This window comes from Neobacillus soli NBRC 102451 (genome assembly GCF_001591665.1).
GTDB classification, from domain to species: Bacteria; Bacillota; Bacilli; order Bacillales; family Cytobacillaceae; genus Neobacillus; species Neobacillus soli.
The window spans coordinates 1-57,671 of sequence record NZ_BCVI01000027.1 but is presented as its reverse complement, the minus strand read 5'-3'; the positions used below and the strand labels follow the sequence as shown (position 1 = coordinate 57,671).

At 38.7% G+C, this 57,671-nt stretch carries 65 protein-coding genes (1 of these 65 running past the window's edge); 14 read left to right on the top strand and 51 right to left on the bottom strand.

Annotated features, from left to right (window positions below):
• From murD to BSO02S_RS10470, 15 genes are all read right to left on the bottom strand, one after another.
• Nucleotides 1-798: the 5' portion of a UDP-N-acetylmuramoyl-L-alanine--D-glutamate ligase gene (gene murD / locus BSO02S_RS10540; protein WP_066066523.1), read on the bottom strand. 555 nt of this gene lie to the left of the window's left edge; the window shows 798 of its 1,353 coding nt (coding positions 1-798); its start codon is at nt 796-798; its stop codon lies off the left edge, out of view.
• Complete coding sequence (gene mraY, locus BSO02S_RS10535) at nt 799-1,773, bottom strand: phospho-N-acetylmuramoyl-pentapeptide-transferase (protein ID WP_066066522.1); 975 nt, start codon at nt 1,771-1,773, stop codon at nt 799-801. It lies immediately after the preceding gene.
• A 1-nt stretch (nt 1,774) separates the two neighbouring features.
• A complete protein-coding gene (locus tag BSO02S_RS10530; protein WP_066066521.1) occupies nt 1,775-2,224 on the bottom strand; it encodes a hypothetical protein in 450 nt (149 codons plus the stop codon).
• A gap of 2 nt (nt 2,225-2,226) precedes the next feature.
• Nucleotides 2,227-3,690: a UDP-N-acetylmuramoyl-L-alanyl-D-glutamate--2,6-diaminopimelate ligase gene (locus tag BSO02S_RS10525; protein ID WP_066066518.1), complete on the bottom strand. Its 1,464-nt coding sequence runs from the start codon at nt 3,688-3,690 to the stop codon at nt 2,227-2,229.
• Nucleotides 3,691-3,883: 193 nt separating this feature from the next.
• Entirely contained in the window at nt 3,884-5,803 is a 1,920-nt protein-coding gene (locus tag BSO02S_RS10520; protein ID WP_066066516.1) for a stage V sporulation protein D, read from the bottom strand.
• 117 nt (nt 5,804-5,920) lie between these two features.
• Nucleotides 5,921-8,149, bottom strand: coding sequence for a penicillin-binding protein (locus tag BSO02S_RS10515; protein ID WP_066066513.1), 2,229 nt, complete (start codon nt 8,147-8,149; stop codon nt 5,921-5,923).
• The gene (gene ftsL / locus BSO02S_RS10510; protein WP_066066510.1) at nt 8,146-8,505 is read right to left on the bottom strand and encodes a cell division protein FtsL; all 360 of its coding nucleotides are present in this window, start codon (nt 8,503-8,505) and stop codon (nt 8,146-8,148) included. Before ftsL ends, BSO02S_RS10515 begins: the two co-directional genes overlap by 4 nt.
• Nucleotides 8,506-8,527: 22 nt before the next feature.
• Nucleotides 8,528-9,460: a 16S rRNA (cytosine(1402)-N(4))-methyltransferase RsmH gene (gene rsmH, locus BSO02S_RS10505; protein ID WP_066066506.1), complete on the bottom strand. Its 933-nt coding sequence runs from the start codon at nt 9,458-9,460 to the stop codon at nt 8,528-8,530.
• A 65-nt stretch (nt 9,461-9,525) separates the two neighbouring features.
• On the bottom strand, nt 9,526-9,957 hold the full coding sequence (gene mraZ / locus BSO02S_RS10500) for a division/cell wall cluster transcriptional repressor MraZ (RefSeq protein ID WP_066066503.1): 432 nt from the start codon (nt 9,955-9,957) through the stop codon (nt 9,526-9,528).
• A gap of 158 nt (nt 9,958-10,115) precedes the next feature.
• The gene (gene bshC / locus BSO02S_RS10495) at nt 10,116-11,750 is read right to left on the bottom strand and encodes a bacillithiol biosynthesis cysteine-adding enzyme BshC (RefSeq protein WP_066066500.1); all 1,635 of its coding nucleotides are present in this window, start codon (nt 11,748-11,750) and stop codon (nt 10,116-10,118) included.
• 95 nt (nt 11,751-11,845) lie between these two features.
• A complete protein-coding gene (locus BSO02S_RS10490; RefSeq protein WP_235846901.1) occupies nt 11,846-12,229 on the bottom strand; it encodes a DUF3397 domain-containing protein in 384 nt (127 codons plus the stop codon).
• Between the two features lie 2 nt (nt 12,230-12,231).
• A complete protein-coding gene (locus tag BSO02S_RS10485; RefSeq protein ID WP_066066496.1) occupies nt 12,232-13,140 on the bottom strand; it encodes a 2-dehydropantoate 2-reductase in 909 nt (302 codons plus the stop codon).
• Between the two features lie 115 nt (nt 13,141-13,255).
• Nucleotides 13,256-14,797, bottom strand: a complete 1,542-nt coding sequence (locus BSO02S_RS10480) for an acyl-CoA carboxylase subunit beta (protein ID WP_066066493.1) — start codon at nt 14,795-14,797, stop codon at nt 13,256-13,258.
• Nucleotides 14,798-14,815: 18 nt separating this feature from the next.
• Entirely contained in the window at nt 14,816-15,028 is a 213-nt protein-coding gene (locus tag BSO02S_RS10475; protein ID WP_066066492.1) for an acetyl-CoA carboxylase biotin carboxyl carrier protein subunit, read from the bottom strand.
• A gap of 14 nt (nt 15,029-15,042) precedes the next feature.
• Nucleotides 15,043-16,380, bottom strand: a complete 1,338-nt coding sequence (locus BSO02S_RS10470; RefSeq protein WP_066066489.1) for an acetyl-CoA carboxylase biotin carboxylase subunit — start codon at nt 16,378-16,380, stop codon at nt 15,043-15,045.
• A 236-nt stretch (nt 16,381-16,616) separates the two neighbouring features.
• Here BSO02S_RS10470 and BSO02S_RS10465 point away from each other — a divergent pair, with 236 nt between their 5' ends.
• The gene (locus BSO02S_RS10465; RefSeq protein ID WP_066066487.1) at nt 16,617-17,090 is read left to right on the top strand and encodes an N-acetyltransferase; all 474 of its coding nucleotides are present in this window, start codon (nt 16,617-16,619) and stop codon (nt 17,088-17,090) included.
• A 41-nt stretch (nt 17,091-17,131) separates the two neighbouring features.
• On the opposite strand, the gene BSO02S_RS10460 is transcribed toward BSO02S_RS10465, so the two are convergent.
• The 4 genes from BSO02S_RS10460 to BSO02S_RS10445 all read right to left on the bottom strand — a co-directional run bounded on the left by BSO02S_RS10460 (nt 17,132) and on the right by BSO02S_RS10445 (nt 19,503).
• Nucleotides 17,132-17,758 (bottom strand): RsfA family transcriptional regulator, encoded by a 627-nt coding sequence (locus BSO02S_RS10460; RefSeq protein ID WP_066066483.1) that lies wholly within the window; start codon nt 17,756-17,758, stop codon nt 17,132-17,134.
• Nucleotides 17,759-17,832: 74 nt separating this feature from the next.
• Nucleotides 17,833-18,603 (bottom strand): enoyl-CoA hydratase/isomerase family protein, encoded by a 771-nt coding sequence (locus BSO02S_RS10455; protein ID WP_235846900.1) that lies wholly within the window; start codon nt 18,601-18,603, stop codon nt 17,833-17,835.
• A gap of 114 nt (nt 18,604-18,717) precedes the next feature.
• Nucleotides 18,718-18,891, bottom strand: coding sequence for a 50S ribosomal protein L32 (rpmF, locus tag BSO02S_RS10450; RefSeq protein ID WP_066066477.1), 174 nt, complete (start codon nt 18,889-18,891; stop codon nt 18,718-18,720).
• A gap of 84 nt (nt 18,892-18,975) precedes the next feature.
• A complete protein-coding gene (locus tag BSO02S_RS10445; RefSeq protein ID WP_066066474.1) occupies nt 18,976-19,503 on the bottom strand; it encodes a YceD family protein in 528 nt (175 codons plus the stop codon).
• A gap of 238 nt (nt 19,504-19,741) precedes the next feature.
• Here BSO02S_RS10445 and BSO02S_RS10440 point away from each other — a divergent pair, with 238 nt between their 5' ends.
• On the top strand, nt 19,742-20,956 hold the full coding sequence (locus BSO02S_RS10440; RefSeq protein ID WP_066066471.1) for a nucleotidyltransferase: 1,215 nt from the start codon (nt 19,742-19,744) through the stop codon (nt 20,954-20,956).
• 34 nt (nt 20,957-20,990) lie between these two features.
• Here BSO02S_RS10440 and BSO02S_RS10435 read toward each other — a convergent pair whose 3' ends face one another.
• Together BSO02S_RS10435 and BSO02S_RS10430 are read right to left on the bottom strand one after the other, a co-directional pair.
• Nucleotides 20,991-22,010, bottom strand: coding sequence for a SepM family pheromone-processing serine protease (locus tag BSO02S_RS10435; RefSeq protein WP_066066466.1), 1,020 nt, complete (start codon nt 22,008-22,010; stop codon nt 20,991-20,993).
• A gap of 8 nt (nt 22,011-22,018) precedes the next feature.
• A complete protein-coding gene (locus BSO02S_RS10430; RefSeq protein ID WP_066066463.1) occupies nt 22,019-22,798 on the bottom strand; it encodes a patatin-like phospholipase family protein in 780 nt (259 codons plus the stop codon).
• 223 nt (nt 22,799-23,021) lie between these two features.
• Between BSO02S_RS10430 and spoVV the strand changes: the two genes are divergently transcribed.
• A complete protein-coding gene (spoVV, locus tag BSO02S_RS10425) occupies nt 23,022-24,236 on the top strand; it encodes a dipicolinic acid transporter SpoVV (protein WP_066066460.1) in 1,215 nt (404 codons plus the stop codon).
• Nucleotides 24,237-24,265: 29 nt separating this feature from the next.
• Here spoVV and coaD read toward each other — a convergent pair whose 3' ends face one another.
• From coaD to BSO02S_RS10385, 7 genes are all read right to left on the bottom strand, one after another.
• A complete protein-coding gene (coaD, locus tag BSO02S_RS10420; RefSeq protein ID WP_066066457.1) occupies nt 24,266-24,748 on the bottom strand; it encodes a pantetheine-phosphate adenylyltransferase in 483 nt (160 codons plus the stop codon).
• A 13-nt stretch (nt 24,749-24,761) separates the two neighbouring features.
• A complete protein-coding gene (gene rsmD / locus BSO02S_RS10415; protein ID WP_066066455.1) occupies nt 24,762-25,322 on the bottom strand; it encodes a 16S rRNA (guanine(966)-N(2))-methyltransferase RsmD in 561 nt (186 codons plus the stop codon).
• Between the two features lie 413 nt (nt 25,323-25,735).
• Nucleotides 25,736-26,011: a YlbG family protein gene (locus tag BSO02S_RS10405; protein WP_066066445.1), complete on the bottom strand. Its 276-nt coding sequence runs from the start codon at nt 26,009-26,011 to the stop codon at nt 25,736-25,738.
• A gap of 103 nt (nt 26,012-26,114) precedes the next feature.
• Complete coding sequence (locus tag BSO02S_RS10400; RefSeq protein WP_066066442.1) at nt 26,115-26,558, bottom strand: YlbF/YmcA family competence regulator; 444 nt, start codon at nt 26,556-26,558, stop codon at nt 26,115-26,117.
• Between the two features lie 60 nt (nt 26,559-26,618).
• On the bottom strand, nt 26,619-26,975 hold the full coding sequence (locus BSO02S_RS10395; protein WP_066066439.1) for a hypothetical protein: 357 nt from the start codon (nt 26,973-26,975) through the stop codon (nt 26,619-26,621).
• Nucleotides 26,976-27,078: 103 nt separating this feature from the next.
• Nucleotides 27,079-27,318: a YlbE-like family protein gene (locus BSO02S_RS10390; RefSeq protein ID WP_066066436.1), complete on the bottom strand. Its 240-nt coding sequence runs from the start codon at nt 27,316-27,318 to the stop codon at nt 27,079-27,081.
• A gap of 24 nt (nt 27,319-27,342) precedes the next feature.
• The gene (locus BSO02S_RS10385; protein WP_066066433.1) at nt 27,343-27,747 is read right to left on the bottom strand and encodes a YlbD family protein; all 405 of its coding nucleotides are present in this window, start codon (nt 27,745-27,747) and stop codon (nt 27,343-27,345) included.
• A gap of 146 nt (nt 27,748-27,893) precedes the next feature.
• Between BSO02S_RS10385 and BSO02S_RS10380 the strand changes: the two genes are divergently transcribed.
• Together BSO02S_RS10380 and BSO02S_RS10375 are read left to right on the top strand one after the other, a co-directional pair.
• Nucleotides 27,894-28,376, top strand: coding sequence for a PaaI family thioesterase (locus BSO02S_RS10380; RefSeq protein WP_066066428.1), 483 nt, complete (start codon nt 27,894-27,896; stop codon nt 28,374-28,376).
• 23 nt (nt 28,377-28,399) lie between these two features.
• Nucleotides 28,400-28,759 (top strand): hypothetical protein, encoded by a 360-nt coding sequence (locus BSO02S_RS10375; protein WP_066066423.1) that lies wholly within the window; start codon nt 28,400-28,402, stop codon nt 28,757-28,759.
• A gap of 26 nt (nt 28,760-28,785) precedes the next feature.
• Here BSO02S_RS10375 and BSO02S_RS10370 read toward each other — a convergent pair whose 3' ends face one another.
• Together BSO02S_RS10370 and BSO02S_RS10365 are read right to left on the bottom strand one after the other, a co-directional pair.
• Nucleotides 28,786-29,865 carry a CAP domain-containing protein gene (locus BSO02S_RS10370; protein ID WP_066066420.1) on the bottom strand — a complete coding sequence of 360 codons (1,080 nt, stop codon included), beginning with the start codon at nt 29,863-29,865 and terminating at the stop codon, nt 28,786-28,788.
• 173 nt (nt 29,866-30,038) lie between these two features.
• Complete coding sequence (locus BSO02S_RS10365) at nt 30,039-30,473, bottom strand: CBS domain-containing protein (protein ID WP_066066417.1); 435 nt, start codon at nt 30,471-30,473, stop codon at nt 30,039-30,041.
• A 193-nt stretch (nt 30,474-30,666) separates the two neighbouring features.
• On the opposite strand from BSO02S_RS10365, the gene BSO02S_RS10360 reads away from it, so the two are divergent.
• On the top strand, nt 30,667-31,026 hold the full coding sequence (locus tag BSO02S_RS10360) for a YugN family protein (RefSeq protein ID WP_066066414.1): 360 nt from the start codon (nt 30,667-30,669) through the stop codon (nt 31,024-31,026).
• Between the two features lie 50 nt (nt 31,027-31,076).
• On the opposite strand, the gene BSO02S_RS10355 is transcribed toward BSO02S_RS10360, so the two are convergent.
• The 7 genes from BSO02S_RS10355 to cyoE form a co-directional block, all read right to left on the bottom strand.
• Nucleotides 31,077-31,541 (bottom strand): DUF420 domain-containing protein, encoded by a 465-nt coding sequence (locus BSO02S_RS10355; protein WP_066066411.1) that lies wholly within the window; start codon nt 31,539-31,541, stop codon nt 31,077-31,079.
• Nucleotides 31,542-31,658: 117 nt separating this feature from the next.
• Complete coding sequence (gene ctaG / locus BSO02S_RS10350) at nt 31,659-32,564, bottom strand: cytochrome c oxidase assembly factor CtaG (RefSeq protein WP_066066408.1); 906 nt, start codon at nt 32,562-32,564, stop codon at nt 31,659-31,661.
• 146 nt (nt 32,565-32,710) lie between these two features.
• The gene (ctaF, locus tag BSO02S_RS10345; protein ID WP_066066404.1) at nt 32,711-33,049 is read right to left on the bottom strand and encodes a cytochrome c oxidase subunit IVB; all 339 of its coding nucleotides are present in this window, start codon (nt 33,047-33,049) and stop codon (nt 32,711-32,713) included.
• Nucleotides 33,050-33,053: 4 nt separating this feature from the next.
• Complete coding sequence (locus BSO02S_RS10340) at nt 33,054-33,683, bottom strand: cytochrome (ubi)quinol oxidase subunit III (protein WP_066066401.1); 630 nt, start codon at nt 33,681-33,683, stop codon at nt 33,054-33,056.
• Entirely contained in the window at nt 33,683-35,554 is a 1,872-nt protein-coding gene (gene ctaD, locus BSO02S_RS10335; protein WP_066066398.1) for a cytochrome c oxidase subunit I, read from the bottom strand. Before ctaD ends, BSO02S_RS10340 begins: the two co-directional genes overlap by 1 nt.
• A 31-nt stretch (nt 35,555-35,585) precedes the next feature.
• Nucleotides 35,586-36,644 carry a cytochrome c oxidase subunit II gene (gene coxB, locus BSO02S_RS10330; RefSeq protein WP_066066395.1) on the bottom strand — a complete coding sequence of 353 codons (1,059 nt, stop codon included), beginning with the start codon at nt 36,642-36,644 and terminating at the stop codon, nt 35,586-35,588.
• Between the two features lie 102 nt (nt 36,645-36,746).
• The gene (cyoE, locus tag BSO02S_RS10325) at nt 36,747-37,685 is read right to left on the bottom strand and encodes a heme o synthase (protein WP_066066394.1); all 939 of its coding nucleotides are present in this window, start codon (nt 37,683-37,685) and stop codon (nt 36,747-36,749) included.
• Nucleotides 37,686-38,347: 662 nt separating this feature from the next.
• On the opposite strand from cyoE, the gene BSO02S_RS10320 reads away from it, so the two are divergent.
• Nucleotides 38,348-39,256, top strand: coding sequence for a COX15/CtaA family protein (locus tag BSO02S_RS10320; RefSeq protein ID WP_066066391.1), 909 nt, complete (start codon nt 38,348-38,350; stop codon nt 39,254-39,256).
• Between the two features lie 34 nt (nt 39,257-39,290).
• On the opposite strand, the gene pyc is transcribed toward BSO02S_RS10320, so the two are convergent.
• The 3 genes from pyc to BSO02S_RS10305 form a co-directional block, all read right to left on the bottom strand.
• Nucleotides 39,291-42,737: a pyruvate carboxylase gene (pyc, locus tag BSO02S_RS10315; RefSeq protein WP_066066390.1), complete on the bottom strand. Its 3,447-nt coding sequence runs from the start codon at nt 42,735-42,737 to the stop codon at nt 39,291-39,293.
• A 64-nt stretch (nt 42,738-42,801) separates the two neighbouring features.
• The gene (locus BSO02S_RS10310) at nt 42,802-44,004 is read right to left on the bottom strand and encodes an FtsW/RodA/SpoVE family cell cycle protein (RefSeq protein WP_066066387.1); all 1,203 of its coding nucleotides are present in this window, start codon (nt 44,002-44,004) and stop codon (nt 42,802-42,804) included.
• A gap of 186 nt (nt 44,005-44,190) precedes the next feature.
• On the bottom strand, nt 44,191-44,472 hold the full coding sequence (locus BSO02S_RS10305) for an Fpa/YlaN family protein (RefSeq protein WP_066066627.1): 282 nt from the start codon (nt 44,470-44,472) through the stop codon (nt 44,191-44,193).
• A 169-nt stretch (nt 44,473-44,641) separates the two neighbouring features.
• Here BSO02S_RS10305 and BSO02S_RS10300 point away from each other — a divergent pair, with 169 nt between their 5' ends.
• Nucleotides 44,642-45,139 carry a hypothetical protein gene (locus tag BSO02S_RS10300; protein ID WP_066066386.1) on the top strand — a complete coding sequence of 166 codons (498 nt, stop codon included), beginning with the start codon at nt 44,642-44,644 and terminating at the stop codon, nt 45,137-45,139.
• Nucleotides 45,140-45,178: 39 nt separating this feature from the next.
• Here the strand turns inward: BSO02S_RS10300 and BSO02S_RS10295 are convergent, their stop codons facing one another.
• A complete protein-coding gene (locus BSO02S_RS10295; protein ID WP_066066385.1) occupies nt 45,179-46,507 on the bottom strand; it encodes a PhoH family protein in 1,329 nt (442 codons plus the stop codon).
• A 192-nt stretch (nt 46,508-46,699) separates the two neighbouring features.
• On the opposite strand from BSO02S_RS10295, the gene BSO02S_RS10290 reads away from it, so the two are divergent.
• Entirely contained in the window at nt 46,700-47,284 is a 585-nt protein-coding gene (locus BSO02S_RS10290; protein WP_066066382.1) for a YhcN/YlaJ family sporulation lipoprotein, read from the top strand.
• 224 nt (nt 47,285-47,508) lie between these two features.
• On the opposite strand, the gene BSO02S_RS10285 is transcribed toward BSO02S_RS10290, so the two are convergent.
• Nucleotides 47,509-47,964 (bottom strand): pyridoxamine 5'-phosphate oxidase family protein, encoded by a 456-nt coding sequence (locus BSO02S_RS10285; protein ID WP_066066379.1) that lies wholly within the window; start codon nt 47,962-47,964, stop codon nt 47,509-47,511.
• 174 nt (nt 47,965-48,138) lie between these two features.
• Here BSO02S_RS10285 and BSO02S_RS10280 point away from each other — a divergent pair, with 174 nt between their 5' ends.
• Nucleotides 48,139-48,339, top strand: a complete 201-nt coding sequence (locus BSO02S_RS10280; RefSeq protein ID WP_066066376.1) for a YlaI family protein — start codon at nt 48,139-48,141, stop codon at nt 48,337-48,339.
• 92 nt (nt 48,340-48,431) lie between these two features.
• Here BSO02S_RS10280 and BSO02S_RS10275 read toward each other — a convergent pair whose 3' ends face one another.
• Genes BSO02S_RS10275 through typA form a run of 3 tightly spaced genes read right to left on the bottom strand, consistent with a single transcriptional unit; the run spans nt 48,432 to nt 50,938 of the window.
• A complete protein-coding gene (locus tag BSO02S_RS10275; protein ID WP_066066373.1) occupies nt 48,432-48,725 on the bottom strand; it encodes a hypothetical protein in 294 nt (97 codons plus the stop codon).
• 15 nt (nt 48,726-48,740) lie between these two features.
• Nucleotides 48,741-49,082, bottom strand: a complete 342-nt coding sequence (locus tag BSO02S_RS10270; protein ID WP_425320382.1) for a YlaH-like family protein — start codon at nt 49,080-49,082, stop codon at nt 48,741-48,743.
• A gap of 17 nt (nt 49,083-49,099) precedes the next feature.
• Nucleotides 49,100-50,938, bottom strand: a complete 1,839-nt coding sequence (gene typA / locus BSO02S_RS10265) for a translational GTPase TypA (RefSeq protein ID WP_066066369.1) — start codon at nt 50,936-50,938, stop codon at nt 49,100-49,102.
• A 181-nt stretch (nt 50,939-51,119) separates the two neighbouring features.
• Here typA and BSO02S_RS10260 point away from each other — a divergent pair, with 181 nt between their 5' ends.
• On the top strand, nt 51,120-51,305 hold the full coding sequence (locus BSO02S_RS10260; protein WP_066066366.1) for a DUF5325 family protein: 186 nt from the start codon (nt 51,120-51,122) through the stop codon (nt 51,303-51,305).
• 27 nt (nt 51,306-51,332) lie between these two features.
• Here BSO02S_RS10260 and BSO02S_RS10255 read toward each other — a convergent pair whose 3' ends face one another.
• Entirely contained in the window at nt 51,333-52,130 is a 798-nt protein-coding gene (locus tag BSO02S_RS10255) for an inositol monophosphatase family protein (protein ID WP_174524241.1), read from the bottom strand.
• A gap of 287 nt (nt 52,131-52,417) precedes the next feature.
• Complete coding sequence (locus tag BSO02S_RS10250) at nt 52,418-52,612, bottom strand: YkzI domain-containing protein (protein WP_066066363.1); 195 nt, start codon at nt 52,610-52,612, stop codon at nt 52,418-52,420.
• Nucleotides 52,613-52,792: 180 nt separating this feature from the next.
• On the opposite strand from BSO02S_RS10250, the gene BSO02S_RS10245 reads away from it, so the two are divergent.
• Nucleotides 52,793-53,425 carry a YktB family protein gene (locus tag BSO02S_RS10245; protein ID WP_066066361.1) on the top strand — a complete coding sequence of 211 codons (633 nt, stop codon included), beginning with the start codon at nt 52,793-52,795 and terminating at the stop codon, nt 53,423-53,425.
• Between the two features lie 32 nt (nt 53,426-53,457).
• Here BSO02S_RS10245 and BSO02S_RS10240 read toward each other — a convergent pair whose 3' ends face one another.
• Together BSO02S_RS10240 and BSO02S_RS10235 are read right to left on the bottom strand one after the other, a co-directional pair.
• Nucleotides 53,458-53,730 (bottom strand): UPF0223 family protein, encoded by a 273-nt coding sequence (locus BSO02S_RS10240; RefSeq protein ID WP_066066358.1) that lies wholly within the window; start codon nt 53,728-53,730, stop codon nt 53,458-53,460.
• A gap of 42 nt (nt 53,731-53,772) precedes the next feature.
• Entirely contained in the window at nt 53,773-54,732 is a 960-nt protein-coding gene (locus BSO02S_RS10235; RefSeq protein ID WP_066066355.1) for an NAD(P)H-dependent flavin oxidoreductase, read from the bottom strand.
• A 215-nt stretch (nt 54,733-54,947) separates the two neighbouring features.
• On the opposite strand from BSO02S_RS10235, the gene BSO02S_RS10230 reads away from it, so the two are divergent.
• The gene (locus tag BSO02S_RS10230) at nt 54,948-56,420 is read left to right on the top strand and encodes an aminotransferase class I/II-fold pyridoxal phosphate-dependent enzyme (protein ID WP_066066350.1); all 1,473 of its coding nucleotides are present in this window, start codon (nt 54,948-54,950) and stop codon (nt 56,418-56,420) included.
• Between the two features lie 65 nt (nt 56,421-56,485).
• Here BSO02S_RS10230 and BSO02S_RS26315 read toward each other — a convergent pair whose 3' ends face one another.
• Both BSO02S_RS26315 and BSO02S_RS10225 read right to left on the bottom strand, forming a co-directional pair.
• Nucleotides 56,486-56,608, bottom strand: a complete 123-nt coding sequence (locus BSO02S_RS26315; RefSeq protein WP_084374977.1) for a GapA-binding peptide SR1P — start codon at nt 56,606-56,608, stop codon at nt 56,486-56,488.
• Between the two features lie 166 nt (nt 56,609-56,774).
• Nucleotides 56,775-57,074: a DUF3055 domain-containing protein gene (locus BSO02S_RS10225; RefSeq protein ID WP_066066347.1), complete on the bottom strand. Its 300-nt coding sequence runs from the start codon at nt 57,072-57,074 to the stop codon at nt 56,775-56,777.
• A gap of 164 nt (nt 57,075-57,238) precedes the next feature.
• Here BSO02S_RS10225 and BSO02S_RS10220 point away from each other — a divergent pair.
• On the top strand, nt 57,239-57,671 hold a 433-nt coding region (locus BSO02S_RS10220; protein WP_174524240.1), incomplete at its 3' end, for a DUF1885 family protein.

Genomic DNA, 57,671 nt, shown 5'->3' with positions numbered 1-57,671 from the left:
CTTTTCATGATTAAAGCAAATCCAGCCATCACTAATATAAGCACCCTCAGTCATCTCTATCTTTGTGGAAAAAGGGATGATGGCAGCCTTGGAGTGACCAGCGATTTCAAATGTTTCTTTCTGATCCGCATTGACGATTAAATATTCCAGCTCTGTCTGGTTTTTTGTAATATTCGCCTTTGCTTTAATATATTCCTCTCTTGTCCCATGGTAATCCAAATGGGCTTCATAAAGGTTTGTGATAATGGCAATTTTGGGATTAAAGGTTTCGATTCCCATCAGCTGGAATGAAGATAATTCGATAACAATCGTATTGTCCTTTGTTGCTTCCTCGGCAACACCTGATGCGACCGTTCCGATATTACCGGCGATTAGCGGCTGCTTATTATCTTCTCGTAACATTTCATAGACTAATGTTGTTGTTGTTGTTTTTCCGTTTGTTCCCGTTATCGCAATAAATGGAGCTTCCGAAACCTGATAAGCAAGCTCCACTTCAGTAATTACTGGGATTCCCTTTTCAAAAGCCCCTGTGACCATCGGGTTGTTATAAGGAATCCCTGGGTTTTTTACAATCAGCTCGAACCCTTCATCAAGCAGCTCTACGGGATGATCACCACAAATTACTTTAATCCCCTGCTCTAATAACCCTTGAGCCTCTGGATTTTCTGAAAATGGCTTTTTATCGTTGACCGTAACAAATGCGCCAAGCTTATGCAGGAGCGCGGCTGCCGTTACACCGCTTTTTGCCAAACCAAGGACAAGAATTTTTTTATGACTAAAAGAGTTTATCTGCTTCAATTACAACCACACCTCAATATAGATTCCAAGTATCGCGAGTATGAGTCCAACACTCCAAAAAGTGACGACCACTCTCCATTCTGACCAGCCTGCTAATTCATAATGATGATGCAAGGGACTCATTCGGAAGATCCGTTTACCAGTCGTTTTAAAAGAAGCGACTTGTAAAATAACCGAGAGGGTCTCGATGACAAATACTCCGCCAATTATAATAAGTATAATTTCAAGCTTGGTCAGAATGGCAATAGCCGCAATCGCCCCACCAAGCGCAAGCGACCCCGTATCTCCCATAAAGACCTTAGCGGGATGGGCATTAAACACCAAGAACCCTAAGACTGCGCCAACAACAGCAACAGAGAATATCGCAATTTCCATCTGTGATTGATTCCAAGCAAGTACAGCAAATGCCCCAAAGGCAATAGCCGCTGTACCTGACAGCAAACCGTCTAGCCCATCCGTTAAGTTCACCGCATTTGAAAAGCCTACAAGCCAGAAAATGATGAAAAATACGAAAAACCAGCCTAAATCAAATGAGTAATCGGTAAATGGGAGACTAACATCGGTCGAGAATCCCTGTTTCTTATAGATTAAATAAAAGATAATTGAAATAATAATTTGACCTAATAGTTTTTGTTTTGAAGTCAATCCTAAATTTCGTTTTAAGGCAACTTTGATAAAGTCGTCTAGAAAACCAAGCAATCCAAAACCTAGTGTTACTAGTAGAAGCAAATATGTCTTGACAGTCGGTTCGGAAAACTTCCCCGTCATAACGATTGTGGTAATCACAATCGAAAACAAAATCATTACTCCGCCCATTGTCGGTGTGCCCGTTTTTTTCAGATGTGATTTCGGACCTTCTTCACGAATGCTTTGTCCAAATTTCAACCTTCTTAAGAAGGGAATAAATAGTGGAGAAAGTAAAACCGAAATAAGAAAGCCCATTATGATTGTGAAAAAGATAACTTGCTCCAGCATTTTATCCCCTCCTTTCATTAGCAATATCAGATTTATTTGTTACCTTTTTTAACATCACAGCTATATCATATGTCTCTTTATTTTTATTAAGAAGTTTTTTTTGTGTAAATTTAAAGTTAGTTATCTCCATTTTCTCGTCTGTTTCTCCATCTATTTTTTCATTATATAAATTTAACAGGTTTCTTATTGCAACTGCAGGATCATTTGTAAAAAATATTGGGAAATGGTTCGGTGTATATTGAGGGACCCTGTTTTCCTGATCCCAAATGGCTGCGATTGCTCCATTTGCAATTGCTTCTGAAAGTTCCCCGGATTCCTCAGTTAATCGAATAAACAATCCTTTGGGCTGCACAACATTTGCTTGGTCTGTAACCGTATAATACACCATATCATCCTCGATGCCCTGTCTATCCGCAAACAAACTTGCCAAGTCTTTAAACGCTAAATACATACCTATCTCCCTTCAATTGCTGCCCGAGCCACAAGCCGATCATCAAAATCGTGAACGACACTGCCAATAATTTGATAGGTTTCATGTCCCTTACCGGCAATTAGGATCACATCACCTTCTGAAGCCTGACGGATTGCCGTTTCAATCGCGGCTTTTCGATCAGGAATTAATTGGTAGGTTTGACCCGCTACCCCAGCCTCCATTTCCTTCAATATGACTAACGGATCTTCACTTCTTGGATTATCTGAAGTAAGAATAGGATTAGTCGCGTATTGGCAGGCAATTTGGGCCATTAATGGGCGCTTTGAACGGTCCCGATCCCCGCCGCAGCCAACGATGACAAAAACTTTTTTCTTTGCGAAATGCTGAATCGTTTTTAATACATTTTCTAGACTATCTGGTGTATGTGCATAGTCAACAATTACGGTGAAGTCCTGTCCTGCATTAACTAACTCAAACCGCCCCGCTACCCCTTGGACGTTTTCAATCGATTGGATGATTTCGTTAATTGCTATTCCAGAAACAAGGGAGGCTGCAATACTTGCTAATACATTATATACACTGAATTTCCCGATAAATTGCATTTGGATTGGATAGTTAACAGCGCCGACGACAAGATCAAAATTGGTACCTGAGGCAGTCATTTGAATGTTTTCCGCCTGAATATCGGCCTTCTTGTCAATCCCGTATGTAACAATATGTGCTGCTGCCGTTGACCTTCTATACATTTCTGTTGCAGAGTCATCTGCATTTAGGACGGCAAATTTTGGGTTATGATGATCAAATGTATTACCAAGCTGGGCAAACAACAAACCCTTAGCCCGTTTATATTCATCCATTGTTTTGTGATAATCTAAATGGTCTTGCGATAAATTAGTGAAAACAGCAATATCAAAATCGCACCCATGGACCCTGCCGAGGTCTAAAGCATGCGAGGAAACCTCCATGACCGCTAAATCGACACTTGCCTCTACCATTTGCTTAAAGGTCTTTTGAAGGGTCAGGCTTTCTGGTGTTGTGTTCTTCGTTTCCATCACCTTGTCAGCTATTTTTGTATACATCGTGCCAATCAGACCTGTTTTTTGACCTGCATCTGCAAATATTTTTTCAATCAAATGACTTGTAGTTGTTTTTCCGTTCGTCCCTGTAATACCAATCAAATGCAGCTTTTTCGTAGGCTGCTCGTAAAAGCTATCAGCGAGCACAGCCATCGCTCTAGTTGTGTCCTTGACAATAATGACAGGTACAGCAAGATCTAACGGACGTTCTGCAAGTATTGCAACGGCTCCATTTTTTACAGCTGATTCCGCAAAATCATGGCCATCCACTGTGTAACCTTTAATACAAATAAATAAGCTCCCTTTTTGCACCTTTCGATTATCATTATCAATCGAAGTAATTTCCGGGTTTTCCCCCTTAAAAGGAATTAATGGATGCAATGATCTTAGCAGCTTTTCAAGCTTCATTTTAACTCAAATCCTCTCATGACTGTTCATGCCCATTTACCAGTAACCATCTCATAAAGTCTTCTAACGAAAGTTCCATCTTATTTTACATTAAAATATTTCATTTTGCTATTTAGTTAGCTAAGGTTTTAAAAAATTATAGGCGGCGGAAAATATTCCGGCCGCCCTTATGATGACATCATTCACTTACTTGTTAGTCCCCTTTACCGAAGTAAAGCCAAACCTTCGAGCCCTCTTTTACTTTTGTTCCAGGCTCTGGTGACTGCCTAACAACGACATCCCCTTCACCGCTCACTTCCGCTTTTAAGTTTAGAAGCTGGTCCATAAGCTCAGTCTTTGTTAATCCTGCAAAATCAGGAAGTTTAATTAATGGAGATTCAGGATATCTTAATTCTTTTTCAATTTGACCTTTCCGTGGTTCTACCCCCATCGCATTTAGACCATCTCTCATAATACTGCCAACGATTGGGGCGGTAATGGTACCCCCAAATGCCGTAACTCCCTTTGGATTATCAACGGCCACATAAACAACAATCTGCGGATCATCTGCAGGGGCAAAGCCAATAAACGACACAATAAAGTTATTTTCTAAATATCTTCCGTTTTGCGCCTTTTGTGCCGTTCCGGTTTTACCGCCTATTCGAAAGGAATCAACAAATGCATTTCTACCAGTCCCTAGGGCAACAACACTCTCAAGCGCATGGCGAACTTCCTTCGAAGTTGCCTCAGAAATGACCCTTCTTTTTTCAACCGGAGAATTTCTCATCACAATTTCTTTTGTAACGGGGTCGATTAGCTCCTTTGCAATAAACGGTTTGTATAAATTTCCGCCATTGACTGCCGCTGACACAGCCGCTACCTGCTGGATTGGCGTAACGGATACACCCTGTCCAAAGGCCGTTGTTGCTTGTTCCACAGGGCCAACCCGGGCCAGATTAAATAATATCCCCGTTCCTTCCCCCTGCAAATCAATGCCTGTCTTTTGACCAAACCCAAAGTCCTTTATATATTTAAAAAGCTTTTCTTTGCCTAATCGCTCACCTAATTCCACAAACCCAGGGTTACAGGAGTTTTCGACCACTTCTAAAAAAGTCTCTGACCCATGGCCGCCCCTTTTCCAGCATTTTAATCTTGCACCAGCTACCTGAACATAACCTGGGTCATGAAAATGATCTTTTTCTAAATCTACTTTTTTTTCTTCCAGTGCTGCTGCGAGGGTAATGATTTTAAAGGTAGATCCCGGCTCATAGGTCGACCATACAGGAAGGTTCCGGTTATAAACCTCCTGTGGAACATTCCGGAAGTTAGCCGGATCAAAAGTCGGCCGGCTCGACATCGCTAAAATTTCACCATTATTTGGGTTCATCGCAATCGCAATAATCCCGTCAGGATTATATTTTGCCTCAGCAATATCGAGTTCTCTTTCCACGATGGTTTGTATTTTTGAATCGATGGTCAGTTTTAAATCAAGGCCGTTAGTAGGAGGCTCGTAATCATCGGCCATGCTTTTCATTCTCTGCCCTTTAGCATCCGCGTAAAATTTAACCGCTCCACGTTCACCACTTAACTCTTTATCATAAAATTGCTCTAGCCCCATCAAACCCTGGTTGTCCACCCCAGTAAACCCAAGCACATGGGAAAGATAACTCCCATTTGGATAATGTCTCTTGGAGTCTTCACCAATATAGACCCCCTTAAGACCGAGAGCTCTGATTTCTTTTGCTTTTTCATGGGAAATTTTTCTCCCTTCCTTAATCCGAACAGAAGAAGCACTTTTTGTAACCTCTCGATATGCTTTCTCTTTTGGCATATTTAACACGGTGGCCAGCTTCTCTGCCGTTGCTGCCGGATCTTTTACTTGTCTTGGAATAACATAAACAGTTGGCGCACTAATATTTGTTGCTAACGGGATCCCATTACGGTCAACAATTTGTCCGCGCTCAGGTTCAAAGGGGATATTTCGACTCCAGGAATCCCTAGCCCCTTTAGTCAGCCAATCACCAAGAACAAATTGGACATAGCCCAGCCGCACATCAATAACTATGAAGGTTAGTATTCCAATGAATAGGGCAATCATTAATCGTTTTCGGACAGTAACATTAGAAACACGCATAGTATGAACGATTCCTCCTTTTCTATCGTTCAATTTATATGCTTGTACTTTTTCACCTAGAACAATTCCGTCAAGAATGCAAAGGAAAAATCCCACCTAAATGGCGGGATTTGCGGATTAATCTTGGACCTTTTCTTCAGTTTTTTCGTTATCCACTGTTTTAGCTTTCTTTTCATCATTCCATTGTTCTTCAGGGGTTTTTAAATCAACAATGAGAAAATCCCCTTTTCTGACTATTGCCTTCGGTTTAATATTTTGCACGGTGACGTAACCTTTACCCTTTGAATTTAGTTTTAAACCAGCGAGGTTAGCAACCTTCATCACATCTCTAAGCGACCAGCCGGTCATATCCGGTGCAGTTAGTTCCCCATTTGTTTGGAGGATAACCTTCTCCCCCTTTAAAACGGTTGTCGAGGGCTCTGGGAGCTGATTGACCACTTCTGTACCGCTGCCTAGCACAACGGTTTCAATCCCTTTTGCTTTTAAACTATTTATTGTTTCGGCAACGGACTGTACTTTAAAATCAGGCAGTTTATTTACCTTAGCATTTACAATACTTGAGGGCTGGATATTTAAATATTGCAGGCTATTTTTCATTACAGGATTAAAAATAGCGGAAACAGGAAGAGCTCCTTGCCCGGTTCCATCAAGATCAGGCTGCTGGACCGCCACATAGACAATTAACTTTGGGTCATCCTTAGGCGCCATACCTAAAAATGAAAACATATAATTATCTGCTCCACTTAAATATTTTCCATTCGGTCCCGGGATATTAGCCGTCCCCGTCTTACCCGCGACACTGTAACCATCAATTTTGTATCGTCCTCCAGTCCCAGTAGGTGAGGTTACAACCGTTTCAAGAATATCACGAACTGTTTTAGCTGTTTCGGACGATATTGGGGATGAAACTACCTCTGGAGATATCTCCTTTATCGTTTTGCCTGTATCATGATTAACAATTTTCTCGACTACATGCGGCTTTACCATTTTTCCGCCATTGGCAATGGCAGTTGCTGCTTGGATTTGTTGAATCGGTGTAATCGCTGTTCCCTGCCCATAAGCGGTCGTAATTTTTTCAATCGGATAGGTATATTGAATCTTTCCTGAAGTTTCATCTGGAAGGTCAATCCCTGTTGGTTTATCGAAGCCAAATTTAGCCAAATACTTTCTAAACCTTTCAAAACCAAGCTTCTCATTGGCAATTTTCGCAAACGCAACGTTAGATGAACGCTGAACACCTTCAAGATAGGTGATTGTGCCCCATCCCGATCCATTGTGATCATGAATCGCTTGGTCCCTTTTCGTTACTCGATAAGAACCAGATTGATACTTTTCATTTGGATTGAACACCTTTTCCTGTATTGCAGCAGCAAGTGTGAAAATTTTCATCGTTGATCCGGGTTCAAACGATGTTTCAATGGCTTCATTATGCCAGCTCTTATCAATCCCTTCCCTTGTTTTCGGTTGGAAAGTCGGACGCTGCCCCATAGCTAAAATGTCTCCTGTTTTCGGGTCAGCAACAATCGCAATAATTTTTTTCGGATTATAATCCTTTACCACATTATCCATGGCATCTTCTAAAAAGGTTTGAATCTTTTTATCGATTGTCAAATAGATATCATTTCCATCTTGGACTGGGGTAACTTTTTCTTTTCCATCAGGAAGTAAATAGCCCCACGAATCACTTTCATAATTAATTTTGCCGTCTTTTCCTGTTAATTCGTCGTTATAAATTTTCTCTATCCCCATTTGTCCCACTGGTTTGAAGGTTTTATCCTTTTGCTTAATTTGATCGGTATAACCGACTAAATGAGAGGCGAAAATCCCATTTGGATAATAACGTTTGGAATCACGGTTAAACGAAATCCCAGGAAGCTTTAGGGCATCAATCTTTTTTTTCGTTTGAAAAGTAATATCTTTTCCTGCCTTGCCAAGCTCAACCTGGAACTTACCCTTTTTTATCCCCTTGGTTAAAATACTATAAATCTCTGATTCATCCAATTTAATGTACATGGAAAGCTCTTGAGCTGTTTTGCGCGGGTCTTTTACGTGGTGCGGATTTTTGGGATTGATCGTCATCTTCTTATCTAAAATGGCAATAAGCGTGTAGGCTGCCGTATCCCCGGCCACAACTTCGCCATTACGATCTAAGATATCTCCCCTTGAAGCAGAAAGGGCCCCCTGCCTGCTATATTTTTGTTGTGCCTTGGCAGCAAGTGGCTGCCCTGCAACTTCTCCAGTGATTTCGATTGAGAAATATCTGAAAAGTAATACAAAAAAGAGCAGGACGAATATCCCAAACAATATCGCTGCTCCCCCATTCATATTTGGCTGTTTTTTGTTCATCTTCCTGCAACATCCTTAACATTAGTCCCATTCCACTCAAGGCCCATTTTTTCGGCCTCTCTCTTAATGCGTTCATACGAACTTAATTCACTTACTTGAACCCGCAAATCACTATTTACCTTTTGCTGCTCATTAACCTTAGCTTCCACATTTTGAATACTTTTGTTTACCTCGTAAATTTTCGTTTGATTTGTAATAAGTTGGACGGCCCCTAAACAGACCATTCCTGCAAAGGCAACCCCAATAATTTTTTCACCTGGAGTAAGCCAGGATTTTTTTATTATTAATTGTTTTGTGCTTTGGACTGTTTGTTCTGTTTGTTCTTGTTGCTGGTACTTTCTGGCAAGACTACTCAAACTTTTCCCCTCCAGATTTGTTCTATAGTTTTTCTGCAATTCTGAGCTTTGCAGATCGGGCGCGATTATTTAGTTCAAGTTCTTCCTCTGATGGAAGAATCGGTTTACGGGAGATTAACTTTAAAATTGGTTTATACTCATCCGGAATGATCGGTAGACCATGAGGTAAATTCGGTGTTTCACTTGCTTTCTTAAAGGCTGCCTTACAAATTCTATCCTCTAAAGAATGGAATGTAATGACACTTATTCTCCCCTCTGGGTTTAACAAGTCAATTGCTTGAACTAATGATTGTTCAAACACAGCTAATTCATCATTAACAGCAATTCTGACAGCTTGAAAAACTCGCTTTGCAGGATGTCCACCTTTTCTTCTAGCTGGAGCTGGGATAGCGTCTTTAATCAACTCAACTAATTCGGAGGTCGTTTCAATTGGTTTTACTGCTCTCGCTGCTTCAATTTTTCGAGCAATTTGCTTAGAAAATTTCTCTTCCCCATAGCGGAAAAAGATCCGGACTAAGTCCTCGTAGGTCCAGTGATTAATGACATCATAAGCAGAAATATCTGCTTGATTGTCCATCCTCATGTCTAACGGGGCATCATGATGATAGCTAAAGCCTCTTTCGGGTGTATCCAATTGCGGTGAGGACACGCCAAGGTCATAAAGAACTCCATCTACCTGTGTAATACCCAGATTTTCAAGTTCCTCTTTTAAATATAAAAAATTACTTTTAACAATAGTCAGTTTTTCATGATGGGCAGATAATTTCTCTTTTGCATGAGCGATAGCTGTTTCATCTTGATCGAAGGCAATTAATTTTCCCTTTTCACTGAGTTTCGAGAGAATGACCGCACTATGTCCGGCCCCACCCAATGTACAATCCACATAGACACCATCAGGCTTAATATTCAATCCCTCCACAGCTTCCTTTAACAAAACCGTTGTATGTTCAAACATGTTGCTTCCACCTCTTTCCAATCGAACGATAAATAATAGAGTGTTATTTTAGAATAACTTCTCCATTATATATCAAAGCCAATCATATTTTCTGCAATTTCCGTAAAAGATTCTTCTGACTGTGTAAAATAGTCTTCCCAAATCTGTTTACTCCAAATTTCAATTCGATTGGAAACACCCAAAATGACACATTCTTTTTCCAACTTTGCATATTGCAATAGTGGTGCAGGAATATTTATCCTTCCTTGCTTATCAAGTTCACTCTCAGTTGCTCCTGAAAAGAAAAATCTAGTAAAAGCACGGGCATCTTTTTTTGTCAGAGGTAAGCCTTTTAACTTTTCTTCAATAAGCTCCCATTCTGAAATAGGGTAACCAAATAAACATTGATCCAATCCACGTGTGATGACAAACATGTCGCCAAGCTCATCACGGAATTTGGAGGGCACAATTAACCGGCCTTTCATATCAATGCTGTGATGGTATTCACCCATGAACATACCCATGACCCCCACTTTCTAATAAAAATGTACCACATTCCCCCACTTTCCACCACCTATTTGTTAACTATTCGTCCTAAAATCTTAATAATCCTTTTTTAACCAGCAGTTTTTTTACAAAAAAAAGAAAAAAACTCCACAGCATCTGTGGAGTTCTTCTAAATTTTCATTACCTTATGGCGGCCGTCAAACTCAAAAGCCCCTGCCATTATGTCCTCAATAAAATCCAAGCCATACTCGTTCAGATAATAAAATATATTCCAAACCCTTTCTTGTGGAAAGCCATCGGGTCTTAATGCTAGGTCCACACGGGCATATTTTTTTAACAGGACATCATGTTTCAACTTTACCGCTTCTTCTAACCTTGATTGCATAAAGCCAATCTCTTTTAGTAAATAACTTTCGTTTTTCTTTAATAATGGTAAAAGCCCGCGATCTAGCTCGGCTGTTTTTCCTTCAATTTGCTGGTACTGCTTCATTAATAATTCTTTGGCATTTGAAAACAGTTCCTCTACTTCCCTATCTTTAATCGATTCAAGGAATTTTTCTCTTTCATTTTCCGTCCCATTGCTCAAAACATCTGCTAACTTTAACTCTAATTCCAAAATATCAGTTTCAACAGAACGGTCTAGAAAGGTTATATTCAATCGCGGAACTATTGGAGGCATCTTGATTTTGAAATGCTCAAAAACGAGCTTTAGTTCTGCCCAGTAAGAAATTTCACCAGGACCTGCAATAAAGGCAATGGTTGGAAAAATCCATTCCTGCATAAGTGGACGCGTCACCACATTATTGCTTAATTTGGCAGGATTCTCCTCGGCAATCTCCACTAATTCCCCTTTTGAAAATGATAAGGTACCATCTTTCCCCACAAAACAATCATTTTCCCGATCATATTCAAGTAAAATTCGGTCATTCATTTTTTGATCATAATAGAATAGATTTGCATTGGCTTCGCTTGCTTCAATGGTGATTGGAAAACCCTTTTTTCTAATTTGCGCTTGCTGCTCCAATAACGAGAATGTTATCGAGTCATGGTGCAAAATCTGCTCCCTGAAAAATTCCTTTTGCAATTGACGAAACTCTTTATTACCGGAATCAACAATTAAAAGTCCAGAATCCTTGAATAATTCCATAATAATGTTGGCAAAGAAATCGACAAAGGTGGTTGATTTTGAAATCTGTTCTTGTGCAAACTCTAAGAGGCTGTTCGTGTGTTCTGTCTCACCGAAGTTTTCGATTAAGTTCTGCACCCATGACAGACAAATTTCCTTGTTTAAAGGAATATCGGACACCATTTTCTTCTGGTGAACTCTTTCCGGGTAGGTCCATTTATCTATCTTTTCATTAACAGGCATAAATAAATGATTCACTTCTTGGAAATCATGGTCTTCGCCGGCAATCCAAAAAACAGGAACCACCGGCACGCCAAGCTGCTGCTCTTTTTGTTCCGCTAATTTAATTATTGAAATGACTTTATGTATCGAATAAAGCGGACCTGTAAGAATCCCAGCCTGCTGTCCCCCAATGACAACAACGCTATTATTTGTCTTTAGTTTATCGATTGACTTTATAACAGCTTCAGACGTTGGAAACCGCTTCATAAAGCTCTCAATATGTTCAGCAGCTTCCACGCGGGGAAACGATCGGTTACTTAATTCAGCTAACCTTTTCATATCATCGGTTGATTCATTAAAGCGATAGTGAAAAAAAGGCTGAATTTCAGTAGTTTGTTCCAAATAATTCGAAGCAAACCGATTGGTTGCTGGTAAGGAGAGATTTAAAATCTCCATTTATGTACTTCCTTTCTGATCACCCAAATTCATTCTTTTTAGAGTATACCACTACCCGGCGGAATTAAAAAAAACTTTGCCTCAAAATTTTAGACTTAAAAAGTAAAGGTCACGGCACGGTATATTAAACCATAGAGTGTTAGGCCAAGATAGGTTATAAAAAAGACGATAAAATTAAAACGCCAAAAACCTTTGAATACTTTGTTTAGGACAATTTCTTCTTTTACCTTCCAATGGACAAGGACAAACACCATAGCAACCAAAATCATTAGTAGTATTATTAACCAAAAAAGCGATTTCCCCCAAATAGTGATTATTAAAAAGTGAACAGAAATGATAAATAAAACTGTCGTATAATCTAGTGACTTTTGAACAGATTTGCGGGTGTTTTTAGTAATTAATTTTATAGCTGAAAAGACCATGATGGATCCTAAAAACGGCAGCGTAAAGAAAATCGTTAACACACTTGATAGGATCATACTCACGAATACACCCCCTTCTCTATTTCTTTCCCTTTTATCAGATTGTAAAGGTTCTCAATCTGAGTGGCTGGTCTTTTTTGTTTATTTGCTTCTTCCAATAAAAATCCCAAAATAGCATCTATTTCAGTCAATCTATTTGCCTCAATATCCTTCAGCATAGAGGAATGATTTTCAGCTGTCTTTTTGCAAATAGTAATAATTTGTTGAAGATGGTCCTCCTGTTTTTCTAAATTCAAATTCAAAATAAAGGAGATTTCCGAAAAAAGACTTTTTAAGGCATAAAAATAAAACTGATTTGTTATCAATGCACCGTTTTTGACCCGAAGGATGGCCGTTAATGGATTAATAACTGCGTTTACAATTAATTTATTTATCAGCATTGAATAATAGTCCCGCTGGAATACCACCGGAAACTCTATTGAAACGGAAGCTGCTAATTGATGTAATAGTGTTGCATTACCATGGAAAACAGCAACATTGGTTACCCCTTCACCATTATGGCTTACCATGAATGAATTTTTCTTAAGAGCTCCATGTTCAACGGACCCGACAAAAAGATTATTTGTACGGATGTTTTCCAGAAGCTTTAGATGCCCCATTCCATTTTGTAAAAATAATAAGCTTTCAGGAACGGCAGGTAAATATTTTATTTTCTCTATAATCGCTGGAAGCTGATATTGTTTGACTGCAATGATCGTTAAATCCTCTCTTCCCCTCCACTCGGTCATTGGCAAAGCCTTTACGAATTGATATTTTAGCATTGATCCTTTTTTCAGCAAGATTCCATGTTTATTTATTTCTAAGGCCTGTTCCTCTGCTCTAGTGTAAATCGTCACGTTGAAAACCCTGCTAAGGTAGGAAGCAAATAATAATCCAATTGACCCAGCACCGATTATTCCAATTTTCATGGTAACCCCTCTTTTTATCATCGTTACAAGTATTTTATCAGATTATATAAGCCCCTAGAAAGTATGAATAACGAAAAAATCCCTTACCGAGAATATTTCGACAAGGGATTTTCTCCTATACTGGATAAACCGGATGCTTCCGGACACTGAAAGTCAATTCTTTTGTTTCATAATAGGCAAAGCGCTGAATAAGCACATCTCTTAATTCTGATGGCGCCGTAATTTCGTCGACTATCAGCTCAGATGCAAGCTTATAAATATCGATATGTTCTTTATACTCTCTATGCTTCGCTTGAACATAGGCGATTCTTTCTTTCGGATCGACAATTTCATTGATCTTATTGGAATAGACAGCATTGACAGCCGCCTCTGGGCCCATCACCGCAATTTGTGCGGTCGGTAGGGCGATGCAGCAGTCTGGCTCAAACGCAGGTCCTGCCATTGCATAAAGACCGGCACCATAAGCCTTTCTTACAATAACGGATATCTTAGGCACAGTTGCTGAGCTCATTGCGGCAATTAATTTTGCCCCATGGCGAATAATCCCGGCCCGTTCAACCTTTGTACCAATCATAAATCCAGGTACATCTGCAAGGAATAATAACGGAATATGGAAGGCATCACAAAGCTGGATAAATTTTGCGGCTTTATCAGCGGAATCAACAAATAGAACCCCGCCTTTTACCTTTGGCTGATTAGCGATAATCCCGACCGCTCTGCCATCGATTCTAGCCAAACCGGTGATTAATTCAGGTGCAAATAATTTTTTAATTTCATAAAAACTAGCATCGTCAACGAGTCTTTCAATACATTCGTACATATCAAAGGGAGCGTTTTGGTTTTCCGGAATAATCGCTTCTAGCTCGCGGCCTTCGTTTGCTGCTTTACCCTCAACCAGATTTGTTTTTTCTTTAAAGCTGGCAGGGAAATAACTGATATATTTTTTTGCTAATTCAATCGCTTCTTCTTCACTGGTGCTGAGAACATCACCGCAGCCGCTAATAGTACAGTGCATTCGGGCCCCGCCCATTTCTTCAAGCGATACCTTTTCCCCGATAACTTTTTCAGCCATTCGCGGTGAGCCAAGGTACATCGAGGCATTTTGATCGACCATAATAACAATATCGCAAAATGCCGGTATGTACGCCCCACCTGCCGCAGAAGGTCCAAACAGTATACAAATCTGAGGAATCATCCCCGACAGCTTCACTTGGTTATGGAAGATTTTACCCGCTCCGCGACGATTAGGAAACATTTCTAATTGATCTGTAATTCTTGCCCCAGCTGAATCGACAAGATACAATAACGGAACCATCAATTTTTCCGCTGTTTCCTGAATACGGATAATCTTTTCAACTGTACGGGCTCCCCATGAACCAGCTTTTATAGTGGAATCATTGGCCATGACACATACCGTCTGCCCATTAATTTTGCCAATCGCTGTGACAACACCATCAGCTGGAAGGTCACCGGCTTGAAAATTAGCAAATTTCCCATCTTCCTCATACTTACCTTCATCAAACAATAAAGCTAAGCGGTCACGAACAAATAACTTTTTTTGCTCTTTTGCCTTTTCATGATATTTTGGCTGTCCCCCAGCTTCGATCTTTTTCCTATTTTCATTTAATTGATCATTTAATGTATTTGTTTTTGCCATTTCGCTCCCCCTCCTCTGCTATTCTAAAACAATCAATACATCGCCTTCATTGACAAAGTCGCCAATGTTAACCCGCATTTCCTGTACTGTGCCAGCGGACTCGCTTTCAATCGGAATTTCCATTTTCATAGATTCAAGCATTACCACTTCCTGACCCGGGTTAACTTTGTCACCTGATGCTACGAAAATATTTAATACCGTTCCTGCCATAGTTGCTGTAATTTCTTTCATACTTTTCTCTCTCCCTATTTCACTAAATTTTTTGTTAAAAAGCTTGTTGTATACGATCCATTTTGGAAATCATCATTTGCTAAAATATTCAAGAAAAGCGGTGCATTGGTTTTTATTCCTTCAATCTTCATTTCTTTAAAAAAGCTTTTGGCTAATTCCAATGCTTCCTTTCGTGTTTCACCTTGAAATATACACTTTGCAATCATCGGATCATAAAACGGAGTAACTGTTCCACCTTCCTCATAGCCGGAATCAATTCTCACTCCCTCTTTTTGATTCCAATGAAGAGTGGTAATTTTCCCAGGCGATGGCAAAAAGCGGACAGGGTCTTCCGCGTAAAGTCGGAATTCAATGGCATTACCTGACGAGGAAATTTCATTTTGCAGTAAAGGTAACCTCTTGCCTTGAGCCACGAGGATTTGCCATTTTACTAAATCAAGGCTCGTAATCATTTCTGTAACTGGATGCTCGACCTGCAAGCGTGTATTCATTTCAAGGAAATAAAAATTTTCATTTTCATCGACAATGAACTCAATCGTTCCAGCGTTCGTATAGTCAACAGCGTGAGCTGCTTTAACAGCTGTTTCATACATTTTATTTCGGACTGAGTCGGATAGAAATGGTGATGGTGATTCTTCGACAACCTTTTGATGTCTTCTTTGAATCGAACAATCCCTTTCAAATAGATGGACGATGTTTCCATGGTTATCCCCAAATACCTGAACTTCGATATGCCTGGCATCAGCAATATATTTTTCGATAAATACCTTATCAGAGCCGAAATAGGCCAAAGCCCTCGACTTAGTTGAAGTATAAAACTTAACGAGCGCTTGCTCATTTTCACAAAACACCATGCCAATTCCGCCACCGCCGCCGCTAGCCTTAAGCATGACGGGATAGCCAATTGCTTCCGCAAAGCCACATGCCTCTTCTATCGTTTTTAAGCCAACACTGCTTCCAGGCACTACTGGTATTCCAGCCTTTTCCATAGTATGGCGCGAAGCAATTTTATCGCCCATTAATTCAATCGTTTCAGGTTTTGGCCCGATAAATATTATTCCCTCGTTTATCGCTTGTTGGGCAAATGCGGCATTTTCTGATAAAAAGCCATATCCAGGGTGGATGGCATCCACTTTTTCACTTTTTGCTATTTCTAAAATCTTATCGCTCTGTAAATAGGATTTGTTAACAGGCGGTTCGCCTACACAAACTGCCTTTGTTGCCGCTTTCACAAATGGCATATCTTTATCAGCTTCGGAATAAATAGCAACCGTTTCAATTCCCATCTCCTGACAGGTTTTAATAATCCGAAGGGCAATTTCTCCTCGATTGGCAATTAAAATCTTTTGCACACTTTTTCCCCCTTCATACCCCTTTTCTACCTCGTTTAATATGTTTCTACATCATTCCCCGAATTTCCTGCATTTTTTGTAAACGCTTTCCGAATTTATTTGAAGAATTTTTTGTATTTTTATTATATAATGATATTAATTCGTTTTGAATAATGCAAATATTTTTCACTTCATATTATTCAAGAACAAATGAATATATACAAGATTATCAGGTTTTCATTTTTAGGAGGTAGACTATGGGAGTAAAAGTGGAAAAACTAAAGGTGAATTTTAAAACACTAGAAGAGTTTAAAAAGTTTAAAGAATATGGAATTCAAGAGCTATCAATGCTTGAGGACCTTGAAGCAAATATGGTTGATAATGATAGTGAATCACCATTTTACGGGGTTTATTTCGGGGACAAACTAGTAGCACGAATGAGTCTTTATCAAATTGATGCAAAGTTTGACCGCTATTTCTATCCGCCTCAAAACTATTTAGAATTATGGAAGCTTGAAGTATTACCTGATTATCAAGGTAAGGGGTATGGTAAAGTTCTTGTGGAGTTTGCGAAAAACTTCGGCCTGCCAATTAAGACAAACCCAAGAGTAAAATCAAGCGGATTCTGGGAAAAGATGGAGTTTGCCAATGTAGATTACGAAATGGAGCGTGACCGTGGCGAAAACCCATTCGTCTGGTATCCGGAAGGTGTCAAACCCCAGCAACATTAAGATTTTGTTACCAAATAAAGAAGCGGACAGAGTCCGCTTTTTTATTTTTCTATTCTTTCAAGATTGCCGTTTTTGTCCATTTGAAATTTTACCTTTTGTTGTTTTTCCTCATCTTGAAGGATCACCATTTTCCGGGCTCTTTCCATAATTTCGATTAAGGAACGATAATCTTCTTCAATTGCCTTTAAATTTTTAAACAATCTTTCATTTTCCGCGGCTAAATAGTATGTTTTCTTTTCCAACTCTTTGATTTTTTCAAAAGACTTCTTCTTATCCTCTTCAAAATTGGAGGTGGCTGCCGCTTTTTTATGGAGTCCCTCCAAAAAGTGAACAACAGCTGGAAACGTGATTGTATTACCTCGTTCATCAGGTGGTGACGTAACACTTTCTGCCTTAGCTTCTTCTACGAGAGGTTCCCCTGCATCAGCTGCCGGTTGTTTTTTCAATTCCTTTCTCTGCTTCTTGGCAAGCTCAATTCCCGATTTATATTGCTTTCTTACATATGAATTCCAGCGGAAGCCGCAGGCAGCTGAGGTTCGCGAAAGCTGCTTCCCTACCTCCTCAAATGCCTGCAGCTGTGTCCCGCCTTCACGGATTTGTCGTAACACAACTTCCGCAAGCAGCAAGTCTTCGTCCTGGGACCACGCATCTTGTCGAGTTGGTGACATTAAATCATCCCTCCTAGTGTTTTTATAATACATATGCATCTACTAGAAAAGATAGACTTAAACAAGCGGCGTGTTTAATCTTTATTCGCTGATTTTTTATTCATAAACGATTTTACATAGTCATGATGGGCATCACTTTCCCATAGTAATGAACAAGTTCTTACCTCTTCCTCTATTCTTTCGAATAGTTTCGTTTCCGCCCACTTTCTCGTCCATATTCTTTTATAGGACTGCAGCACCGTTAACTCATTTGTTAACAATTTCTCCAGATATGCATCACAAGACTGGAGGGGGTCATCCTCAAAGAGGGCATCGATAAATCCAGCATCTTGTAAATAATCAGCTGATTGCAGTTCTGCGTCCATTAAGAGCTTCATCGCATTAGCGGCAGGGAGTTTTTCCGCTAAAATGGAACCACCGCCCCAGCCCGTTGTAATTGCTTGCTTACCCTGTACAAATCCCGCTTTTATACCTTTTCGCGCAAGGCGGAAATCACAAGCTGAGGCAAGCTCACACCCGCCTCCAATCGCAGTTCCATTTATAAGCGCAACGGTCGGAATTGGCAGAGTAAGAAGAGAATACAGAATATTCGCCATCCTCGAAAGCATGGGATAGGCGTCTTCCTTTGTATGCAGGAGGTGAAAATCCGACAAATCTCCCCCAGAACAAAAGGCACGGTCGCCGGTTCCCGTAATAACAAGTGCTTTTATCCCAGGATCCGAGGATTTCTTCATAGCTTCCGATAACCCTTGCATAATGTCAAAATTAATAGCATTCCTTTTTTCACTTCTTTTTATCGTAAATAATAAATATCCTGACGCCCGCTTTTCAATAGTGTATGACAAACTTACACATCCTTTCATATTTTTTCAGGGCAATTTATAAGTATGTATTTTTTCTATGAAACGACAAAAGCACAAGGGTTTAAAAACCCTTGTGCTTTCTATCTTACCTTAAAATTAGTCGTTAACAACATCTTTTCCTTTGTAAGTTCCGCAAGCTTTACATACGTGATGAGTAAGTTTCATTTCACCACAGTTTGGGCAACTTACCATACCAGGAACGCTTAATTTAAAATGAGTACGACGTTTTCTTTTTGCAGTTTTAGAAGTCCTTCTAGCTGGTACAGCCATTCTTCCCACCTCCTTAAAGAGTATTAAGAAAGTAATGAAGGCCAGGAATGCTGGTTCTTCACTTTGCTTCTTAGTTTTTGTCGATTATGATTCGGAAGAAGAATTGTTTTGGTCAAAAAACTTTGCAAGTCCTGCTAGTCTTGGATCAATCTTGTTAGACTGATCATCATCACGAACAACTTCCCAATCCTTACCGGATTGCGGTGCCGCTCCTTCAGATTCTCCATCTTCGCAAAACACTTGCATCGGAACCTCAAGTAAAAGGATCTCTCGAATGAGTGGATAACAATCAATCACATCATCTTTTACCTGATAGGCTTCCTCTTCAGTTTCATAAACTGAACCTTGTAAGAGGAAAGTTTCAGTTGTTTCGACATTAATTGGCAGTTTCACATCTACTAAAGTACGAGAACAAGGAAGTATTAAATGACCTTCGATTTTTAAATGGAATGTCACTTTCGTTGAATCAATATCTCCACGACCCGTAATGTGAATGGGAGACACTTCCAGGATGGATGGATCAATTTCTTTAATCTCATCGACCCGAATCGTTTCATCAATCAAAAAATCCTTGTTTCGATATTTTTGTAATTGACCTAATGTCCATTTCAATTGAATCACCCCAAGGCAACAAAGGTAATTATAGCCTTCGATAAATTTTTTGTCAATGTTTTTTCTTTACACCTCGTCAGGTGATTTAAAAAAGAAGCAAATCGCTCATAAGTGCTGCTGATACTAGTTTAACCAGATAAGCTTTTTGCAAACATCTTGATTATCATAACATATAATTTGATTGGTTTCCTTACAAATTTGCTATAATGGTAATAGTTTTATTTTTAAGGAGGCACACATGAAAGCTGTTGGCTTAATCGTTGAATACAACCCTTTTCATAATGGACATGCCTATCATCTCGAGACCTCGAAGGAAGCAGCGCAGGCAGATGTGGTCATCGCAGTCATGAGCGGGAATTTTTTGCAAAGGGGCGAACCTGCACTTGTTTCCAAATGGTATCGCACGAAGATGGCATTGCTAAATGGCGTTGACATTGTTTTTGAACTTCCCTATAGCTTTGCTACTCAGAAGGCAGAGACCTTTGCCAATGGGGCCGTGTCAATATTAGATGCTGCAGGCTGCGACTCTTTATGCTTTGGAAGTGAAAGTGGCGATATTTCTACTTTTTTTCAAACGATTGATTTCTTAGAAGAACAACAACGGCCATTTGATGAAAATATCAAACGATTCCTGAAAACCGGTGTCAGTTATCCAAAAGCTTTAGCACTCTCCTTTCAACAATTATCCGATTCAGAAAAATTCTTGGACCTAGCGATGCCGAATAATATTCTTGGCTTCCAATACATAAAAGCAATTAAACAACAAAAGAGCACGGTCAAACCAATGACAGTCCCACGCAAAAATGCAGACTATCACGATGAACATTTTGCCTCTGAAACGATTGCCAGTGCAACGAGTATCCGAAAGGCCATTTTCTCGACGGAGGATGGTAAAACGGGAATTGACCAATTTGTACCAGAGCCGACCAAACAATTGTTAAAAGAATATTTACAACATTATCATGTGTTTCACCAATGGGAAAATTATTGGGGCTTCCTTCAATTTCGGTTAATCCACAGCAGTCCTAACGAGCTTCGGGAAATTTACGAGGTGGAGGAAGGACTTGAAAACCGATTGCTGGCTGCAGCCTCAGAAGCTGATAGCTTTCAAGAGTTTATGCAGAAAATAAAAAGTAAACGTTATACATGGACTCGGCTGCAGCGATTATGTGTTCATATCTTAACGAATGCTAAAAAAACGGAAATGAATCGTAATCTGGAAAAGGCCTCTTATTTAAGACTTTTAGGTATGACAACAAAGGGGAAAGAATATTTGAATAAGCGGAAAAAGGATTTCAGCCTTCCCCTCATTTCAAAACTGTCTTCCTTTAAGGAGGGTGAGATTTTACTGGACGTAAAAGCAGCTCGTGTATATTCTCTTGGTGTTCCCACTCATTTAAAAAAGGAAATGATTAAGCAGGAATTTCAGCAGCCGCCGATTTTTATTAAGTAAAAAGATGATGCGATTTAACGCACCATCTTTCTTTTTATTTATTCGGCAGCTTCTCTAAATAACTTACACCGTCTTCAAAGGTATCAATTGGAACAATCTTCATTTTTGTCTTAATATCACGAGCTGTCTTTACTGCAGCCCGATAGTTGGAATCCTTGGCTCCTTTTTCGTTAGGGGCCAAAAAGATTTCTGCACCAGCCTTGTCAGCTGCGACAATCTTCTGTTCAATCCCACCGATAGGTCCAACCGTACCATCAACTTCTATCGTCCCCGTCCCGGCTATTTGGTACCCTTTTGTTAAATCAACACTTGTTAACTGGTTGTAGATTTCCAATGAAAACATAAATCCAGCAGACGGCCCGCCGATTTCATCCGTCCGAACCTTTACCTTTGGATCAACAATAATTTCTTTATCGTCCACTAAGGATATTCCGATTCCTATCTTTTTAGGATCTTCTTTAAAGGGCTTTAGAGTTAGTGTAACCGTATTCGTACTCTTATTTCTTAAATAGGTTAATGTAACCTTATCCCCAGCTTGTTTTTTGCCAACGTAATCAATGAATTTTTCCGAGGAAGGTAATTGCTGCCCATCCACTTTAAAAATTCGATCGCCTGCTTGAAGCTTCCCATCAGCAGGCATAGTTGGAATCACCTGCATGACGTAGATTCCATTATATTGGTAATGAACAGGTAATCCAGCATGGCGGTAGGCAACCTCGATTGCATTTTGTTTCGACCCTGCCATCAGGTGAAGCTGTCTAACATTATATTCTTCCTCTGTTTCTTTTTTATATAAAATCATATCTAATGGATAAATTTCTTCATATTTTCGTATCTTTGCCTCCAAATAGGAGTAGATATTCGCTCTTCCCATTCTCACTGTTGTAAGCATAAAGTTTCCTTCATCTTTATATCCGTCTTCAACTGTAACGATTGGCCCAAGTTCTTTTGCCATTCCTGGCTTTGATACATAATATGGCAAGGTATAAAACATCCCGCCAATCAATAACAAAGCAATTAATAGGGCGGAACCAAAATATATTTTTTTGCGCATCACTCAAGTTACCCCTTCCACTGTTCAATAACTGTTTCAATTTGCTTAAGATGTCTATTTGTTTCCTCGACACCAATATTGATAATTTCTTCAATATTCGTAAAAGCTCGAGAACTATAATTTTCAACAGGAGGCCGAATCATCACGTCGGCAGTAATCTCCCTGCTGTTGACGATTTCCGTTTGCATAATGTCAATGCTTTGCATGATGACATCATAAATAGAACTAATTTCTGCATTTCGTTTCACCATTGAAACATCGACCGCAATAACAATATCTGCGCCCATTTCTTTCGCGACAGATACTGGAACACGGTCAGTTACACCACCATCGATAAGGATTCTTCCCATATATTTTTCCGGCACAAAAATCCCCGGAATTGAGATGCTTGCTCTAACGGCTTCTGCGACTGGCCCTTGCTTGAAAATGACTTTTTCACCTGTCAATAGGTCAGTCGCGACAATTCCTATAGGGATGGATAGATCCTCAATATTTTTCCCATGGGTAAAAACCCTTATAAAATCCTTCACTTTCTTACCTGAGATAAAACCCATTTTCGGAACAGTAAAATCTAAAAAGTATTTCCTTTTAAATGCAGTTGATAATTTATATAAGCGATCCAAGTCAATGCCCGCCCCATAAAAACTACCCACTAGTGCCCCCATGCTGCTGCCGGCTATTAGATGAATCGGAATACCAGCATCACTTAATGCTTTAATAACACCTAAATGAGCAAACCCGCGGGCACCGCCCGAACCAAGTGCCAAACCTATTTTAGGGTGCTCCATAACAGCGCAGACCTCCTATTAATAAATGAACCAGAACCTTGTGTCTTGTTCAATCTTATGGTCTAAATTAACGTTCTATGAGTATATTTGTGTTATATGAGGACAAGTAGAGTAGCCGAAACTAGACAGGGTATTAGTAAGATTCAAAAGATAATTTCTATTTTATCATTCAACTATTTAAATTGCACAATTTGAGCAAACTCATCGGAAGGAGGCCTCTTCGTTGTTTCGGTCAAAACTAAAAACACTCTTTTTATCTATATCCGTCACTATTTTAGCAGCCTCCCTTATTTCTTTTCCCAAAGAATCATTAGATGCCTCTACTCGAGGTCTTGAGATGTGGTGGGAAATTGTTTTTCCTTCCCTGTTACCTTTTTTTATTGTTTCTGAAATGTTAATTGGCTTCGGGGTTGTTACCTTTATTGGTGTACTATTGGAACCGCTTATGAGGCCGCTGTTTAAGGTGCCTGGGGTAGGCGGATTTGTTTGGGCAATGGGAATGGCCTCCGGATTTCCTGCCGGAGCAAAATTCACGGCAAGATTACGCCAAGAAGGCCACTTAACACAAATTGAGGCAGAAAGGCTTGTTTCTTTTACCAATTCCTCTAATCCATTATTTATCTTTGGAGCAGTGGCAGTAGGCTTTTTCCATAATCCTCAACTAGGGATTCTCCTTGCAATGGCCCATTATTTCGGGAATATTTGTGTCGGCATATTCATGCGCTTTTATGGAAATGAAACAAACGATAAAAAAACGGAACAAAGAAAAAGGTTCAAAATTCGTGCTGCCCTATCGGCTCTGCACCAAACAAGGATCAGAGACAATAGGCCCATCGGCAAACTCCTTGGTGATGCCGTTAATTCCTCGATTCAAACATTATTAATGGTTGGGGGATTCATTATTCTTTTTTCTGTAGTGAACAAAATTCTTTTTCATTTACATATTACCGCTGGTCTTGCAAAAGTCGTAGAAACGCTATTCTCCTCCATAACGTTTCCTGAAATGCTTAGTATTCCATTGATTTCCGGGTTATTTGAAATTACCTTAGGAAGTGATCTGACTAGTCAGGTCACAAATGCCTCTCTTATGCAAAAAGCAATGATTACCAGCTTCATTCTGGCTTTTAGCGGTTTCAGTGTCCAAGCACAGGTTGCCAGCATTCTTGCGCAAACAGATATCAGGTTTAAGCCCTTTTTTATGGCAAGAATCATTCACGGTGTTTTTGCGAGTTTTTTTGCGCTCATTTTGTGGAAACCAATTTATGTACGATTTCATAGTAAGGAGGAGCCCTCTAACGCATTGCCGGTTGGTTTCTTTGAAGACGGGTCATGGGCAAATCATCTTTACCATCAAATGATTGAGGTTGGACCAATCATCACAATCCTCTCGCTCTTCTTGTATGCACTTATCTTGTTTTCTCGCTTAAAAAGGAGCTAAGCACAAATGCCTAGCTCCTTTTAACTGTGTTATCTTTTGAACTTCTGCTTCAATTCTTTTTCAACAATGGGCGGGACGAGTGTTGAGATGTTCCCATTGTATTTAGCTACTTCTTTCACAATGCTGGAGCTTAGAAAAGAATATTGGTTGTTGGTCATGATAAAAAAAGTTTCGATTTCTTCATTGAGGACCCTGTTCATCGAAGTAATCTGCATTTCATATTCGAAATCCGACACAGCGCGTAAGCCGCGTAAAATAGCATTGGCGTTTACGGCCTTCGCATAATCAACAAGAAGGCCTGAATGTTCATCCACTTTCACATTTGGAAGATCCTTCGTTACCTCTTTAATCAAATGAATGCGCTCTTCAACAGTGAATAACGGATTTTTTGCTGAATTGTTCATGACACTTACATAGACCATATCAAATACCTTGGCGCCTCTTCTAATGATATCTAAGTGACCATATGTAATTGGATCAAAACTCCCAGGACAAACGGCTATACCAGCCAAAGAATACTCCCCCTTATTGCTCGCTGCCACATGAATAAATCGTTACAGCAATCATCCCATACTTTTCATGTTTCATTTGCGAAAACCGACCGACTGCTTGCGGTAGTTCTATATCAAAACTATGCTCACAGACAATGAGTCCATCGAGTTTCACCAAACCCAGTTTATCCATCTTTTCCATTAAGTGAACAAGCTGCTGTTTTTTATAGGGCGGGTCCAAAAAAACATAATCGAAGGCAATTTCTCTTTTAATTAAAGGTTTAATTGCCCGATCTGCATCATTACGATAGACCTCCGCTTTCTCCTCAAATCTACATGCCGATAGATTCTCAAAAATCGTTTGAATCGCTTTTGGTTCACGGTCAATAAAAATCACCTTGTCCAACCCTCTGCTAAGCGCCTCCAAACCTAATCCCCCGCTGCCAGCAAACAGATCCAAACCCAGCCCGCCATCGAAATACGGTCCTATCATATTAAATAAAGCTTCTTTCACCTTATCTGTTGTCGGCCTGGTTGAATTCCCCGGAACCGCTTTTAATGGTCTTCCCTTACAACTGCCGGAAACCACTCTCATTACAATATCACCACATTTTTGTCAGAAATCAATTTTCTTTATCCATCCTATCATAAATGACAAAATGCAGACAAATCAATAATAAGTTTCTTTAGATATTATGCAATATTTACAGCAAGATTGGAAAATTTATTTAAAACACGTATAAGCTTTTGGGTTGTGGAAATAATGTAATTAACAACATCAATTCGAGGATGTTGTTGCCAACCGCGGAGAAGACTTACGTTTCCCCATAAGTTCTTCCTCCGGTTTCTCCTCTCCCTTTGCCTTCTATCCTTTATGAGGATGTGGAAGGACCCTGCAGAAAATTCTGCAGGGTTTTTTTTATTTTTACTTTTTTCAAAAGATCGTACAAAGTGAACCATTACAATAATAAAAGGTGCGGGCCGTTTAATTAAGCCCACACCTTTTATTTAAATACCCATTTTATAATCATATTCCTTCGCTTTATCTGGTGCTGAATTCTCAAATTCCATTCTTAAGAATGGCTTATACGAAGGTTCTACTTTTTTTACAAAGGAAAAGGAATTTAACTTTTCCATAATTCCTTCTACTTCTTCTTGATTACAATATAAAACCACATATTTCAACTTTTTGGAGACGTAATGTACATTTCCGAAGCGCCTTAGCATTTTAGCTTGTTTTAATGAGTAAAGCCAAACAACCAATCCTTGTCTTTGAACAAACATACTTTTTTCCCCTTCAACAAAACCAGCATTTTACATAATTCTAGCATATTTAAACGTTTTATTTCAATTCAATCTTTGCTATTTTTCACAGCTGATTGACTTTTCAGCCGCAGCCGCAGCTGCCTCCGCTCCCACAGCCGGCACCGTGGCTGGATTTCGTTTCGAAAAACTGGTTGCCTGTTGGCACCTTTATATGTTCAGAGACTGCACCGCCTACGATGATGCTAATTGCATCTAAAAGGTCTTGCAAATCATTTTCTACTAATTTAAACTCAGCCACGAGCGGATCCAAGTCCATTTCCCTTTTATACTCGCGGATTTGAGTCATAACCCTTTTATAATCGGGATGGTATTTACCGAATCGCTGCGCCTCATCATATAATTCCTTTAGGCTGACAAATCGGTTTATTTTCCGCTGTGCCTCCCGGTTATTTTGTAATTTATATAAACAAATCTGATATTGTTCAGCAATATCAGATTCTAAAACCATCTTTGCTAACTCCTCAGCATGTTCCAATAATTCAATTCTCTCTAATGTAGCAAGCACTTTACGCCCACCTCCAAAAACATTTTAACATGAAAGCGTAAGTAATGCGAAAATTTCCTTTTATCTAGGGATATTTACCATAAATTCATTAGCTAATCCGTACGGTTCATCTTTTAAGTCGACAACTACTATTTTTACCTTATGGCTGCCCTGCGAAAGACCTTTAATAATTAATGCTGCTGAGGTAACCTCTGTACTTTTTTCTCCATCAATAAAAACAACCAACTTACCGATTTTTTGCTTTGTTTGATCTGATTCACGGAAGCTTATCCCTGTAACGATACACTCAATGAATAGATTATTTCCTTTTATTTCATGTTGAACATATAGCGAAGGAATTGCTTTTGAATTATCATATCCAGAAAGGATTCCAAACAATAAAATGCTGAGGACTAAGTGCGGAAGACGCTTTTTCATTCCAATCACTCCTTCTTTGCTTGTATTGTTCACCTCCTTTTTATTTTTTAGTCTAATAAAATTACGACAAAAAAAGGCCGCAGCAATATTGATGCAGCCTTTGTTAATTTTGGGTTTTCATCGTCTGAAACATCTGATACATCATTGATGCCATTTGAACACTATTGGTAAACTTATCAACTTTATCAGGAATCGTCTTTTTATAATAGCGGAGGGACTCAATTTCAAGTGACTGCAAATCATAGGGATTTCTTGATAATTTTCGATACCAGATAGGCTGGTCTCTAAGAAATTGCTTTAAATCCTTTTGTCGCTCTATATATTCAAGTACATCTCTTCGCATTTGTTTTATAGTTCCTTTCCCTTCTTAGTCTTTTCTAAACATAAATGGATTTTTTGGACCTTCTGGCGCCTTTACTTGACCCGCACCAGCATTAGTTCCTTGAAATTGTGAAATAACACCTTGAATGGCTCCTAGTGCCTGACTTAAGTTATTTATATGATTTTGCATTTGATTTGGGTCCATCTTTTTAACCATTCCCATTATATTGGCCATCCAATCACTCTTGGACTCGGTGTTTGTTTCTGCTTCCGTACTATTATCAGTTCCAATTGTCTCCCAGCGTTTATCCTCTTCGCCTAATAAGTACCAATCCTCATATAATTCCTGCCAGGTAGCCTTTCCTTTCCGTACCTCTTGAATAACTTTTGGATTGCTTTTAACAAATTCTTTAAACTTTATCACGGAAGGGTGTAATTTTTTTTGCGTCATTTTTCTCACCTCTGCCCATATTACTGCCAATAATACAATATGTAAGGAAACTATAAAGGTGAAAATCTAAAGCAAAGGAAAATATTTAATAATTTGCTTGTTAGTGATAAGATAACTTTGATAAAGAAATGAAAGAGGTCAATAGTATGCAAAATGAGTTGCGGCAATTATTAGAAACATACATGGAAATTGGTACAGAAGCAGACTTAGATGCCCTTGCCTACCTTTTAGAAGGGGCTGGACGAAAGCTTCAGGGCAAAAATAGTACCTTTGTTGACGGAATCCTTCACATGGAGAGAAAATTGGACAAAAATTCTTGTGAGATCACGATTCCCGCTCATCCTATTATTTATAATAATCTAAATATAGCCCATGGCGGGGTAACCGCTACTGTCCTTGACACCGCGATGGGGACCTTGGCAAATTATCTTCTCCCTGAGGGTCGTGGAGCTGTAACCAATCAACTGAATATCCATTATATAGCTCCTGGAACAGGGGAAGCAATCCGCTGTAAAGCTGAAGTCGTTCATCAAGGAAGTAAAACAATGGTCATTTCAGGTGAAGCGTATCGAAGTGACGGTAAGAAAATTGCTTACGCGACAGGAACATTTTTTATAATAAATAAATAAAAGGTGGAGGAGTTTGATCAGCTATGGTCACCGCCATTGTCATTCCAATCATCTGCCTTTACTTTTTTTGGCTTACAAGAAAAGAGATGAAGGAGCAGGATGCAAAATGGCATGCAGCTAGTAAAGTAAGACATGAAGCCGTTTTAACAGGTGAAATTAAAAATATTATCGAAGAAAAACAACGTTTTTATTATCACCGTTACATATATGTCATAACGTTACAACTACAGACATCAACAAAATTTATTACAGCAAAACAGGTAACCCCTATCACTAAAACTTTCGAAAAGGATATTTTTACTGCAGGGAACATAATTCGTGTCTACGGCAGCTGGGAAGGCAGCAAATTTTTATTTAGTGATTATGAAATTGAAAAAAGGTGACGAACTGCCCTGCTCGTCACCTTTTTTCATTGCTCTATTTTTTGAATAAAGTTTTGCGTATAGTACTTTTGATAGACCCCTACACCAAGATGCGAAAAGTCCTCGTTTAAAAGTGCCTCGCGGTGGCTTTTACTATTAAGCCATCCCTCAACAACCGCAGGTCCATCGGTATAATTTGCCGCAATATTCTCTCCGGCAGCCTGGTAGACGACTTTGGCCGTTTTTAATCGTTCGGCAAGGTCGCCAAATTTCTTAGATATATGGGAAAAATCATTGCTATCAGACATATCTTTGCTATGCTCAAACGCAGCTTTAGCTGTATCCTCATCCCATAATAATGGCTCTAGTTTATTTCGAACCCGTATAACATTTGTTAGATCAAATATCTCCTGTTGTGTGCCTGCTTCAACTTCTTTCCAAAAATCTTCACTAGGAGCAGTTGCTTCGATTAGGGCCCCACTATAAACAAGCTCATATGGGCGTTGTTTAATTAATGTTTCAGCGTTCAGAAACCGTACACTTGAAAGGTTACCTGTAAACTTATCTATGTAGAGCTGGACGTAAATATCACCTAATTGAACCATTGGCCGAAGATTTAGATCGGTATCTGTCAATTCAAAGCGATAGGAACTACCCTTATATTCAAGGTTTATATTCGTATCAATGAATTGCGAATTAAAAATTTCCTCGACAGGCTGACCTATTTCAAAAGGTGCTACATCCAGGTTTCCTCCAATGGCATAAATTGTCACTACACGTTTATTTTCTACGCCCACCTGTAGATAGCTCTTATAATTCTGGTTATATATATACCACTGATAGCCATACAATGACTCGTCAATTCGCACAGGCAATCCCATTTCTTTTTCTAAAACAGATACGTTTTTTCCAATCAATAAAGCCAATCCTTCTTTCGGTTTCTCCGAACTAATTTTTTCACTTGGCTTGATGTCAGGATTTTGTGGTAAGCTTTGTTTCATTTCTAAAGTATTATTATTCTTAATCAGACCATTATTTTCATTATTATCGTTTATATTAATATAAAAACCAATCGTTAAGAAAACAGCTGAAAGGATAAGAATTCTAATTAGTGTTCGCAGAGGCATTCACCCTCTCTATTACTTTTTCTATCATTATATGTATAGATTACATAATTATATCATCTATATATTACGAATGGTAATAGCCATTATCGAATATATCTATAAGTTAACCTTAAATAAATAAAACAGGTACAAATGGCACCTGTTTTGTCAAAGTATTCTTTTTTACAATCATTTTAATGCTGCACCCCGTTATAGTTCTGCTCAGAAATTTCCGTCAGCGCTTCTTTGGCCTGGTCATCTGTTAATTCACGAATAGCAAAATCCCCCAGCGATACAATTCCTATTAACTCACCATTCTCAACCACAGGCAGTCGACGAATTTGATGTTCAGCCATTAACTTCGCTGCCTCCTTGCTAGTGGTATCTGGAGAAACGGTAATAAGGTCATGACTCATAATATCCTCGACTTTTGATGAACCGGGGTGTTTTTCAGCAACACCTCTGATAACAATATCTCTGTCGGTTATCATCCCGACTAGTTTATCCTTATCAATAATCGGGATGGCCCCAACATTTAATTCTTTCATTTTTAATGCAACCTCAAACACATTATCCAATAGTGTACAGCTCTCTACCTTATCAGTCATTATATCCCGGATTTTTTCCATCTTTTCTTGCCCCCAAATTTTTTTTAGTATCTGTTAACATTACTATAGGATTTCCGTTTGATAATGTTTTATTCGTTGAATGTATTCGTTGCAAGTTGAAACATTTTCAACTATTATTAAATTGAATTATACATGCTGTAATACCGAAATAGGAAACATAGGGGTCATGGCATTTTTTTAGGAGGAATTAAGTATGAAATTTGAGAATACGGAAATCGAGAAATTAAAAGCAGACTTAAACCGTTTAGATGAAGTCATGCTTGACCATGGTTTAGTTCGCGAGGGGCAATGGGACTACGAACGTGTTACATACGATCGCAAGTTTGAATTAAAAGAAGGGGTATTTTACCTTCGTATTTTCGGGTTTGCCACTGAAGGTGATGTTGGTGCTAATAATGCGACAATTCAACTAATGACACCGGCGCTAGGTAAACATTATTATCCTCATGGTGTTGAGTATGGCGAAGACGAACACTTTCCAACTTCACTAGTGAATTCATGTAAAAAAATTCTAGATCAAGTAAAAGCAGAAGTTAGCAAGTTCGCATTATAAGCACTAAAAAGACGCATGGGGACATGCGTCTTTTTCATGTACTATTATGATTAAAGCCCTAAAATGGCTTTAATCAACGATGTTGTCTCCCCGCCACGATAAAACACATATAACAATAGATAAACAGCAACCCCTGTAATCGCCGTGAGGAACCAAATGATACTAGTTACCGGGCCGAGCTTACGATGGATCGAAAGTTTACTCTTATAGCCTGTCAAGATTGAAACAAGCCCGAATACGGCTCCAATCGTTGCCAGCGTAATATGAAAAACTAAAAATATCGTGTAGTAAATCTTAATATTATCAGGGCCTCCAAAGGAAGTATTCCCTATAAAGATGGTTCTAGAAGCATAAATAATAAAAAAGGTAAGCGCAAAAATGGCAGCAAAAAACATTGTTTTTTTATGTGCTTCTATCTTTCGTTGTTTTATTTGCCACCATCCAATTGCCACAGTAACCGCACTTAAAACAATAAACGAAGTACTGATTGTTGGTAATATCGGTAAGGAATTCATTCGCAATGCCTCTCTTTTCTTATATTCTATAATAATAGTAGTGTAACTAATCTTATTTTTCAACGATTAACTATAATTAGGCTTTTTAAAAAAATAATCTCCCAGGCTTATGGGAGATTATTTGATCAGTGATGAATTTAATGATTGTTTCATTTCCCGTTCAGCATCAGCTTGATCACGACGGTACCATTCAAAGAAAACATGTCCAAGGATAAGACCATAGATGATTTCTTGAATAATTTTCATTAATACTCCACCAAGCTGCTGGTCATGTAATAATGACATCGAACTAAAAAGCTGCGGACCACTCAAATTTAAGCTGTCGAAGTTAGCACTCCCTACACACAAACTCATGACATTCCCCCATACATGCGGGTCAGAATAGGTTGCATAAATAGGAGTATCTGCAAAAATAATAAGTGCACAAGCAGGGGTTAACAAAATTCCGTCGGCAAATACATAGCCGACCTTTTTTAGACCATTTAATGTCTGATGTTCTGGCACCTGATTAATTAAAGGCCACCACATAAAAATCGCAACAACAAACAAAAGGATCGAATATCCTGCATGTAACCAAACATTTTGCATGACGTGATCGAAAATCATTGGAATATGATAAAACGAAAATAAACCGTTAAATATGATCAATGCAATCAGCGGTTTTGTTAAAACCTTAAATAATGAATTAATAACACCAACAGTGAAAACTTTTCTCCAAAACCAGTCAGGTATACTTAGAATAAAAATAGGTGGAATGACTAAAACCAATGCAGCCATTTGAATCATATGGACCCAAAACATAAGATGAGCTAATAAATCGACTGGAGATCCTTTAATTATATAAAGAAGGACCATCGATAATAAAAACAAAGCTCCTTGTTTTTTTGTTAATGGCTCCCCATCTGAAAAAAAGTCCCTGTATTTTGTTGTAAGGACAAAGAACCCTACTGTTAATGCAATTAAAATTAGTAAAAAGTACGGGCTCCAAAGTGCTTTAAAACCAAAAATATCTAATGTAAGCACCGCAAATCACCTCAATGAATTGAAAGAATATTTGATTATATTATACCCTTGGCCATAACGTGAAGCAAAGAAATGAATCTTCCCTCTATTTTTATCTCCTAAAAAAGAAAATCGGCGTAAAGCCGATTTTTCTTTTTATTGCTATGTTACCACCAGATAATGGTTGAAAAGGCGAGAACGGTCACTAATCCAACGAACAAGCCTGAAAAAAGGAAAAGCGATGGAGCTTCATGGCCTTTATGACTCATATGCATGAAATAATATAGCTGAAAAATAACTTGGACGACAGCTAAAAGCATGATGAATGGAACAGTAAACCATGCGGTAAATCCTTTCATTGCAACTGCCGCAAAAGCAACTAATGTCAAGAAAATCATCAATGAGAATGAAACAACCTGATATCTCATTTCTTCTGCATTTTTTTTACGGCGATATTCAATGTCTACACTTGGGTTACCTGAACTTAATTGTTGATTTGATGTCATCAGTTTATCCCACCATTCCCATTAAATATACTACTGTAAAGATGAACACCCAGACAACGTCGATAAAGTGCCAATAAAGGCTTGCTACATAAAACTTGGGTGCATTGTAAAGATTTAATCCACGTTTCGAATTGCGAATCATTATTGTAAGGATCCACATTAGTCCAAAGGCAACGTGTGCACCATGAAAACCAACGAGTGTATAGAAGGCTGATCCAAAAGCACTGCTGGTAAATGTATGGTGAAACTTATGCACATAGTGATTAAACTCATAAACCTCCAGACCCAAGAATCCGGCACCTAACAAGACAGTAAGACCTAACCAGACCATCATCTTTTTGAAGGCAAAGTTCTTCATGTGGTACATGGCATACACACTTGTTAACGAGCTCGTTAATAACAGCATCGTTGCCACAAAGGTTAGCGGCAGCTCAAACAAATCCTTTGCCAGCGCATGTGATGTACTTGGAACTTTATCCTTCAATGCAAGGTAGGTGGCAAAGAGAGAGGCAAAGAGAACTGTCTCTCCCCCTAAGAATAACCAAAAACCTAAAAATTTATTTTTTGCTTCAAGTGTAGATTTTTCGGGCGCAGCAGGCCATGTTTCATACGTCATTTTTTCTTCAGTATGCATTATGCCTTAACCCCCTTTTCATCATCATCAATTAAATCTTCTTTATGAATATGGAATCCATGATCGTCTTTTACAGAACGCATAAACATCGAACCAAATGTAACAAGTAATCCGAAAATCATTAATGGTAATGCCCATGGTTCCTTATCGACATGGTACATTGCACCAAAAGCCGCAATGAATAGACCTAGGGACATCATAAATGGTAAGAAAGATGAATTTGGCATATGGATGTCACCAAGCGGTTCAGCAGGTGTCATCCCCTTTTTACCGTCCATTTTTTCTAACCAATATGCATCCAAACCACGTACAAGTGGAAGCTGTTTAAAGTTGTAGAACGGTGGTGGAGAAGGGATTGACCATTCAAGTGTTCTTCCATCCCCCCATGGATCATTTCCTACTTTAACATTTTTCACAGAGGTAATAATGATGTTTAGTAACATTACTATTACTGCTACTCCCATAAAAGCAGCACCAACTGAACTAACCATGTTTGAAGCACTTAAACCTTGACCTGGAAGGTAAGTAAAAACGCGTCGCGGCATGCCCCATAGTCCTAAAAAGTGCTGGATAAAGAATGTTAAATGGAATCCGATAAAGAACAACCAGAAAGTGATTTTACCTAAAACTTCATTCAACATTGTTCCAAACATTTTTGGCCAATATAGATGTGTTCCTGCGAAGACTGCAAATACGACACCACCCACAATTACATAATGAAAGTGAGCAACAACAAAATAAGTATCATGATATTGATAGTCAGCGGCAGCGGAGGCAAGCATTACTCCTGTTACCCCACCAGCAAGAAATGATGGAATAAACGCCAGTGCCCAATGCATCGGAGTAGTAAATTTTACACTTCCTCCCCACATTGTTAACAGCCAGTTAAAAATTTTAATTCCGGTCGGGACCCCAATTGCCATTGTAGCAACTGCGAAAATGGCATTAGCGACAGGACCTAACCCCGTTGTAAACATATGGTGAGCCCATACCATGAAACCTAAGAAACCGATTAATACAGTGGCAAACACCATGGATGAGTAGCCAAATAAACGTTTTCTTGAGAAAATCGGGAAAATTTCCGAGAAAATTCCGAATGCTGGAAGTATTAAAATATATACTTCTGGGTGACCGAAAATCCAGAAAAGATGTTCCCAAATAACGGTGTTACCTCCCATTGATACTTCAAAGAAATTTGCACCGAAAAGTCGATCAAACATCATTAATACAAGACCAACTGTTAACGGAGGAAACGCAAATAAAATAAGTGCTGAAGTTACAAACGTTGTCCAAGTAAACAACGGCATCCTCATATACGTCATTCCAGGAGCACGCATATTAATGATGGTAACTAAGAAGTTAATTCCACCGATTAGCGTTCCAATACCGGATATCTGTAATCCAAGGAGATAGAAGTCAACCCCATGTCCTTTGGAAGCTATTGCTAGTGATGCGTAGGAAGTCCAACCTGCATCAGGTGCACCACCTAAGAACCATGATAGGTTAAGGAACACCCCTCCGAAGAAGAATAACCAAAATCCTAACGCATTAACAAATGGAAAAGCTACGTCACGAGCCCCAATTTGTAATGGCATGACGGCATTCATAAAGGCAAACACGAGCGGCATCGCCGCAAGGAAAATCATCGTTGTCCCGTGCATTGTTATTATTTCATTAAATAATCCGGCACTAACAAAATCATTGTTTGGCACTGCAAGCTGAATGCGGATAAAAATTGCTTCTAGTCCGCCAACTAAAAAGAAAAATCCACCTGCAATAAGATATAGGATGGCGATTTTTTTATGATCGACAGTTGTTAAAAAGTCCCATAAAGTCGCACCAAATCCCTTTTTTTGAGAATAAGTACTCACACTTTTACCTCCCTTTCAACCAATTCCCCTTTTATTCCTGAACCTTTAAGCCCATCAAATATTCTGCTAACGCATCAAGCTGTTCATCAGTCATTTTCGGGTATTTACCAGTCATTAGATTACCTGGTTTATATGTTTCTGGATTACTAATCCATTTTTTCAAATTTTTCTTATCATGATCTAAAATACCAGCAATTCGGGCTCTGTCACCAAAGTTTGTTAAGTTCGGTGCAATCCGCGCTGAATCCGGCATGTTGTTAGCAGGTGTTACTGCATGACAGCCAATACAACTTTTATTAAAAATTTCCTGCCCCTGGGCTGCAACTGCACCTTCAGCTTTTATAGGATCTTTAACACCTTGCATCGCTGTGACCCAAGAATCAAATTTGTCGCGGCTTATTGCTTTTACTTTAAAGTCCATCAAAGCGTGGGATGGACCACAAAGCTCAGCACACTTTCCATAGAAAAGATTTCCCGCATCATTTGCTCGTTTGTCGTCAAACTCTAACCAGAATTTATTAATATTTTCCGTGTTCGTATCTAATTTTCCACCAACAGCCGGAATCCAGAAGGAATGTTTGACATCCAAGGATTTTAAATTAAAATAAACCTTTTCATTCGTTGGAACGACTAATTCTTGACCTGTTACAATCTTCTGACCAGGATACTCAAAATCCCACCAATATAAATGGGAACGAACGTTAATAACAATTGCCTTAGAATTTTTCTTATCCACTGCTGAAACATCTGCAAGTTTAAACGTTGCTGACACGGTTGGAACTGCAAGAATCAACAGTAAAAGAATTGGAACTACAGTCCAAATAATTTCCAATTTATGACTTCCTTCTACTTGTTTTGGAATCTTGTCATCCTTTCTTCTAAACCGGACCAATATCAAAACGAAAATGATCACTACAATAACAATTACCCCAACCATGATTAAAGTACTTAACTTCATTAAATCATATTGCATGTCTGCAACTTCACCGGCTGGCTTTAACGTGGAAAGGAACGGTTCGCCACATCCGGATAGTACAAGCGCTAAAACCGCAAATAACGAGATTAGCCGCCACTTTGCAAGCCTTTTCATAGCTTAATCAAACCCCACTTTCATAAATGATTTCTAAAAATTTTGTTTGGTCAAAGAAGTATGTAGAATGATTCTTTCTTCAGGAAAGAATCGGTTGCAAAACTAAACTAATGTAACTATAACCATCGCTACAAAAATAATAGTTAAATATTGCAAGGAGTAAACAAACATTAGTTTTGCCCACTTTATGTCATCTTTGATCCTATATCCATAAATCCCTAACGCAAGCCAGCCGATATTTAACACGGTCGCAAGAATTAGAAATGGGATTCCTAATTTGGTAAGAAATAATGGGATAGGCAGAAGTGCAGCCACCCAAATTACTATATGAATCTTTGTTGTTTTAAAGCCCTTTACAACAGGGAGCATCGGGACTCCAGCTGCTCTGTATTCTTTAACTCTCCTCATTGCAAGGGCATAAAAATGCGGTGGTTGCCAGACAAACATGAGGACAAACAACGCCCATGCCATCATGTCGAGATTAGCATCAACTGCTGCCCAGCCGATTAGCGGCGGTACAGCTCCCGAGACGCTCCCAATAATTGTATTAGAAACCAATTGCCGCTTGGACCACAACGTATAGAGGAAAACATAACTAAAAACTCCAAGCAGTCCGATTACTGTTGCAGTTATGGTAGTAAAGAATAAAAACAGTGTTCCCAGACCAATAAGGAAAATACCTAATGCAAGAACTTTTACTGGAAGCACTTTTCCTGTTACTGTTGGTCTCGCTTTTGTTCTTTCCATTAAATGATCAATGTCACGATCCACATAATTGTTTATGGCACATGACCCTGCAATAATCAGGGAAGAACCAGCTACTGTAAAAAACACGATATCTAAATTACTTAGAAAGCTTTGACCTGTAAAATGGAGCGCAAGCCATAACCCTGTAAAAGTAGTAATAAGATTGGAATTAACGATCCCAATTTTGATAAGGGCCATAAGGTCTTTCCATGCAGAGGTCTTTTCCATAGCAGCTTGCAGGCTCGGAGCACCATTGTCTATGGCAGCTTCTCCGTAAGCCTTAGTGTTAGTCATATTATTTCCTCCTAATCCTTACTAACAAATATTCACCAATTAAGGGATATCGATACTATATTATTTTATGGCAACCATTTATGTAAGCGAAATTTTTAGGTGACACAGCAAATTGGTTTTATAAATATTCCTTATGGAATAATTTAACAAAATAAAAAAACAGTGATATCTAAAACACTTTCTCTGTATATTAAATCACACTTTATGATATTTTTGTGAACTTTTTTTGAATAATTTTTGACTAATTTGTGACGATACAATTTTATTAATTAAAAACGATACAAATTTCAACTATTTATGTCTTCTGTACTATAAAACAGGTTAATGACTATCAAAAAGACTAGGGATTAAAGCTTGAGTTTAAGGTTAATTTATATTACTTTTAAAAAGTAATAATTCTAAATAAAAAACTCCTATCTATATTTCTAACAGACTCCTTCTGAAGTTTCAAGTGTTTTCACTATAATAATAGTGAATTTTTTTTGTTATTCAGACGATGCAATTATTAAAAAAAATAATCTAAAAATCTATGTTCTATTTCTGTTCTTTTTCTTTCTTTTTCGTTATGATAGGTAGGGACTTTTATAATTAAGTATTTTTCATCATTATATTGTCAGGAATATCCAATGACAAATTATTGAATTTTTAAGAGGTGAATTTCTTTGCGACGTTCTTTGAAGTGGTTGGCGGTTGCAACTACAATCGGAATGATATTTATTTTACTTGGCGGTGCTTTAGTTACCAAGACCGGGTCCGGGATGGGCTGCGGAAGAACTTGGCCCTTATGCCATGGTAAATTTCTTCCGTTGGAAATAACTCCAGAATTGGCTATTGAGCTGGCACACAGACTTGTTTCCGGAGTAGTTGGGATCATGGTTTTAGTTTTATCCGTTTGGACATGGAAGGCAATTGGCCATATTAGAGAAACAAAGTTTCTTTCCTTTCTTTCTTTTTTCTTTTTACTATTACAAGCCTTAATCGGTGCTGCTGCCGTAAAATGGGGGCAGTCTAGTTTTGTACTAGCATTGCATTTTGGTATTTCACTTATTTCCTTTTCAGCTGTATTATTGTTGACATTGCTTATTTTTGAGATTGATAAAAAATTTGAAGCAGCAAAACTTTTTATCGATAAGCGGATGGGCTTCCATATTATTGGAGTGTCGATTTATAGTTATCTTGTTGTATATACAGGCGCATTAGTGCGCCATACGAAGTCTAGTCTGGCATGTCGAGATTGGCCTTTATGCTTAAATGATGCTCCCTCCCTTCCTACTAACCTGTATGAATGGGTGCAAATGGGTCATCGAACAGCCGCAGGCCTAATCTTTATCTGGATTGCTTATATTTTTTATTTAACTATTCGTTACTACAAAGACCAAAAGGTCCTATATTGGGGCTGGATGATCTCCTTTATTTTAGTTTGCTTACAAGTAATAGCCGGAGCTTTGATTATCTTTAGCAGACTCAATCTGTATATCGCTCTCCTTCACGCCTTATTCATTACCTGTTTGTTTGGTGTATTAAGTTATTTTCTTCTGTTATATTCAAGGTCTAAACGGAATTATCATTAAAAGAAGCTGCCGGAATTTCCGGCAGCTTCTTTTATTAGGCCTTAGTTAGTTCGAGCAAAAGGTCACCCGTTTGAATGGCATCTCCATTAGAAACATAGATGTCCTTTACAATTCCTGAGAAAGGGGCTTGAACCGTAGTTTCCATTTTCATCGCTTCAGTAATCATTAAATGATCGCCCCGTTCCACCTTTTCACCCTTTTCAACAACAACCTTGACCACAGTCCCCGGCATCGATGCTGAGAGATGACTTTCATCCTTTGGATTTGCTTTCACCCTTGATAAGACTGTTGATTTAATACTCTCATCTTTAATGAATATTTCACGCGGCTGGCCGTTTAATTCAAAATAGACAACCCTCGTACCATCGGCTTGGGGATGTCCGATTGAAACGAGCTTTACAATCAGTGTTTTACCCGTTTCAATTTCTACTTCTATTTCTTCACCTAGCCGCATTCCATAAAGAAATGTTGGCGTATCCAAGACCGAGATAGTTCCAAATTGCTCATCGGTTTTAATATAATCCAGAAATACCTTCGGATATAAAGCATAGGAAATGACTTCTAAAGGGGTGATATGCCTGCCAAGTTCCTTAGATAGTTCTTGTTTCAGTTTTTCAAAATCAACCGGTTCGAGCAATTCACCTGGGCGTACTTCCAATGGTTTCTTCCCTTTTAAGATAACCTTTTGCAGGTCCTCAGGAAACCCACCATATGGTTTACCCAGCGAGCCCTCAAATAATTCAACAACTGAATCAGGGAAATCCAGCACTAGACCATTTAAGAGAATATCTTGCTCCGATAATTCATTTTGAACCATATAAAGGGCCATATCGCCAACTACCTTTGAAGAAGGTGTTACTTTTACAATATCACCAAACATTTTATTCACACGTGAATACATGTCTTTCACTTCATCCCAATTTTCGCCTAGGCCGACAGCTTTTGCCTGCTGTTGTAAATTGCTGTATTGGCCTCCCGGCATTTCATGCTGGTACACTTCTGAATGTGGCGACAAAATGCCACTTTCAAAATCCTGATAATATTTGCGGACATCCTCCCAATAATAGGAAAGCTTTTCAAGTGCTGAAATGTTTACATTCGGTTTCCGCACTGTCCCTTCAAGTGCATAATATAACGAATTTGTACTAGGCTGCGAAGTTAGACCTGCCATCGAACTTAACGCAACATCGACAATATCAACCCCGCCATCAATCGCCCTAGCGTAAGTTAACAGCCCATTTCCACTTGTATCATGCGTGTGCAGATGTATCGGGATATCAACCGTTTCCTTTAACGCTGAAACAAGTCTGTATGCTGCCTCCGGCTTGAGTAAACCAGCCATATCCTTTATCCCTAAAATATGGGCACCTTGCAGTTCAAGCTCTTTAGCAAGATTTTTATAATAGTCCAGATTATATTTTGTTCTTGTCAGGTCTAAAATGTCACCTGTATAACAAATGGATGCTTCAGCAATTTTACCGGTTTGTCGTACTGCATCTATCGCGACTTCCATTCCTTTTATCCAATTTAGGCTATCGAAAATGCGAAAAACATCAATACCGTTCGCTGCAGATTGTTCAACAAATTCACGGATTAAATTATCTGGATAGTTTTTATATCCAACCGCATTTGCACCACGAATTAACATTTGGAACAGAACATTCGGAATTTTTTTGCGAAGCGTTACCAACCGGTCCCAGGGATCCTCTTTTAAGAAACGGTATGCGACATCAAAGGTAGCTCCGCCCCACATCTCAAAAGAGAATAATTCCGGCAAAAGTTTAGCTGAGGGCTCAGCAATATGAACGATATCCGTCGTTCGCATCCTAGTCGCCAATAATGATTGATGGGCATCCCTAAAAGTTGTATCAGTTAATAATACCTGCTCCTGATTCTTCACCCACTTCACAAGTCCTTCTGGGCCAAACTTGTCTAAGATCTGCTTTGTTCCATCCTTAAAGGGCAAATCAAAGGGTACAGTTGGAATTCTTGGCTTCGTAAAAACAGGTCTTTTCTTCTTTTCAATTCCCGGGAAGCCATTTACAGTTACTGTGCCAATATAGGATAACATTTTTGTTCCACGGTCTTTACTTGCAGGGAAGATGAACAACTCCGGTGTTGTATCAATGAATGATGTATCATATTCCCCATTTCTAAACTTTTCATGTTTCACGACATTTTCTAGAAACGGTATATTGGTTTTAATTCCTCTAATCCTGAATTCCTGTAAATTTCGTACCATTTTAGAAGCAGCTTGTTCAAAGGTTAACGCCCATGTCGAAAGCTTCACCAATAAAGAGTCATAGAAAGGAGTAATCACCGCGCCTTGAAAACCATTTCCAGCATCAAGCCGCACACCAAAGCCGCCACCTGAGCGATAGGCCATAATTTTTCCGGTATCAGGCATAAAATTATTAAGTGGGTCCTCTGTTGTCACACGTGACTGAATCGCAAAACCATTGAGCTGAATTTTTTCTTGTTCAGGGATTCTAATAATCGGTCCATGTAAATCATGCCCCTCGGACACCAAAACTTGTGTTTGAACAATATCAACACCTGTAACCATTTCTGTCACAGTATGCTCCACCTGAACACGCGGATTAACTTCGATAAAATAAAAGTCATTTCCCGTGACAAGAAACTCTACTGTACCAGCATTCAGGTAATCAACATTTTTCATCAATTTTACAGCAGCATCACAAATTCGTTGACGTAATTCCGTAGAAATCGACACGCTTGGTGCAACCTCAACTACCTTTTGATGACGTCTTTGGACGGAACAATCGCGATCAAATAAATGAACTATATTCCCCTGCTTGTCGCCAATGATTTGAACTTCAATATGCTTCGGCTTTTCAATTAATTTCTCCAAATATACTTCATCATTACCAAAAGCTGCTTTCGCTTCTGATTTCGCTCGTTCAAAGGCTTCTGTGACTTCTTCTTGGCTTTTGACAATTCTCATCCCGCGTCCACCGCCGCCAAGCGATGCCTTAATGATAATTGGGTAACCGCAAACCGCCGCAAATTCTTCCACTTCTGTTACATTATTTACAGGCCCCGCGCTGCCTGGTATGACAGGAATCCCGGCCAATTCCGCCTGCTTCCTTGCTTTCACCTTATCACCAAACATATCAAGGTGGGTAGATTTGGGACCAATAAAAATAATCCCTTCTTCTTCACAACGCATCGCAAAATGAATATTTTCTGACAAAAAACCATAACCAGGATGGATGGCATTTGCACCGCTTTTTTTGGCAATGTCAATGATTCCATCAATATCCAAATAAGCTTCAATCGGTTTTTTACCCGCTCCCACTAAATAAGCTTCATCGGCTTTATAACGATGGTAGGCGCCAGAATCCTCTTTTGAATAAATAGCAACTGTTCGAATATTCAGCTCTGTACAAGCACGAAAAACCCTTATTGCAATTTCCCCTCGATTTGCAACTAACACTTTCTTTATCTGTCTTGTCACCAAAAGCACCCCATAATCTATGTATTTTTTAAAAAACGCAAGGGCTTGATGAGCCCCAGCGTTTTGATTAAATATAGAAAACCTTACCGTTTCGATGCTGCACTTTCTTATTTATCTTTTCTTGTTTATTTTTATATTTATTTTCATATTTTACGAACATGGATATGTTAACAAGAATTCCTGCAGAGATGGCTAACATTAATAATGAAGACCCCCCATAGCTAATAAATGGAAGAGGAACACCTGTAAGAGGTATAATCCCGGAAACACCTCCCAAATTGATAAATGCCTGGATACCGATCATACTCGAAACCCCAATCGCAAGTAAGCTTCCAAAAGGATCCTTGCATCGCAATCCAATATAGAGCCCCCTTAAAACAATATATGTAAGTGTTAAAATTACAAAGCCTACTCCCCACATACCTAACTCTTCGGCAATTATGGCCATAATGAAATCCGTATGCGATTCCGGTAAATAACCAAGTTTCTGGACACTTTTGCCTAATCCTAATCCATTGACACCGCCTGAACCAATCGCAATATATGAATTCGCCAGTTGGAAACCGGTTTTTTGCACATCTGCAAATGGATCACTTACAGCTGTTACCCGCCCCATCCGTTTTTCAGTAAAAATTTTATCCTGAAAAACTAAAATAAATGGCAGAATAATAATCGCCCCAATTAAAATAAGTTTAATAATATTTTTAATATTCATTCCCGATGAAAAAATGATTGTTGCCCCTATTAAAGCGATAATAATGGCCGTACCATAGTCGGGTTCCATAGCAATAAATGAACAGACAATAATTAAATACGCTAATGGGGGAAGAACTCCTTGATTAAATTGATTAATATATGTCTGTTTTTTCGCGTAAACAGCAGCTAAATAAATGATTACACAAAGCTTGACAAACTCAGATGGTTGTAGTTTTAATGGACCAATTTGATACCAGCTTTGCGCGTTACCGGCTATCTTCCCAAAAATCAGAAGCCCCAAAAGCCCTAAAACCGATAAAAAAACCATTGGCAATAAAAACTTTGTGCTCTTCATTATTTTATAAGGGAATAAAGCAGTTAATAGGAAAAACACTAATGAACCTAACATAAATAATTTTTGCTTTTGGTAGAAATGATCTGCTTCAACGCCATACCTTGGTGAAACGGCCCAAGCCATACTGGAACTATAAACCATCACTAAACCAAAAGCACATAAAAGGGCAATCGCGATGATTAATGAATAATCATAAGACTTTATTATTTTTTTTATCATTTTATTCTTCCTCATCTTTTAAAAAATTGATTTGATAGAACTATTATAATAGAAAATGAGATATATTACTTGAGGAAAAGCTACTGGAATGTATTTTTTTGATAAAGAATATTCAGATAATTAATGATAAAAAAAACTAATAAAAAACTCAAACAATTCATTGTCATTGTTTGAGTTTTATGATGATTATTTTCTTAGAGAGGCATCATGAAGCGATGATAATTCTCTTTCTAATTTTCCAATAATCGCTTTCCCATCCTTACCATCTATTAAGCCTAATCGAACAGCAAAATCTATTTCTCTTGACAGACCAAACATTTGTGTATCCAATACCTCTTCATACAGAGGGCATTGAGGCATCGTGAGATTGTCCATTTGCACTTTGATCAGCTTTAATATCTTTTCAGCGTCAGCCTGTAATATGGCATATGCTTTTTCCTGGTGATTCATGATCATTTCAGACGCCAACATTGATCCCCCCAATTCAGAGCGATAATTCAACTTATCTATAAATTTTACCGTTTACAAAGGAAAAATGCAAGAGCAATGAAGGAGATTACCAAAAGGAATCTCTTTTATGACATTCTCCCTAAAAAAAGATATACTTAATTCTGTTAGACTTTAGGGGGTATGGAAGATGGAAAATATCATTATCATATCAGGAAAAGTGAAATATACAATTACGCTCGATCCAAGTGTCTGGATTTTTGATGACCGCCGCATTGATTTAACTACTTATTTTTCAACGGAGAAAAAGAATACAGATTCTTTAGAGGACTATACTAAGGCTGTTTCTAAGCATTGGGACCGTGAAATTATGGAAGGGGCTATTTATCCGCCAACATTAAAAACAGAAAAAAAGTTTGAGAAAGAAAAAGTATTGACTGGATCCTTCGGAATTCCTTTAAAGCCCTTTTTATTAAATTCAGAGCCAGCCGGCGACGCACACACGTTTGTCATTCATAGCAGGGATGGCGAATATGAGTTTCCACTAAATGAGGCATTTGATCTAATCATGGGGTTTTCCAATAAAGGCAAACCATTATCCTCAGATGGACCCATTCATATCTATTTAGCTGATGGCTCCAATCAAGGAAATCCTATTAAAAATGTAATTAGCTTTAGCATAAAATAGAACGGGTGCCTATCGGCCCCCGTTTTATTTTATGATTATTTAAAGTAAATCCGCCGCCAACAGCGCCAATCCTGACCTCTCCCCTTTTAAAAGTTTAACATGGCCGGAAATGACCTGATCCTTGAATCTTTCCACAACATAGGTTAAGCCGTTGTTATAGGCATCAAGATATGGATGGTCAATCTGTTCCGGGTCGCCCATCAGAACAATTTTACTTCCTTCTCCGACACGGGTTAATATGGTTTTCACTTCGTGTTTTGTTAAATTTTGCGCTTCATCAATGATAATAAACTGCTTCGGTAAACTTCTGCCGCGAATATACGTTAATGCCTCCACCTCGATTGAGCTCATGCCAGCAAGGATCGCATCAAGTTCCCCCGGTTTTTTTGTATTGAAAAGATATTCCAAGTTATCAAAGATTGGCTGCATCCATGGTCTTAATTTCTCCTGCTTTTCTCCTGGCAGAAACCCTAGGTCTTTACCCACAGGTACAATCGGCCTAGCTACTAAAAGCTTTTTATAGTCTCTGAAATCCTCCGTTTGCATTAACCCAGATGCAAGAGTAAGCAGCGTTTTCCCTGTGCCCGCTTTCCCTGTTAAGGTAACAAGATGAATATCCTTACGTAACAATAATTCGATTGCCATTGTCTGCTGCACATTCCTAGAGTGGATTCCCCAAACATGTTCTTGATTTAATGCTAATTTCTTTACCTTTTTACTTGTTTTATCCACCATCCCAATCGCTGATGCTGAACCACCGAGGACATCTTTCATGATCAGGAACTGGTTTGGATAAAAAGGGTGGTTTGCAAGCTCAGATAGGTGTAACTCCCCTTTTTCATAAAAGCGGCCTAATAATTCAATTGGCAGAAGTACTTCAAAAAAGCCAGTGTATATATGGTCTATTTCGACGACGCGATCATTTAAAAAATCTTCGGCATCTAAACCGATCGCATCTGCCTTTACCCGAAGAAGAGCGTCCTTACTTACCAGAATGACTGGCATACCATTTTCCTTCGTTTGTTCCTCTAAGTATAAATTTTTAGCTACCGCTAGAATGCGGTTATCATTTGTTTTTTCAATAAAAATATCCTGAAGCTCATGAAATGACCGATGATTTAATTCAATTCTGATTGTCCCCCCATTTTCAAGCGGGATTTTTTCATGAAGTTTCCCTGATGCCCTTAGGCCATCAATTAATCTGGATACATGTCTTGCATTTCTCCCGACTTCATCCATGTATCTTTTCTTTGAGTCCACTTCTTCAAGAACGACTGCAGGAATAACAACCTCATTATCTTCAAAAGAGAAAATGGAATACGGGTCTTGTAACAAGACATTTGTATCTAACACGTATATTTTACTCAAAGCGACGCCTCCTGCTTCACTTGTTGTCTGGCTCAAATAAACCTTTTGCTAGATTGGACTTTGGTAAAATATATGTGAATCAGAATAAAGATAGAAGGAATTCCACACAATAAATGTAAATAAGCCATTTAACCTGGTGAAAAAATAGTTTTGTTCCATTTGTTTTTGAAGCATTTCGGAGGTGGATTATATATGCAGAGGATTTTAATGATTGCGGCGATATGTTTCATCATTGGCGGATGCAGTACAAAAAAGGAGATTGCCAATAATAATAACGACTCCTTCGTTAAAGTAAAAAACAGTTACATTGAAAGTGTTGACCGCAAATCGGGGCAGGAAATATCCAAACGACTAGTTATGCTGGCAACAAGTATCCCAAATGTTAATGATGCAACTGCCGTTGTTTTAGGAAGATATGCAATCGTAGGTATTGATGTGAATGCTAAAATTGACCGTTCCCAGGTTGGGTCAATTAAATATTCTGTAGCAGAAAGCTTAAAAAAAGATCCATATGGTGCAAACGCAGTGGTGATTGCTGATGCTGATACAACTCAGCGATTAAAAGAAATACAAACAGATATAAAAAACGGCCGCCCTATAAAAGGGATTATGGAGGAGCTTTCGGATGTCGCTGGTCGATTAATGCCTGAGATACCGGGAGATCTAATTACACCGAGCCCGAAAAACGCTCCAGAAAAGCCCGATAAAAAACTTCCTGACAAAGAAAAAGAAAAGTTGAAAAAGGAACAAAACGACCAATCGAATCATCATAAATAAAAACAAAAGGCGCAAGCGCCCGTTTAGCGACGTATGGACTGGAGCGCCCTGACTGAGATAAAGGAAACACGGAGCTATAGTCGATTCGATGTTGACTTATCGTAGGGAGGGGAGCGAAGTACACTAGTCGCTGGGCGCTGGAGCCGGATTCAGAAAACTATTTCAAAGTTATCCACATTTAATTATTTTATAATTCCCTAAAAAATGAAAAAAGCTTAGGACTTCTAAGCTTTTTTCATTGCATCCATCACTTGATTATCTAGCTTTTGAGCTGCATTTTTATCATATGTTTTATCATATTGAACTTCAGAAATAATTTTAGATCCGTAAAACATGACATCCCTTACTTCTTTAATGGCTACCTCCACTAAGGCAAGCTTTAATGGGACTTCCTTAAGCCTTTCTTCTTTTACATTTGCTTCTCCTTGAATTGAATATGTAGATTCATTCGCAATTAAATTGATAACAGCTTGATTATTATTTTTTATATTTTCTAGAATTCTGGAACGATTATCCACTGCAAAATAGATTGTACTGTCATTCTTAGCTAATACCCAGGAAATCGCGCTAATATTTGGCCCCCCTGTTTCATGATCGACGGTTGCCAACGTCACGAACCGCTCTTTTTGTAGTTCCTCATACAAAGGCATTATTAACTTTGGTTCCACTTGATTTGCCATCTTTACAACCCCTTTATTTATTCCTTCACCCTGTTTTAAAAAACAGATATTCTCATATTACTACTATCCCATATATTCATCAACCTAAACGGAATTGATTTACCTTCAAGTGTTCTGTCATGATATACTATAGTATAAACATCGGATATAAGAAATAGTTGAAGAGGTGCATGAATGAGAGTAAAATGTGTGATTTGCGATAAAATTGAAGCGATAGAAGATGAATCAGTAGCAGCTAAGCGTCTTCGCAATCGCCCCATCCATACATATATGTGTAAAGATTGCAGCACGAGAATTACTGATAAAACAAACGCAAGAATAGAAACTGGTAATTTCCGGCTGTATCGTGCAAAATCTGAGGAAGACGATTGGTAAAAAAGAAAAGCTCCAGCGATCGTCAGTCGCTGTAGCTGGACAAAAAAAAGACCCTCTTGTGAAATCCATTTCGGATTTCACAAGAGGGTTTTTTAATCCTCAATCGGGTAGTTCTGATACCTTTCTGGTTCTTGATTGATTTGGTCAAGCATAATATCAATTAATTCACGAGGATAACGCGTCTTTTTTGTTTCCTCGCCTTGCTGATAATTAACATAGTACATGACATCATCTGTTGTTATCTCGATATTAGAAAGGTGATGGTCTTTAGTTAATATCTCTTCAAAAAGGTCCTTCGTGTCTCTCGCCGCTGTGTCGTCAGGACGAGCATCGCATACAACTTTTATTGTAAGCCAATTATATAGTGCATCCTGTAAGGATTTCATAAGAGGGGCCCCCCGTTATTTTGCTTCAGTCTGCTGCTTTTTCGATTGGTGTAAGCGGATTTTATAGATAATCAATAAAAGTGCAGCGCCCGCTAGTCCTTCCGCGATAGGCAAGGCATAAGAAAAAATAAGCAAGATAAAGCACCCAATTAAAAGGCAGATATATATTACTGCGTTTTTCAAAAGAGGCAGTTTCTTAGCAAAGCCTAACCTATAGACAATAACTGTCAAAACGACAATAAATAAATATTGGATTAAGACACCAGTATTTACATCGCTTTGTGATACAGGAGAATTACCTGCAACAAGCTCAATAAAAAATCTTAAACTCGGGGAGAAGGCTTTTAAATCTTCCACAGCGTGCACCTCTTAACTTAACTCATTTCAGCATACTTTTTCTTTTTAGCTGATTTTTCACGTTCATTTTTATCAAGAATTTTCTTACGTAGACGAATCGATTCCGGTGTAACCTCACAATATTCGTCATCATTTAAATATTCTAATGACTCTTCCAATGTCATGATGCGTGGCTTTTTAATAACCGATGTTTGGTCTTTGTTCGCGGACCGAACATTCGTTGCCTGCTTCATTTTGGTAATATTAACGGTGATGTCATTTTCGCGAGTGTTTTCGCCAACAATCATCCCCTCATAAATTTCCGTACCCGGTTCAACAAAAATCGTGCCGCGGTCTTCTACTTGCATTATACCATAAGTGGACGCTTTTCCAGATTCCATTGATACAAGTACACCTTGGTGTCTTCCGCCAACCTGACCAGCCAGCATAGGCTGATAACTGTCAAAGGTGTGATTAATAATTCCATACCCGCGTGTCATTGTTAAGAATTCGGTTGTGTATCCAATTAAGCCGCGTGCTGGTACATTAAAGATTAAGCGGACTTGACCTGATCCATTATTAATCATATCAATCATTTCGCCTTTTCTCGCACCGATTGACTCCATAACGGAACCAGTATGTTCCTCAGGAACATCAATTTGAACTCTTTCAACAGGCTCAGAACGAACTCCGTCAATTACTTTAACGATTACTTCAGGTTTAGAAACTTGAAGCTCATAGCCCTCACGGCGCATGTTTTCAATCAAAATTGACAAATGAAGTTCACCGCGGCCGGAAACAATCCAAGCATCCGGTGAATCAGTGTTATCAACTCGTAAGCTTACATCGGTTTGCAATTGGGAACGCAGTCTTTCTTCAATCTTTCTTGAGGTTAAATATTTACCCTCTCTGCCTGCAAAAGGACTGTTGTTTACGACAAAAGTCATTTGTAATGTTGGTTCGTCGATTCGTAAAACTGGTAATGCTTCTTGATGTTCTGTTGGGCAAACTGTTTCGCCGACATTTATATCTTCCATACCGGAAACAGCAATTAAGTCGCCTGCTTTTGCTTCTTGAACTTCCTGCCGTTTTAGACCAAAGAAACCAAAGATCTTGGTGACGCGGAATTGTTTTACACTGCCATCCAATTTCATTAATGCGACTTGTTGACCTACATGCATCGTTCCGCGGAAAACACGTCCAATCCCAATTCTGCCCACATAATCGTTATAATCAAGAAGAGCTACCTGGAATTGCAATGGTTCTTCGTGATTATCAATAGGTGCAGGGATGTATTCCACAATTGCCTCATACAATGATTGCATGTTTTCATCTTGCTTTTCGGGATTTGTACTTGCTGTACCGTTTATACCTGAAGCGTAGATTACTGGAAATTCAAGCTGATCTTCCGATGCATCAAGTTCAATAAATAAATCAATGACTTCATCCACTACTTCGGCAGGTCTAGCAAAATCACGGTCAATTTTATTGACAACGACAATTGGAGTGATTTTTTGCTCCAAAGCCTTCTTAAGCACAAAACGAGTTTGCGGCATACAGCCTTCATAAGCGTCGACCACAAGCAGAACACCATCAACCATTTTCATGATTCGTTCTACTTCACCGCCAAAGTCTGCGTGTCCTGGTGTATCCAAAATATTAATTCTTGTATCTTTATATTGAATCGCGGTATTCTTCGCAAGGATGGTTATTCCGCGTTCTCTTTCTAAATCACCTGAGTCCATCGCACGTTCTTCCACGTGCTCATTGGAACGAAACGTTCCAGATTGTTTTAACAATTGGTCTACCAACGTCGTTTTTCCATGGTCAACGTGGGCAATGATCGCAATATTACGAATATCATTTCTTATTTTCAACAATTCCACTCCTACCTATATTCATAAAAATAAAAAGCTATTTATAGTTTCCCATTTACAACTAAAACATTATACCATAAATAAAGTGGAAACCTAAAGGCATTTTAATGTAGAATAAAAAATATATCCATCATAAGCTCAATCTAGTCTGTTTTATCATAAAAAAAGGGGTATGAAAAAAATGAATAAAGTGAAATGGCCGCTGCTCGTTTATGCGATCCTTGCTGCAGCAAGTATAATAGGCATTGGGATTGCCATCAGCGAAAGAAGCTTAATAGGTGCAATTGGCTGTATTATCGCAATTGTAGTGATCATGGGGATGGGTTTTACAACAAAAAGAAAAATGCGTGAAAATGGTCAACTCTAAAAAGAAGCCTTGCAGGCTTCTTTTTGTTTACCATTTACCGTCTTTTAAATAATCCTTCATTATTGTTTGATGCAAGCCAGGTTTTGCGACAAATAAAGAATTTTGAGTAAGAAAATTAAGCTTTTCACCTCTCAAATTTGTAACAAGACCACCCAACTCTTCAACAATGATAGTCCCGGCAGCAAAATCCCATGGTGATAATCGCATGGAAAGATATGCATCTACTCTTCCTGTAGCGACGAATACCATTTCAAGTGCCGCACTTCCATACGATCTTGTTCCTCTTGCATCTTTAACCAGAGGAATCATTAATTTATGATCAATCCGATGGTTTTCCATTACCCATGTTGCATTAAGAGCAATGATTGATTCCTTCACCGTTGTTTCTTTTAGCGCTGGGATAGGCTTTTCATTTATAAACGCACCGTTTCCACAGCTGGCGTGATACAACTCGTCATGAACAACATCATAAATGAGTCCTATTTTTCCCACTCCATTTTCATACACACCAAGTGAAATGGCAAAGTTCCTTTGTTGATGGATAAAATTCATCGTTCCATCAATCGGATCAATCATCCAAACAATCCCATCAAGGCTGACTAGTTTATCCCCAAACCCTTCTTCGCCCATAATTTTGTGTTCCGGATAAACCTCTCTAATTTTCCTTATAAAAAATTGCTCAATATCTTTGTCAATATTTGTAACAAGATCATTAGGGTTCGTTTTCGATTGAATAGTTAATATTTCATCAAAAGATAACCGGATTTTATTTCCTGCCTCTTGAACCCATTGCTTTGCTTGGGCATAAATATGATCCCAGTTCATGATTTTCCTCCAATTATCAGTTTTATTTCTTGGCACAATTTCAATATATGTAGTATGAGCATGATAAATTAATTGATGTACCTATAGCTTAATCAAATTAAATGAACACATCAACTTTTAATAGACAATAATAAACGAACCCCCCTCTCTTTTTGCTGGAGTTCGTTTTAAAAAAGTTCATAATCTATTCTCTTTCGATTCATTTCTGCATGTGTCCCCTTCGATAAAGAAATGCGTTTAGCATTTATAGTAAGTATTTCTGCAACTAATAAATGGCATTCATTTTATCAAAGAGCCTTTAACCGTAATAACTCTTGGCGAATTTTTTCTAATTTTAGTTTGCACTCTTTCATTTTCTTCTCATTCTTTTCCTCAATCGCTTCAAATAATGTAGCTAGTTCATAATCCATTTCCAATCTTAATACTGCTGTCCTTTCTTTCTCGCCTGCTTTTTTAAGTGAGGTATTCATCAATTGTTTCACGCTTCTCCTCCCCTTCCTTCCATTTTATTCTAACTTTTCAGATTATTTTTTACTGTATAATATGAGTCATTGAGATATGTTGCAACAAATATGTGCTTTAACCTAGAAAAGCATTTTATTACATGTCTCCATTCGCATATGCTACAATTGATGACAAATGTTTTGTTGGGGGTTAACACGATGGGTTTTACCGGATTTACAAATGAAGATTTTGATGTGTTTCAAATAGATGGTTTAGAGGAAAGAATGGAGGCGCTTAAGGAGACAATTCGTCCAAAATTGGAGGCTTTAGGGGAATATTTCGCCCCTGCGCTAACCACTTTAACGGGTGACGAAATGTTTATCCATGTTGCCAAGCATGCAAGACGTACAATCAATCCTCCCAAGGATACTTGGGTTGCATTTGCCAATAATCCGCGCGGCTATAAAATGCTCCCTCATTTTCAAATTGGTTTATGGAACACCCATTTATTTATTTGGTTTGCTGTCATTTATGAAGCCCCTCAAAAAGAGGCAATTGGGGCAAGGTTAGCAAAAAAATTAACCAAAATTCATAAAGAAATCCCAAAAGATTTTGTTTGGTCTGTGGATCATATGAAGCCTGAAACCGTTATGCACGGTAAACAGTCCAGAGATAAATTAAAAACCAACCTTGACCGCCTTCAAACCGTTAAGAAAGCTGAATTATTATGTGGGTATACTATTGACAGAGAAAAAGCCGTTCAAATGGGTTCTGATGGAGTAATACAACAAATCGAAGAGGTATTTAAAATAGTCGCACCATTATATAAAATTGCACTAAACATGAAATAATAAAAAGCTCCCTTTTTTTCGGGAGCTTTTTATTATTTCATTCTAATTTTGTCACCATCTAAAGCCTCTTTCGCCTTTTTAATCGTCCGATATGAAGAATAGCCGCTCATTTCTTCAAATTCACCGCAAATGGTCTTTTCTTCCGCTTTGCTTGGAACAATTTCTTTAAAGCGGCGGTACGCACTCATTACTTGTTCACGTTCAATTCCCTTTTCATATGCCTTCTCAATCATTTCAAAAAAAGCAATCACATCGACTATTTCATCGGTGCTCCAACGGTAATCAATTGGGTACTGGTACTCCATGACTTCACCTACTTCTAAATTAACCTTTAGAGAATCATACCGTTAATTTCCCCATTTTGCACGAATTTGCTGCGCTTCATTAATCATTCGTTCAAATAGTCCTTTAACCGTTGGGATATCGTTGATCAATCCCATCACTTGTCCTGCCCAGGCAAAGCCCTCTTCAGCAGCTCCGTCATATATGTAGCGTTTGTTCGCCCTTCCACTAATAAAATCCTTTAGCTGTTCATAATCACCCTGGTTCTTCTCAATTTCCAAGATTTTTTCGGTCCAGCTGTTTGCAAGAGCTCTAGCAGGAGTACCAAGCGCTTTCTTTATGACCACCGTGCCGGCTTCAGTTCCCTCGACCAGCGTCTTTTTATATAATTCACTTGCATGAACGCATTCTTTTGTTGCAATAAATCTAGTCCCCATTTCAATCCCTTCAGCCCCTAAACTAAGCGCTGCCATGAGTCCTCTGCCGTCACCAATACCCCCTGAAGCAATAACCGGAATGGAAACAGCATCCACTACTTGGGGAATTAATACCATTGTGCCGACATCATCACGGCCAAGATGTCCTCCCCCTTCCTGCCCGACAACCATGACAGCATCAGCACCGAGCTCCTCCGCCTTCACAGCCTGTCTTCTTGCTGCAACAAGAACAAGCTTTTTAATGGGGGTTCCTTTTAGTTGCTCAAAAATCGGGGCTGGATTTCCTCCTGTCATCGACACAACAGGCACTTGTTCATCAATTGCCACCTGTAAAAAATCAGCAAACGGCCTGCCTTGCTGTCCAATCGCAAAATTAACTCCGAAAGGTTTGTTCGTCAGCTGTTTCACCTTACGTATTTCTTCCCGCAACTGATTCGGTTTACCTAAAGACATCGCCGTAATTTGACCAAGACCTCCTGCGTTTGATACGGCTGCTGCCAATTCAGAATAAGCTAAATAAGCTAAACCTCCTTGAATAATTGGAAAACGGATATTTAATATTTCGGTCACACGTGTTTGCCAATTCAATTTAATTCCTCCCCGATAGTTTATATTTGATATTTCGTTCTTAAAGGGTAATTTTCCTGCCTTATTGAGAAACTAACCTAAACCATAAAAAAAGAGTCATTGTAATTATATAAATTTCTATGCAACGAAAGGGAAAAGTGCTATAATTCCTTTGTTTTATGTCCGTTATAGACGAAAATTCAAGAGTATTTTTAAATAAGAGGTGTGATTATAAATTGTCTCAGAATGAAACACCGTTATTTAGCGGTTTACTAGCGCATGCAAAAAAGAACCCAATTCAATTCCATATTCCAGGTCATAAAAAAGGTGCTGGTATTGATCCGGAATTTCGAAGCTTTATTGGTGATAATGCCCTGTCCATCGACTTAATCAATATTGGACCTTTGGATGATCTCCATCAGCCAAAGGGGATTATTAAGCAAGCCCAGGATTTAGCAGCAGAAGCCTTTGGTGCTGACCGAACCTTCTTTTCTGTCCAAGGTACAAGTGGGGCGATAATCGCGATGGTGATGGCTGTATGTGGACCAGGCGAAAAAATCATCGTCCCTAGAAATGTCCATAAATCAGTTATGTCCGCGATTGTCTTTTCAGGATCCATTCCCGTGTTTATTCATCCGGAAATCGATAAGGAATTAGGAATTTCCCATGGGATTACGAACGAAGCAGTCGAAAGAGCACTGGAGCAGCACCCAGATGCGAAAGGTGTTTTAGTGATTAATCCTACTTATTTTGGCATCTCTGCAGATTTGAAGAAGATTGTAGAAATTGCTCATTCTTATCATGTTCCAGTCCTGGTAGATGAAGCCCATGGTGTCCATATCCATTTTCATGATAAGCTCCCGCTTTCCGCTATGCAGGCAGGTGCGGATATGGCAGCAACCAGCGTTCACAAACTAGGCGGATCAATGACCCAAAGCTCTATTCTAAATGTGAAAGAAGGACTAGTATCTGCGAAACGGGTCCAATCAATCCTAAGCATGCTGACAACAACCTCTACCTCATATTTATTGCTGGCTTCCCTTGATGTGGCCCGTAAGCAATTAGCCACAAAGGGCCGGGATTTAATTGATAGAACAATTAAATTAGCAGAATCTATTCGCAAAAGAATCAATGAAATTGATCATATCCACTGTATAGGTGAAGAAATTTTAGGTTCGAAAGCTACATTTGATTACGACCCAACTAAGCTTATTATTTCTGTAAAAGAATTAGGTTTAACCGGTTATGAAGTAGAAAAATGGCTTAGAGAAAGGCATAATATCGAAGTGGAATTATCTGACTTGTATAATATCCTTTGTATCATTACATTTGGGGATACCGAGCATGAGGCCGCCATATTAGTAAATGCCTTAAAAGAGCTGGCGGACGAATGTGAGCATCGTAAAGAAAAGATTGAACCTGTGGAGGTTCTTCTTCCAGAAATCCCACTGCTGGCTTTAACACCTAGGGATGCCTTTTATTCGGAAACAGAAGTGATTCCATTTGAAGAATCTGAAGGAAGAATTATTGCCGAATTTATTATGGTATACCCCCCTGGTATCCCAATTTTTATCCCTGGCGAAATTATTACCAAGGAAAACCTTCATTACATCAGGAAAAACCTTGAAGCTGGCTTACCTGTTCAAGGTCCGGAAGACGATGAAATCAAAACCATCCACGTTATTAAAGAGTACAAGGCAATTAAATAAAACAAAAATACAGGATTCCGTTCGCGGAATCCTGTTTCTATATTTAAAAGTTAATGTTCAAATACTTATACTTCTTCGTCACTATGATGGTCGCCGCAACAATTACATTTCGAATAAAGCACCGTAACTTTTTCATCTTCAAAATGTTCAATCGTAGAGTTACACGTTTGGCATACTAAAGTACCCATTGTTCAATCCCCCAATTCATAAATTGAATGACCATTAAATGAAAGCGTTTAAAATAACCTTAAGACTATAATAATATATCACATTTAAAATTACAAGCCCAATCTGTATGTCACATTTAAAAATTTTTCACTAAAAAAGGCCCCTTTCTGGCCTTTTCATTAACCATTATTCATATTGAGTGACAAAAGGAATGGACGGAAGTGTTTCGCTGAAAAACTCGGCTAAATCTGAAGCCTGCTGTTTATCAGGGATACGGAATACGGTTTGAAGGTAATCAATGTCTTCAATTTCTTTGGGATCAAGGAGTGTGGAACGGCCAGTTTGCATGCAGACAACAAGAGGTTTTCCAAAAAATAGGTTCGTGTAAATAATTCCGAAATCATAACGGGTATGTTCCGTTGTAAAGCCAACAAACCTCACTTTCGCATTTTCATGCTCATCATAGAGCTTATCAAATAATTCCATAAGGCTCCTCCCTTTTATAAAATATTTAGAATATTATTATAATTCATTTTTATAAAAAGAACAAGAAAACAGGACTTTTTATTTTTCGTAAGAGTTGTCATAAGATTTTATTCAATGCTAGAATAAAGGAGCATACATTAATGAACTAATGGGGGGGAATGATGATGGCTATAAACGCATATGTTAAGCTTGTGCCTTCATCTGCAAAACAAACAGTATCAATAGAAGAGGTAAAGGAATTATTTCGTTATTATAAAAATATTACTGCAAAAACCGGTGAACAATTGGATTGGCATTTTGGAGCTTCTGCCTTTCCGTATGAAATAAAAGAAACGGAAGAAGGAAAAGGAAAGTGGTTTTATTTACACTCAGACCATGAACGCTATAATGCTATTTTATTAGGTGTTGATAAGGAAACAATCCGAAGTGAGGATGGCACAGAAAGAGAGCAAGAATACATACAAGTCACACTCCCAGAACAATCAACCTACGGCGATAAAGGCAAAGCAAATGAATTTTGCAAATTTCTAGCTAAGAAACTCCAAGGCGAACTTCACCTTTTTAATGAAAGAATCATGTACTATTACCCTAGAAAAT

Coding starts and splice junctions, on each gene's coding strand:
- mraY (WP_066066522.1), bottom strand. CDS start 1,773: ATGCTGGAGCAAGTTATCTTTTTCACAATCATAATGGGCTTTCTTATT.
- BSO02S_RS10530 (WP_066066521.1), bottom strand. CDS start 2,224: ATGTATTTAGCGTTTAAAGACTTGGCAAGTTTGTTTGCGGATAGACAG.
- BSO02S_RS10525 (WP_066066518.1), bottom strand. CDS start 3,690: ATGAAGCTTGAAAAGCTGCTAAGATCATTGCATCCATTAATTCCTTTT.
- BSO02S_RS10520 (WP_066066516.1), bottom strand. CDS start 5,803: ATGCGTGTTTCTAATGTTACTGTCCGAAAACGATTAATGATTGCCCTA.
- BSO02S_RS10515 (WP_066066513.1), bottom strand. CDS start 8,149: ATGAACAAAAAACAGCCAAATATGAATGGGGGAGCAGCGATATTGTTT.
- rsmH (WP_066066506.1), bottom strand. CDS start 9,460: ATGTTTGAACATACAACGGTTTTGTTAAAGGAAGCTGTGGAGGGATTG.
- mraZ (WP_066066503.1), bottom strand. CDS start 9,957: ATGTTCATGGGTGAATACCATCACAGCATTGATATGAAAGGCCGGTTA.
- bshC (WP_066066500.1), bottom strand. CDS start 11,750: ATGGAGATTTTAAATCTCTCCTTACCAGCAACCAATCGGTTTGCTTCG.
- BSO02S_RS10490 (WP_235846901.1), bottom strand. CDS start 12,229: ATGATCCTATCAAGTGTGTTAACGATTTTCTTTACGCTGCCGTTTTTA.
- BSO02S_RS10485 (WP_066066496.1), bottom strand. CDS start 13,140: ATGAAAATTGGAATAATCGGTGCTGGGTCAATTGGATTATTATTTGCT.
- BSO02S_RS10480 (WP_066066493.1), bottom strand. CDS start 14,797: ATGGCAAAAACAAATACATTAAATGATCAATTAAATGAAAATAGGAAA.
- BSO02S_RS10475 (WP_066066492.1), bottom strand. CDS start 15,028: ATGAAAGAAATTACAGCAACTATGGCAGGAACGGTATTAAATATTTTC.
- BSO02S_RS10465 (WP_066066487.1), top strand. CDS start 16,617: ATGGGAGTAAAAGTGGAAAAACTAAAGGTGAATTTTAAAACACTAGAA.
- BSO02S_RS10460 (WP_066066483.1), bottom strand. CDS start 17,758: ATGTCACCAACTCGACAAGATGCGTGGTCCCAGGACGAAGACTTGCTG.
- rpmF (WP_066066477.1), bottom strand. CDS start 18,891: ATGGCTGTACCAGCTAGAAGGACTTCTAAAACTGCAAAAAGAAAACGT.
- BSO02S_RS10440 (WP_066066471.1), top strand. CDS start 19,742: ATGAAAGCTGTTGGCTTAATCGTTGAATACAACCCTTTTCATAATGGA.
- BSO02S_RS10435 (WP_066066466.1), bottom strand. CDS start 22,010: ATGCGCAAAAAAATATATTTTGGTTCCGCCCTATTAATTGCTTTGTTA.
- BSO02S_RS10430 (WP_066066463.1), bottom strand. CDS start 22,798: ATGGAGCACCCTAAAATAGGTTTGGCACTTGGTTCGGGCGGTGCCCGC.
- rsmD (WP_066066455.1), bottom strand. CDS start 25,322: ATGAGAGTGGTTTCCGGCAGTTGTAAGGGAAGACCATTAAAAGCGGTT.
- BSO02S_RS10405 (WP_066066445.1), bottom strand. CDS start 26,011: ATGTTTGTTCAAAGACAAGGATTGGTTGTTTGGCTTTACTCATTAAAA.
- BSO02S_RS10395 (WP_066066439.1), bottom strand. CDS start 26,975: ATGAAAAAGCGTCTTCCGCACTTAGTCCTCAGCATTTTATTGTTTGGA.
- BSO02S_RS10390 (WP_066066436.1), bottom strand. CDS start 27,318: ATGCGAAGAGATGTACTTGAATATATAGAGCGACAAAAGGATTTAAAG.
- BSO02S_RS10385 (WP_066066433.1), bottom strand. CDS start 27,747: ATGACGCAAAAAAAATTACACCCTTCCGTGATAAAGTTTAAAGAATTT.
- BSO02S_RS10380 (WP_066066428.1), top strand. CDS start 27,894: ATGCAAAATGAGTTGCGGCAATTATTAGAAACATACATGGAAATTGGT.
- BSO02S_RS10375 (WP_066066423.1), top strand. CDS start 28,400: ATGGTCACCGCCATTGTCATTCCAATCATCTGCCTTTACTTTTTTTGG.
- BSO02S_RS10370 (WP_066066420.1), bottom strand. CDS start 29,865: ATGCCTCTGCGAACACTAATTAGAATTCTTATCCTTTCAGCTGTTTTC.
- BSO02S_RS10365 (WP_066066417.1), bottom strand. CDS start 30,473: ATGGAAAAAATCCGGGATATAATGACTGATAAGGTAGAGAGCTGTACA.
- BSO02S_RS10360 (WP_066066414.1), top strand. CDS start 30,667: ATGAAATTTGAGAATACGGAAATCGAGAAATTAAAAGCAGACTTAAAC.
- BSO02S_RS10355 (WP_066066411.1), bottom strand. CDS start 31,541: ATGAATTCCTTACCGATATTACCAACAATCAGTACTTCGTTTATTGTT.
- ctaF (WP_066066404.1), bottom strand. CDS start 33,049: ATGACATCAAATCAACAATTAAGTTCAGGTAACCCAAGTGTAGACATT.
- BSO02S_RS10340 (WP_066066401.1), bottom strand. CDS start 33,683: ATGCATACTGAAGAAAAAATGACGTATGAAACATGGCCTGCTGCGCCC.
- coxB (WP_066066395.1), bottom strand. CDS start 36,644: ATGAAAAGGCTTGCAAAGTGGCGGCTAATCTCGTTATTTGCGGTTTTA.
- cyoE (WP_066066394.1), bottom strand. CDS start 37,685: ATGACTAACACTAAGGCTTACGGAGAAGCTGCCATAGACAATGGTGCT.
- BSO02S_RS10310 (WP_066066387.1), bottom strand. CDS start 44,004: ATGATAAAAAAAATAATAAAGTCTTATGATTATTCATTAATCATCGCG.
- BSO02S_RS10300 (WP_066066386.1), top strand. CDS start 44,642: ATGGAAAATATCATTATCATATCAGGAAAAGTGAAATATACAATTACG.
- BSO02S_RS10290 (WP_066066382.1), top strand. CDS start 46,700: ATGCAGAGGATTTTAATGATTGCGGCGATATGTTTCATCATTGGCGGA.
- BSO02S_RS10285 (WP_066066379.1), bottom strand. CDS start 47,964: ATGGCAAATCAAGTGGAACCAAAGTTAATAATGCCTTTGTATGAGGAA.
- BSO02S_RS10280 (WP_066066376.1), top strand. CDS start 48,139: ATGAGAGTAAAATGTGTGATTTGCGATAAAATTGAAGCGATAGAAGAT.
- BSO02S_RS10275 (WP_066066373.1), bottom strand. CDS start 48,725: ATGAAATCCTTACAGGATGCACTATATAATTGGCTTACAATAAAAGTT.
- BSO02S_RS10260 (WP_066066366.1), top strand. CDS start 51,120: ATGAATAAAGTGAAATGGCCGCTGCTCGTTTATGCGATCCTTGCTGCA.
- BSO02S_RS10255 (WP_174524241.1), bottom strand. CDS start 52,130: ATGAACTGGGATCATATTTATGCCCAAGCAAAGCAATGGGTTCAAGAG.
- BSO02S_RS10245 (WP_066066361.1), top strand. CDS start 52,793: ATGGGTTTTACCGGATTTACAAATGAAGATTTTGATGTGTTTCAAATA.
- BSO02S_RS10240 (WP_066066358.1), bottom strand. CDS start 53,730: ATGGAGTACCAGTACCCAATTGATTACCGTTGGAGCACCGATGAAATA.
- BSO02S_RS26315 (WP_084374977.1), bottom strand. CDS start 56,608: ATGGGTACTTTAGTATGCCAAACGTGTAACTCTACGATTGAACATTTT.
- BSO02S_RS10225 (WP_066066347.1), bottom strand. CDS start 57,074: ATGGAATTATTTGATAAGCTCTATGATGAGCATGAAAATGCGAAAGTG.